The 54,960-nt window shown below is 59.3% G+C and carries 60 protein-coding genes and 2 pseudogenes (2 of these 62 cut by a window edge); 36 read left to right on the top strand and 26 right to left on the bottom strand.

Annotated elements, in window-relative coordinates:
* Both FBY04_RS12265 and FBY04_RS12260 read left to right on the top strand, forming a co-directional pair.
* Positions 1–589, top strand: the 3' portion of a protein-coding gene (locus FBY04_RS12265; RefSeq protein WP_145315362.1) for an ABC transporter substrate-binding protein. 359 nt of this gene lie to the left of the window's left edge; 589 of the gene's 948 nt are visible here — the last part of the coding sequence; its start codon lies beyond the left edge, outside the window; it ends in the stop codon at positions 587–589.
* 92 nt (positions 590–681) lie between these two features.
* Positions 682–1,581 carry a polysaccharide deacetylase family protein gene (locus FBY04_RS12260; RefSeq protein WP_145315361.1) on the top strand — a complete coding sequence of 300 codons (900 nt, stop codon included), beginning with the start codon at positions 682–684 and terminating at the stop codon, positions 1,579–1,581.
* A gap of 19 nt (positions 1,582–1,600) precedes the next feature.
* Here the strand turns inward: FBY04_RS12260 and FBY04_RS12255 are convergent, their stop codons facing one another.
* From FBY04_RS12255 to FBY04_RS12225, 7 genes are all read right to left on the bottom strand, one after another.
* Positions 1,601–2,320, bottom strand: coding sequence for an Imm52 family immunity protein (locus tag FBY04_RS12255; protein WP_145315360.1), 720 nt, complete (start codon positions 2,318–2,320; stop codon positions 1,601–1,603).
* Between the two features lie 30 nt (positions 2,321–2,350).
* Complete coding sequence (locus tag FBY04_RS12250) at positions 2,351–3,169, bottom strand: Tox-REase-5 domain-containing protein (RefSeq protein WP_306092198.1); 819 nt, start codon at positions 3,167–3,169, stop codon at positions 2,351–2,353.
* A 13-nt stretch (positions 3,170–3,182) separates the two neighbouring features.
* Complete coding sequence (locus tag FBY04_RS12245; RefSeq protein WP_145315359.1) at positions 3,183–3,548, bottom strand: hypothetical protein; 366 nt, start codon at positions 3,546–3,548, stop codon at positions 3,183–3,185.
* A complete protein-coding gene (locus tag FBY04_RS12240) occupies positions 3,541–4,113 on the bottom strand; it encodes a DUF4123 domain-containing protein (RefSeq protein WP_145315358.1) in 573 nt (190 codons plus the stop codon). Before FBY04_RS12240 ends, FBY04_RS12245 begins: the two co-directional genes overlap by 8 nt.
* On the bottom strand, positions 4,110–4,517 hold the full coding sequence (locus FBY04_RS12235; RefSeq protein ID WP_017339358.1) for a PAAR domain-containing protein: 408 nt from the start codon (positions 4,515–4,517) through the stop codon (positions 4,110–4,112). The genes FBY04_RS12240 and FBY04_RS12235 overlap by 4 nt, the downstream gene beginning before the upstream one ends.
* The gene (locus FBY04_RS12230) at positions 4,514–5,173 is read right to left on the bottom strand and encodes a hypothetical protein (RefSeq protein ID WP_145315357.1); all 660 of its coding nucleotides are present in this window, start codon (positions 5,171–5,173) and stop codon (positions 4,514–4,516) included. Before FBY04_RS12230 ends, FBY04_RS12235 begins: the two co-directional genes overlap by 4 nt.
* Positions 5,174–5,400: 227 nt before the next feature.
* Positions 5,401–6,285 carry a LysR family transcriptional regulator gene (locus FBY04_RS12225; protein ID WP_145315356.1) on the bottom strand — a complete coding sequence of 295 codons (885 nt, stop codon included), beginning with the start codon at positions 6,283–6,285 and terminating at the stop codon, positions 5,401–5,403.
* Positions 6,286–6,412: 127 nt separating this feature from the next.
* Here FBY04_RS12225 and FBY04_RS12220 point away from each other — a divergent pair, with 127 nt between their 5' ends.
* The 8 genes from FBY04_RS12220 (at position 6,413) to FBY04_RS12180 (ending at position 14,208) form a co-directional block, all read left to right on the top strand.
* A complete protein-coding gene (locus FBY04_RS12220) occupies positions 6,413–7,561 on the top strand; it encodes a muconate cycloisomerase family protein (RefSeq protein ID WP_178118278.1) in 1,149 nt (382 codons plus the stop codon).
* A 10-nt stretch (positions 7,562–7,571) separates the two neighbouring features.
* Complete coding sequence (catC, locus tag FBY04_RS12215; protein ID WP_145315355.1) at positions 7,572–7,862, top strand: muconolactone Delta-isomerase; 291 nt, start codon at positions 7,572–7,574, stop codon at positions 7,860–7,862.
* A gap of 51 nt (positions 7,863–7,913) precedes the next feature.
* Positions 7,914–8,843, top strand: a complete 930-nt coding sequence (gene catA, locus FBY04_RS12210) for a catechol 1,2-dioxygenase (RefSeq protein WP_084323091.1) — start codon at positions 7,914–7,916, stop codon at positions 8,841–8,843.
* Positions 8,844–9,148: 305 nt separating this feature from the next.
* Positions 9,149–10,108: an AraC family transcriptional regulator gene (locus FBY04_RS12200; RefSeq protein WP_084323092.1), complete on the top strand. Its 960-nt coding sequence runs from the start codon at positions 9,149–9,151 to the stop codon at positions 10,106–10,108.
* A 277-nt stretch (positions 10,109–10,385) separates the two neighbouring features.
* Positions 10,386–11,750, top strand: coding sequence for a benzoate 1,2-dioxygenase large subunit (gene benA, locus FBY04_RS12195; protein WP_145315353.1), 1,365 nt, complete (start codon positions 10,386–10,388; stop codon positions 11,748–11,750).
* Entirely contained in the window at positions 11,747–12,235 is a 489-nt protein-coding gene (gene benB, locus FBY04_RS12190; protein WP_017339347.1) for a benzoate 1,2-dioxygenase small subunit, read from the top strand. Before benA ends, benB begins: the two co-directional genes overlap by 4 nt.
* Before the next feature lie 10 nt (positions 12,236–12,245).
* Positions 12,246–13,259: a benzoate 1,2-dioxygenase electron transfer component BenC gene (benC, locus tag FBY04_RS12185; RefSeq protein WP_084323095.1), complete on the top strand. Its 1,014-nt coding sequence runs from the start codon at positions 12,246–12,248 to the stop codon at positions 13,257–13,259.
* 175 nt (positions 13,260–13,434) lie between these two features.
* Positions 13,435–14,208: a 1,6-dihydroxycyclohexa-2,4-diene-1-carboxylate dehydrogenase gene (locus FBY04_RS12180; RefSeq protein ID WP_145315352.1), complete on the top strand. Its 774-nt coding sequence runs from the start codon at positions 13,435–13,437 to the stop codon at positions 14,206–14,208.
* 13 nt (positions 14,209–14,221) lie between these two features.
* Here the strand turns inward: FBY04_RS12180 and FBY04_RS12175 are convergent, their stop codons facing one another.
* Positions 14,222–14,584, bottom strand: coding sequence for an NUDIX hydrolase (locus FBY04_RS12175; RefSeq protein ID WP_084323097.1), 363 nt, complete (start codon positions 14,582–14,584; stop codon positions 14,222–14,224).
* A 219-nt stretch (positions 14,585–14,803) separates the two neighbouring features.
* Between FBY04_RS12175 and FBY04_RS12170 the strand changes: the two genes are divergently transcribed.
* On the top strand, positions 14,804–15,007 hold the full coding sequence (locus FBY04_RS12170; protein ID WP_084323098.1) for a DUF2188 domain-containing protein: 204 nt from the start codon (positions 14,804–14,806) through the stop codon (positions 15,005–15,007).
* A 271-nt stretch (positions 15,008–15,278) separates the two neighbouring features.
* Here the strand turns inward: FBY04_RS12170 and osmE are convergent, their stop codons facing one another.
* Entirely contained in the window at positions 15,279–15,641 is a 363-nt protein-coding gene (gene osmE / locus FBY04_RS12165; protein WP_145315350.1) for an osmotically-inducible lipoprotein OsmE, read from the bottom strand.
* A 13-nt stretch (positions 15,642–15,654) separates the two neighbouring features.
* Positions 15,655–15,894 (bottom strand): hypothetical protein, encoded by a 240-nt coding sequence (locus FBY04_RS12160; RefSeq protein ID WP_084323100.1) that lies wholly within the window; start codon positions 15,892–15,894, stop codon positions 15,655–15,657.
* A 171-nt stretch (positions 15,895–16,065) separates the two neighbouring features.
* On the opposite strand from FBY04_RS12160, the gene FBY04_RS12155 reads away from it, so the two are divergent.
* On the top strand, positions 16,066–16,275 hold the full coding sequence (locus tag FBY04_RS12155) for a hypothetical protein (RefSeq protein WP_084323101.1): 210 nt from the start codon (positions 16,066–16,068) through the stop codon (positions 16,273–16,275).
* Positions 16,276–16,330: 55 nt separating this feature from the next.
* The gene (locus tag FBY04_RS12150) at positions 16,331–16,666 is read left to right on the top strand and encodes a hypothetical protein (RefSeq protein ID WP_145315348.1); all 336 of its coding nucleotides are present in this window, start codon (positions 16,331–16,333) and stop codon (positions 16,664–16,666) included.
* A gap of 3 nt (positions 16,667–16,669) precedes the next feature.
* Here the strand turns inward: FBY04_RS12150 and FBY04_RS12145 are convergent, their stop codons facing one another.
* Positions 16,670–17,233, bottom strand: a complete 564-nt coding sequence (locus FBY04_RS12145; protein ID WP_145315346.1) for an Rrf2 family transcriptional regulator — start codon at positions 17,231–17,233, stop codon at positions 16,670–16,672.
* 267 nt (positions 17,234–17,500) lie between these two features.
* Here FBY04_RS12145 and FBY04_RS12140 point away from each other — a divergent pair, with 267 nt between their 5' ends.
* The 5 genes from FBY04_RS12140 to FBY04_RS12120 all read left to right on the top strand — a co-directional run bounded on the left by FBY04_RS12140 (position 17,501) and on the right by FBY04_RS12120 (position 23,077).
* Positions 17,501–18,703: an NAD(P)/FAD-dependent oxidoreductase gene (locus FBY04_RS12140; protein WP_084323104.1), complete on the top strand. Its 1,203-nt coding sequence runs from the start codon at positions 17,501–17,503 to the stop codon at positions 18,701–18,703.
* Between the two features lie 140 nt (positions 18,704–18,843).
* Positions 18,844–20,133, top strand: a complete 1,290-nt coding sequence (locus FBY04_RS12135) for an FAD-binding oxidoreductase (RefSeq protein ID WP_145315345.1) — start codon at positions 18,844–18,846, stop codon at positions 20,131–20,133.
* Between the two features lie 26 nt (positions 20,134–20,159).
* Positions 20,160–20,714, top strand: a complete 555-nt coding sequence (locus FBY04_RS12130; RefSeq protein ID WP_084323106.1) for a helix-turn-helix domain-containing protein — start codon at positions 20,160–20,162, stop codon at positions 20,712–20,714.
* Between the two features lie 23 nt (positions 20,715–20,737).
* Positions 20,738–22,084: a glutamine synthetase family protein gene (locus FBY04_RS12125; RefSeq protein WP_145315343.1), complete on the top strand. Its 1,347-nt coding sequence runs from the start codon at positions 20,738–20,740 to the stop codon at positions 22,082–22,084.
* 492 nt (positions 22,085–22,576) lie between these two features.
* A complete protein-coding gene (locus FBY04_RS12120; RefSeq protein WP_178118277.1) occupies positions 22,577–23,077 on the top strand; it encodes a hypothetical protein in 501 nt (166 codons plus the stop codon).
* A 178-nt stretch (positions 23,078–23,255) separates the two neighbouring features.
* Here FBY04_RS12120 and FBY04_RS12115 read toward each other — a convergent pair whose 3' ends face one another.
* A complete protein-coding gene (locus FBY04_RS12115; RefSeq protein WP_371850941.1) occupies positions 23,256–23,846 on the bottom strand; it encodes a helix-turn-helix domain-containing protein in 591 nt (196 codons plus the stop codon).
* A gap of 535 nt (positions 23,847–24,381) precedes the next feature.
* Here FBY04_RS12115 and FBY04_RS12110 point away from each other — a divergent pair.
* From FBY04_RS12110 to FBY04_RS12095, 3 genes are all read left to right on the top strand, one after another.
* Complete coding sequence (locus FBY04_RS12110) at positions 24,382–25,401, top strand: ABC transporter substrate-binding protein (protein ID WP_084323110.1); 1,020 nt, start codon at positions 24,382–24,384, stop codon at positions 25,399–25,401.
* Positions 25,402–25,601: 200 nt separating this feature from the next.
* Positions 25,602–26,642, top strand: a complete 1,041-nt coding sequence (locus tag FBY04_RS12105) for a GGDEF domain-containing protein (RefSeq protein ID WP_235864420.1) — start codon at positions 25,602–25,604, stop codon at positions 26,640–26,642.
* A 410-nt stretch (positions 26,643–27,052) separates the two neighbouring features.
* Entirely contained in the window at positions 27,053–27,382 is a 330-nt protein-coding gene (locus FBY04_RS12095; protein WP_084323112.1) for a hypothetical protein, read from the top strand.
* 9 nt (positions 27,383–27,391) lie between these two features.
* On the opposite strand, the gene FBY04_RS12090 is transcribed toward FBY04_RS12095, so the two are convergent.
* Positions 27,392–28,180: an alpha/beta hydrolase gene (locus tag FBY04_RS12090; protein WP_145315341.1), complete on the bottom strand. Its 789-nt coding sequence runs from the start codon at positions 28,178–28,180 to the stop codon at positions 27,392–27,394.
* Between the two features lie 759 nt (positions 28,181–28,939).
* On the opposite strand from FBY04_RS12090, the gene FBY04_RS12080 reads away from it, so the two are divergent.
* A complete protein-coding gene (locus FBY04_RS12080; protein ID WP_084323114.1) occupies positions 28,940–29,758 on the top strand; it encodes an aldo/keto reductase in 819 nt (272 codons plus the stop codon).
* A gap of 12 nt (positions 29,759–29,770) precedes the next feature.
* Here FBY04_RS12080 and yghX read toward each other — a convergent pair whose 3' ends face one another.
* Positions 29,771–30,658: a YghX family hydrolase gene (gene yghX, locus FBY04_RS12075; protein WP_145315338.1), complete on the bottom strand. Its 888-nt coding sequence runs from the start codon at positions 30,656–30,658 to the stop codon at positions 29,771–29,773.
* A 187-nt stretch (positions 30,659–30,845) separates the two neighbouring features.
* On the opposite strand from yghX, the gene FBY04_RS12070 reads away from it, so the two are divergent.
* The 5 genes and pseudogenes from FBY04_RS12070 (at position 30,846) to FBY04_RS32700 (ending at position 35,783) form a co-directional block, all read left to right on the top strand.
* A complete protein-coding gene (locus FBY04_RS12070; protein ID WP_145315336.1) occupies positions 30,846–33,389 on the top strand; it encodes an S-type pyocin domain-containing protein in 2,544 nt (847 codons plus the stop codon).
* Positions 33,386–33,862: a DUF6392 family protein gene (locus tag FBY04_RS12065; protein ID WP_145315335.1), complete on the top strand. Its 477-nt coding sequence runs from the start codon at positions 33,386–33,388 to the stop codon at positions 33,860–33,862. The genes FBY04_RS12070 and FBY04_RS12065 overlap by 4 nt, the downstream gene beginning before the upstream one ends.
* An 81-nt stretch (positions 33,863–33,943) precedes the next feature.
* Positions 33,944–34,219 (top strand): bacteriocin immunity protein, encoded by a 276-nt coding sequence (locus FBY04_RS12060; RefSeq protein WP_145315333.1) that lies wholly within the window; start codon positions 33,944–33,946, stop codon positions 34,217–34,219.
* Positions 34,220–34,311: 92 nt separating this feature from the next.
* Positions 34,312–34,503: pseudogene (locus FBY04_RS32705) on the top strand (bacteriocin immunity protein); the annotation flags it as partial.
* Positions 34,504–35,423: 920 nt separating this feature from the next.
* Positions 35,424–35,783, top strand: a complete 360-nt coding sequence (locus FBY04_RS32700) for an S-type pyocin domain-containing protein (protein WP_256666883.1) — start codon at positions 35,424–35,426, stop codon at positions 35,781–35,783.
* Positions 35,784–35,802: 19 nt separating this feature from the next.
* Here the strand turns inward: FBY04_RS32700 and FBY04_RS12050 are convergent, their stop codons facing one another.
* From FBY04_RS12050 to FBY04_RS12030, 5 genes are all read right to left on the bottom strand, one after another.
* On the bottom strand, positions 35,803–36,207 hold the full coding sequence (locus FBY04_RS12050; RefSeq protein ID WP_145315332.1) for a heme-binding protein: 405 nt from the start codon (positions 36,205–36,207) through the stop codon (positions 35,803–35,805).
* Positions 36,204–37,445 carry a glycolate oxidase subunit GlcF gene (glcF, locus tag FBY04_RS12045; RefSeq protein ID WP_145315330.1) on the bottom strand — a complete coding sequence of 414 codons (1,242 nt, stop codon included), beginning with the start codon at positions 37,443–37,445 and terminating at the stop codon, positions 36,204–36,206. Before glcF ends, FBY04_RS12050 begins: the two co-directional genes overlap by 4 nt.
* Positions 37,446–37,447: 2 nt before the next feature.
* Positions 37,448–38,512, bottom strand: coding sequence for a glycolate oxidase subunit GlcE (gene glcE / locus FBY04_RS12040; RefSeq protein ID WP_084323121.1), 1,065 nt, complete (start codon positions 38,510–38,512; stop codon positions 37,448–37,450).
* Positions 38,512–40,011, bottom strand: a complete 1,500-nt coding sequence (gene glcD / locus FBY04_RS12035) for a glycolate oxidase subunit GlcD (RefSeq protein WP_145315328.1) — start codon at positions 40,009–40,011, stop codon at positions 38,512–38,514. Before glcD ends, glcE begins: the two co-directional genes overlap by 1 nt.
* A gap of 136 nt (positions 40,012–40,147) precedes the next feature.
* Entirely contained in the window at positions 40,148–41,911 is a 1,764-nt protein-coding gene (locus FBY04_RS12030) for an L-lactate permease (RefSeq protein WP_145315327.1), read from the bottom strand.
* Between the two features lie 181 nt (positions 41,912–42,092).
* Between FBY04_RS12030 and FBY04_RS12025 the strand changes: the two genes are divergently transcribed.
* Positions 42,093–42,329, top strand: a complete 237-nt coding sequence (locus tag FBY04_RS12025; protein WP_145315325.1) for a hypothetical protein — start codon at positions 42,093–42,095, stop codon at positions 42,327–42,329.
* Between the two features lie 105 nt (positions 42,330–42,434).
* On the opposite strand, the gene FBY04_RS12020 is transcribed toward FBY04_RS12025, so the two are convergent.
* Positions 42,435–42,863 carry a nuclear transport factor 2 family protein gene (locus FBY04_RS12020; RefSeq protein ID WP_084323125.1) on the bottom strand — a complete coding sequence of 143 codons (429 nt, stop codon included), beginning with the start codon at positions 42,861–42,863 and terminating at the stop codon, positions 42,435–42,437.
* Between the two features lie 86 nt (positions 42,864–42,949).
* On the bottom strand, positions 42,950–43,477 hold the full coding sequence (gene mug / locus FBY04_RS12015) for a G/U mismatch-specific DNA glycosylase (protein ID WP_145315324.1): 528 nt from the start codon (positions 43,475–43,477) through the stop codon (positions 42,950–42,952).
* A gap of 46 nt (positions 43,478–43,523) precedes the next feature.
* On the opposite strand from mug, the pseudogene FBY04_RS32695 reads away from it, so the two are divergent.
* Positions 43,524–43,649: pseudogene (locus FBY04_RS32695) on the top strand (LysR family transcriptional regulator); the annotation flags it as partial.
* 52 nt (positions 43,650–43,701) lie between these two features.
* Here the strand turns inward: FBY04_RS32695 and FBY04_RS12005 are convergent.
* Positions 43,702–43,971 carry a DUF2790 domain-containing protein gene (locus FBY04_RS12005; protein ID WP_145315322.1) on the bottom strand — a complete coding sequence of 90 codons (270 nt, stop codon included), beginning with the start codon at positions 43,969–43,971 and terminating at the stop codon, positions 43,702–43,704.
* Between the two features lie 1,093 nt (positions 43,972–45,064).
* Between FBY04_RS12005 and FBY04_RS12000 the strand changes: the two genes are divergently transcribed.
* Entirely contained in the window at positions 45,065–46,165 is a 1,101-nt protein-coding gene (locus FBY04_RS12000; protein WP_145315321.1) for a polyamine ABC transporter substrate-binding protein, read from the top strand.
* A gap of 152 nt (positions 46,166–46,317) precedes the next feature.
* Here the strand turns inward: FBY04_RS12000 and FBY04_RS11995 are convergent, their stop codons facing one another.
* Positions 46,318–47,496, bottom strand: coding sequence for a cystathionine gamma-synthase (locus FBY04_RS11995; RefSeq protein ID WP_145315319.1), 1,179 nt, complete (start codon positions 47,494–47,496; stop codon positions 46,318–46,320).
* Positions 47,493–48,869 (bottom strand): pyridoxal-phosphate dependent enzyme, encoded by a 1,377-nt coding sequence (locus FBY04_RS11990; protein ID WP_084322835.1) that lies wholly within the window; start codon positions 48,867–48,869, stop codon positions 47,493–47,495. The genes FBY04_RS11995 and FBY04_RS11990 overlap by 4 nt, the downstream gene beginning before the upstream one ends.
* 207 nt (positions 48,870–49,076) lie before the next feature.
* On the opposite strand from FBY04_RS11990, the gene FBY04_RS11985 reads away from it, so the two are divergent.
* Positions 49,077–49,466, top strand: coding sequence for a DUF1801 domain-containing protein (locus FBY04_RS11985; RefSeq protein WP_145315318.1), 390 nt, complete (start codon positions 49,077–49,079; stop codon positions 49,464–49,466).
* Between the two features lie 175 nt (positions 49,467–49,641).
* Positions 49,642–50,091 (top strand): cupin domain-containing protein, encoded by a 450-nt coding sequence (locus FBY04_RS11980; RefSeq protein WP_084322837.1) that lies wholly within the window; start codon positions 49,642–49,644, stop codon positions 50,089–50,091.
* Positions 50,092–50,215: 124 nt separating this feature from the next.
* On the opposite strand, the gene FBY04_RS11975 is transcribed toward FBY04_RS11980, so the two are convergent.
* Positions 50,216–51,622: an MFS transporter gene (locus tag FBY04_RS11975; RefSeq protein ID WP_145315317.1), complete on the bottom strand. Its 1,407-nt coding sequence runs from the start codon at positions 51,620–51,622 to the stop codon at positions 50,216–50,218.
* A 135-nt stretch (positions 51,623–51,757) separates the two neighbouring features.
* Here FBY04_RS11975 and FBY04_RS11970 point away from each other — a divergent pair, with 135 nt between their 5' ends.
* Entirely contained in the window at positions 51,758–52,648 is an 891-nt protein-coding gene (locus FBY04_RS11970; protein WP_084322839.1) for a LysR family transcriptional regulator, read from the top strand.
* Between the two features lie 21 nt (positions 52,649–52,669).
* On the top strand, positions 52,670–52,876 hold the full coding sequence (locus FBY04_RS11965; RefSeq protein WP_145315316.1) for a hypothetical protein: 207 nt from the start codon (positions 52,670–52,672) through the stop codon (positions 52,874–52,876).
* A gap of 9 nt (positions 52,877–52,885) precedes the next feature.
* Here FBY04_RS11965 and FBY04_RS11960 read toward each other — a convergent pair whose 3' ends face one another.
* Positions 52,886–53,146, bottom strand: coding sequence for a hypothetical protein (locus FBY04_RS11960; RefSeq protein WP_084322841.1), 261 nt, complete (start codon positions 53,144–53,146; stop codon positions 52,886–52,888).
* A gap of 437 nt (positions 53,147–53,583) precedes the next feature.
* On the opposite strand from FBY04_RS11960, the gene FBY04_RS11955 reads away from it, so the two are divergent.
* Both FBY04_RS11955 and FBY04_RS11950 read left to right on the top strand, forming a co-directional pair.
* Positions 53,584–54,651, top strand: coding sequence for a hypothetical protein (locus FBY04_RS11955; RefSeq protein ID WP_145315315.1), 1,068 nt, complete (start codon positions 53,584–53,586; stop codon positions 54,649–54,651).
* A gap of 16 nt (positions 54,652–54,667) precedes the next feature.
* A protein-coding gene (locus FBY04_RS11950) for a DUF1428 domain-containing protein (RefSeq protein ID WP_084322843.1) crosses the window boundary here: on the top strand, positions 54,668–54,960 show its 5' portion. Its footprint extends 61 nt past the window's final position; 293 of the gene's 354 nt are visible here — the first part of the coding sequence; the start codon lies at positions 54,668–54,670; the stop codon falls past the right edge of the window.

Below are 54,960 nucleotides of genomic sequence, written 5' to 3'. Positions count from 1 at the left end.
AACCATCGCCGACCTCAAGGGCAAGAAAGTCGCCTACTGGCCCGGCGCCTGGAGCCAGCAATTGACCCTGCGCGCGTTACAACAAGCTGACCTGCCGGAGGACTACGTCGACTTCATCAAACTGATGCCGATCGATGCCGCTGCCGCGTTGCCGCAGGGCAGCATCGATGCCTTTCCGGTGTGGGAGCCCTACATTTCCCAACAGATCCTGTTCTCCGGCGCCCGACCGATTCTCACCGCCAAGAACCTGATGCCGGGCCTCAGCGCCATCGCCGCGTCGACACCGTCCATCGACAGCAAACGCGAAGCCATTGCCGATTTCCTGGTGCGCCTGAAAAAGGCTCGGGCCTGGGTCGACAACCACACCGACGAGTACGCCGATCTGTGGGCGAAGAAGGCCAATCTCGACCAGAACGTTTCTCGCCACTGGTTGCGTCAGGCGCACATGACTGTCGGCCCGGTAGACGCGCAGGCGGCCAAGGATTTGCAGAGCACCGCGGACTTCCTGTTCAAGGTCAAGGCGCTGCCTTCGGAACTGGCAACCGCGCCGATCATCGACAGCTCGTTCCAGCAGGCACTCAATCAGTAACCGACGCAGCGTTGGAACCAAACACTGTGTAACCTGATCCAACCGGCGCCCGCACACGTGTGCGGGCTCAACGGTCAGGCCCAGGGGACACGATGAAACAGCTGTTCAAGGTTTTCTGCGCACTTGCCATTGCCGTCGGGCTGGTGGGTTGCATCGCGGCTCCCATAGAAATGACGGCACAGACGGAACAGCGGCTGCGTGCGCAACCGCCGATCCGTTTTCTGCTGACCTTCGATGACGGTCCGAGCGCGTCGAGTTTATGGAACCCGACGATGATGATCCTCGACAGCCTGGCCACCAACCCGGTGCAACCGAACCTCAAAGCGGTGTTCTTCGTGCAGACCGGTGCGCCACGGGCGGGCGACAGCGACATCGGCCGCGAGGTCATGCGTCGCGAACAGGCCGACGGGCAGATACTGGGTTTTCACACGGCCACTCACTGGCACACCAATCACCGCTCACTAAGCCCGGAAGAGCTGGAACAGTCGCTGACCAAAGGCAGTGCCGACATTGCCGCGATCACCGGCGCGCCGCCGACCCTGGTGCGTCCGCCATTCTGGAACTACGACAAACGGGTCTTCGCGGCCTATCAAAAGCACGGCATGCACGTGTTGCTGACCGACCTGAGTGCCAACGACGGCAAGATCTGGGGTTTCAACGCCAGTCCCCGGCGCCGGGCTAACATGCTGCGGCAGATGTCGGAGGTGCGCGAGCGCATCGCATTGGGTGAGTTGCCGACGGTGGATGGGGTGATCCCGGTGGTGGTGACCTTCCACGACCTCAATCGCTACACGGCCCGACATGCCCGCGAATACCTGCAAATCCTTCTCGACAGTGCACAGGCGACCGGCGTGAAAACGGCGCAGAAGCCGTTTTACGATGATCAAGCCGAACTGCAACGGGCAGCCATGGCGCGCACCGTTGGTGACAGTGCGCAACCGGTGAAATTGCCGGGGATCTGGAACTGGATCTGGGGCGCGGACGCTGACTGATGCGTCCTTCCGCCAGGATTCAGTTCAGAAACATCGGCAAATAACCCAGCTCTACCAGTTTTGTATCGATATCCCCAACCCGTTCAACGTGGTCGAGATTTTGCTCGTTCATCACCTCAGGGCAGCTGATGACTATGGTTCCTCGATCTGGCACAGGAATCAGTTTGTGTGCCTGAGGGAAGTCTGCCGGGTTCAACGATTTGGGGCAAAAGCCGATCCATCCAATCGTCTGCCGGTCTTTGAAGACACGTCCTTTTCTGAAGTAACTGGCCGGTACGAGGGTGACCCAGTCAATTTCAGGCCAGATATTCACTGCCAGGCTGATGATTTCGGAGAACATCTCCTGCGGATGCTCGAACTTCATCAATAAGGCGCCGGCGTCCTCGAAGGACATGGCTGAAACGGAATCGAGGTTATGTGCGCTGTAATGAAAAGCGACGCCTCCCTCAAGCGGGTCCTGGATGGCGTTCCAGACCGAAAATTCGGTCAGGTCAGGAAGCTCCGGATCATGAGCACGTTTTACCTTGTCGATCAGCGCTTGAGTGTCGGTACTGACGTTGGTTGCAAGTGAGTCCTTGAGGCTTTTCCCTTGCAGATACCAGTTGGCCAGAAGCGGACTGATGGCTCCGAGCTCTCGCAAAAACCTGGCCGCTCTTTCTATCTGCAGCTCAAGGGGAAGTGACGTAATGGCCGGTTTGTTGAACCTGAATGTGAAAATGAAGCTTTTGAAGTGGGTCATGCTGATACCTTGAATGAGTTGCGGGTCGGACTATGCGATCAATCCCGGGTTGTCTCTGTAGTACTCCTCCATTTGCTTCTCTTCTTCCCTGCGCAGCTCATCGTATTCTTCCTGGTCCTTGCTGCCGGGCAGCGGGTTCCAGAACGCCCTCAGGTTGGTCAGGCCCAGATCGCTGTATTGTTCTGAACAGTATTCGTAGACCACACGTTGCATGAAATGCCACTCGACCGAAACAGGAGGCGTAGGCCTGGCTTTCTGTGAGTGGGCTCTGGCGAGCGCAATCAATTCTTCTCTGACATTTGCCCAGGGCCGAGGCGTATTCAGGACCGGGATGAACATGAAGGCATAGCGAGCCTTGGCCTCCAGCAATGTGCATCGGCTTTTGTCAAAACCGTCCCACCAGGTGTTGCTCCATCGCCATTCGTTCGGGAAGGGGAAGTTCGTCACCCATTGCTGATAGCGAGAGGACAGGTCAGACATGCTGTGACCTTTGCCGTTGTTGGCGATCGCCATTACGCCTTTGTCCGGAGGGCATTCCACGCAGTCTTTTTTCTCGCTCTTGCACTGCTCTTCCTTCTGGCGTGTCTGTTCGCGAGTCACCGGTGGCGCGTCGGTTTTCTGGTCGGTTTGAAGTTTCGGTTGAGCCTGTGGCATCGGCATCGGTTTGGGCGCCGGTTGAGGTGCCGGCATGGGAGCAGGGCGGGGCGGTGGCGCGGGCAAGCGGGTCGGTGGCGGAACCCGGATCCCTTCAAGAGGACCGCGCAGGCCTCCGCGAGGTACGGGAAACGGCCCTCGGGCGAGTTGTTCGCCGGAGCCTGCGGTGCCGGGTGTTTTCAGAAGGTTGCTCATTGTCGTCCCTGGTTTACCTGGCGCGTGGCCATTCCTTTAGTGCGTCAATGTATTGCATGACGCTGTCGTAATCTCGAAAACGTTGTTCCGGCGTATCGGCAACGGGGCGTTGCATCCATTCCACAAACCCCGGCGATGTCTGAAAGCCGGGCTTGTACAACCCATAGCGCATGAACAGTTCGGTCTCTTCAGGGGCCACGACTCCAAACGCTTCGGCCTCATCACGTAGCTGTCTGAGATACGCACTGGCTTTGGGTTCACCTACTTTTGCGAACCACGCGGGGTCTTGCTGACGAACTTCGAGCAGGAGTTTGTCGATCACTTCGTCCTGACGGATGTGATCCAGTTGTTCGAGTTGTTTTGCGCTGAGTTCAAGCACTGGAAACCTCCGGTTTTTTCGGTGCAGTGAAGGTCAGGTAATCTCGCTGCAAGGGCCGCCAGGTTTGCCAAAAAAGGATGCCGGACATGAGCTCCGCCTGTTGCGTCTCGGTCAATACCGGTTCGAGGGCCTGGCGCACGGTTGGGTTGTAATAGCGGAACAACGCACGGCGACCGTCCGGGAGGCGGGTTAACAACTGGTTTTTCAGGTGAGCGGCGATAGTCTCGAACCCCTGTTCACTCCACAGCCAGGACACCAGGGGCGATTGCTGATCCCTGCCGATCAGCCAGAGCAGTAGCTGATCGCTGAGCGCGTCGTCGTCCGTAAAGGTCACAAGCGCCGGGCCCGCGTGCTTGATTTCGTCCAGCTCGGTGCCTTCCAGCAACCATTGCCATTGAACCCGGTCGCCAGGCTCATCGAAGCGTTTGGTCAGTGTCAGATAGCACGCGCCGTCAACCAATGCATAGTGACGCAGACCGGGATTCGCTCTGCGAGCCCGCTGAATCGCCTGCAGTGAATTCCGTGTTTGCAGATCCACAGGGGGTGTCTGGTCATCCGGGATCATTGGGAGGCTCCGAGGTTTTCCAGCGGAACAAAGCTGGCGTTCCTTTTGGCTGCTGCCAGCAAGCAGGGAAGGCACAGCGTCGGAAGTTTGAGCAACGACGCGACGGCTGATACTGCGGCCCCTCCGCCACTCATTCCGATGATGACGGTGCCGGATCCACCCACCACGACGTTTCCGTGATTACCCAACGTCCCGATGGTCACCGCCGGCAGACCATTGATCAGCACATTGGGAACGACGTTGCTGGTCAATGCGCTCCCGCAGGCCGTTGTGTCCGTTTGCCGGGCGGCGGCCAATCCGTCGAAAAAGACATCCGCAGAACCGCTGACAATCGGGTTCGTACCGTGACCCGGAAGTGGGCACGCCGTGGGGTCGGTGACCCGTGCCGCAGGTTTTCCACTCATGACAATCCTCCTTGAAGCACGCGCGTATCGTGCAAGCTATTCCCTTGGGCATTCGATTTTGCGAAACACCATCGGCATTCGATGGCGTCAAACAGTGCGACCTGTGTGGGGTTTTCGGTGGTGCATGTACCGCTTGGCAAAGCGTTGAGGGCTTCTGCGGTATGCCACTGGAGATCGTATGCCGTTGCATCGTCCAGTTCGTTGAGCAGGGTGTTGTAGTGATGCAGGCCGGCAGCGTCGTAAGTCGCCTGGAGCTGACGGGGGAGTTGCTCGCCCCAACACGCGTAGTGGTCAGGCGTCCACTTCCCGATATCGGCATGAATGAACCAACCCATGGGGCGTAATCGTTTATCGGTTTCGATCAGCCTGTCGGTGTGAGCGGCAAACCCGCAACCGATATGCAGCGTCAGCCAGCCACGATTGGCGGCGAGGAAAGAGTCAGGGTCAAAGAATTGCGAGAGAGGCCGCACCTGCAGACCTTCATCACCGCACGTGCGCACCATGATTTCAGCGTCCAGCCTGGAAACGAAGGCCTGAACGGCAGGGTGGCCCTTACTGTCTCGGGTCGTCAGCGCGAGTCCGGCCTGAGCGCCGCTCACCTGTTTGACCAGACCATAAAGGCGAATGGATGACTTGAATGTCGATGGGCGAAGCATCCTTACTCCTTGAACATTACGGTCGCAAAACCGTAACTGCCGAATTCCATTCGGACTGCGGAAAGATATGACAGGGTATTGCCGTGTTCCGTGCGCCGGCCATGATCACCTTTTCCCGGCAGGCGACAAAGTCGGGTTGGGGCAGGAAGTTATGACAAAATGTATCTGCGTCCTGATCGTGCAGTTCTCAACGTCGACATGCGCGTCGGTCACCGGGTGTTTACCGGTTAGTCCCTTGGCAATAACTCATCAATCATCCGCAAACAATGATTCAGCCCCGGCGATACATCGCCTACGCGCCGGCTAAGGATGATCGGTGAAGTCGCGTTGTCTTCCCGCAGCGGCGTGAAACCAATGTCGTCGCGGTGCAGCAATTGCACGGAGGCCGGCACCAGGGTGACGCCGATTCCCGCACCGACCAGGCCGATGGCGGTTTGCAGCTCGTTGGTCCATTGCGCCACATGGATGCTCACACCGTACGACTCGAACAACGCGATCACATGGTCGGCGTAGCTGGGGCGCGGATTGCCGGGGTACAGCACGAAGGGTTCCTTCGCCAGATCGCGCAGGCTGATCGGCCCCGCCAGCAATGGATGGCCGGCGGGCAGGGCGGCGACCAGCCGGTCTTCAGTCAAGACAGTCTGGACAATGGCGGGGTCGTCGATGCGGATCCGACCGAAACCGATGTCGATCCGTCCGGCCTTGAGCGCCTGCACTTGTTGCAGCGTGGTCATTTCCGAGAGCCCCAGTTCAAGCTCCAGAGGCTCGCCGCTGCGCAAACGGCGGATCAGTTCCGGCAGCACGCCATAGAGTGTCGACGGCGCAAAACCGATACCTAGCCAGGTTTTTTCGCCCAGGCCAATCCGTCGTGTGTTGTCGCAGACCTTGCCCAGTTGCTCGAGCAGGGCGGTGGAGTGCTCATGAAAAAAACGCCCGGCGTCGGTCAGCTTCAGCGGCCTGCCGCGTTCCAGCAACAACACCCCGAGTTCGTCTTCCAGCTGCTGAATCTGCCGGCTCAGGGGCGGCTGGGCGATGTGCAGCAGTTCAGCGGCGCGAGTGAAGTTGAGGGTTTGAGCCAACACCTGAAAATACCGCAGGTGACGCAGTTCCATGGGACCTCCGCAAACAATTCGGTTGCATACCTTTAAGGTATCAAGTCAGACCAATTCTATATTGGCTTCCCGAAAAAAGCCGTACCAGAATCGGTTCCAGAACTTTAAGAACCTGACGGGTATCGCCATGCTTGAAACTGCCATTGAATCGATCGAGACGATCATCGTCGATCTGCCGACCATCCGCCCGCACAAGCTGGCGATGCACACGATGCAGAACCAGACCCTGGTGATTACTCGCGTGCGTTGCGCCGATGGCATTGAAGGCATTGGCGAATCCACCACCATCGGTGGCCTGGCGTACGGCAACGAAAGCCCGGACAGCATCAAGACCAACATCGACCGCCACTTCGCGCCGCTGTTGCTCGGCCAGGACAGCGCCAACGTGAACGCCGCGATGTTGCGCCTGGAGCGCAGCATTCGGGGCAACACCTTTGCCAAGTCAGGTATCGAAACGGCGTTGCTCGACGCCCAGGGCAAACGCCTTGGCCTGCCGGTCAGCGAACTGCTGGGCGGGCGGGTTCGCGATGCACTGCCGGTGGCCTGGACCTTGGCCAGTGGCGACACCGACAAGGACATCGCCGAAGCGGAAAAAATGCTCGACCTGCGCCGCCATCGCATCTTCAAACTGAAAATCGGCGCCGGCGAAGTCAACCGCGATCTGGCCCACGTCATTGCGATCAAGAAAGCCCTGGGCGATCGTGCCAGCGTGCGGGTCGACGTCAATCAAGCCTGGGACGAAGCCATCGCGTTGCGAGCCTGCCGGATTCTCGGCACCAACGGCATCGACCTGATCGAACAGCCGATTTCGCGCAACAACCGCGCCGGCATGGCGCGCCTGAACGCCATGAGCCCGGCGCCGATCATGGCGGACGAATCCATTGAGTGCGTGGAAGACGCGTTCAACCTGGCCCGTGAAGGCGCTGCATCGGTGTTCGCCCTGAAGATCGCCAAGAACGGCGGCCCGCGTGCCGTGCTGCGAACCGCCGCGATTGCCGAAGCGGCCGGCATTGGCCTGTACGGCGGCACCATGCTCGAAGGCGGCATCGGCACCCTGGCGTCGGCCCATGCGTTTATCACCCTGAACAAACTGGCGTGGGACACCGAGCTGTTCGGCCCGCTGCTGCTGACCGAAGACATCCTCAGCGAGCCGCTGGTCTACCGCGATTTCGAACTGCACGTGCCGAAAACCCCGGGCCTGGGGCTGAGCATCGATGAAGAACGCCTGGCGTTCTTCCGTCGCGACAAAACTTGTACCGCCATTCATCTAGCCTGAGGAGAGCATTATGCTGTTCCACGTAAAAATGACCGTGAACCTGCCGGTCGACATGAATCCTGAAGCAGCCGCCAGGTTGAAGGCTGACGAAAAAGCCCTGTCCCAGCGCCTGCAAGAACAAGGCAAGTGGCGTCACCTGTGGCGTATCGCCGGGCTCTATGCCAATTACAGCGTGTTTGATGTCGACAGCGTTCAAGAGCTGCACGACTTGCTGATGCAATTGCCGCTGTACCCGTACATGGCGATCGAAGTCACCGCGATGTGCCGGCATCCTTCTTCCATCCGCGAGGATGACCGCTGAACCCAGCCTGTTCAGTTCGCCACGCTAATAATTACAAGATGAGGAACCACCATGAACGTCAAGATTTCCCACACTGCCAGCGCCCAGAAATTTCTCGAAGAGGCCAGCGGCCTGCTCAATGACGCCGGTAATCCGCGGGTCAAGGCACTGATCTACCGCATCCTGCGCGACTCGGTGAACATCATCGAAGACCTCGCCGTGACGCCGGAAGAGTTCTGGAAAGCGGTCAATTACCTCAACGTACTGGGTGCGCGTCAGGAAGCGGGCCTGGTGGTGGCCGGGCTCGGTCTGGAACATTACCTGGACCTGCTGATGGACGCCGAAGACGAGCAGGCCGGCAAGGCTGGCGGCACGCCGCGGACCATCGAAGGGCCGCTGTATGTGGCTGGTGCACCGTTGTCCCAAGGTGAAGCGCGCCTGGATGATGGCGTCGATCCGGGTGTGACGCTGTTCATGCAGGGCCGAGTGTTCAATACCGCCGGCGAACCGTTGGCCGGCGCGGTGGTGGATGTCTGGCACGCCAACACGGGCGGCACTTACTCGTACTTCGACACCACGCAATCGGAATTCAACCTGCGTCGCCGTATCGTCACCGATGCCGAGGGCCGTTACCGTTTCCGCAGCATCGTGCCGTCGGGCTACGGTTGCCCACCGGACGGTCCGACTCAGCAACTGCTCGATCAACTGGGCCGTCACGGCCAGCGTCCGGCGCACGTGCACTTCTTCATCTCGGCACCGGATCATCGTCACCTGACTACTCAGATCAACCTCGACGGCGATCAATACCTGCACGACGATTTCGCCTACGCCACCCGTGACGAGCTGATCGCGAAAATCACCTTCAGCGAGGATCAGGCGCGTGCGGCGGCTTATGGTGTGAGCGGTCGCTTTGCTGAAATCGAATTCGATTTCACCTTGCAGTCGTCAGCCCAGCCTGAAGAGCAGCAGCGTCACGAGCGGGTTCGCGCACTCGAGGACTGACAGCAGCAACCCTGTGGGAGCGGCGGTTCGACGATTCGACTTGCTCGCGATAGTGGAGTGTCAGTCAACATTGATGTTGAAGCTGATGGACCCTTCGCGAGCAAGTCGAATCGTCGCACCGCCACTCCCACATTCGACCGAGCTTCTTCAGAACGAACGCGGTTAAATGCGGGAGCGGCGGTGCGACGATTCGGTTTGCTCGCGAAGGGGCCAAAAAGGCCCACATGTCAGCCCACTGACACAGCGTTGCAAGTACTGCCTTAGAATGACCCGATGCACCCTATAACAACAACGAGAGTGACCCGATGATGCAAGCGCAACTGTTGAGTCAGCGCAGCTCCGTATTTGACCACGCCGACCCGTACGCGGTGTCGGGCTACGTCAATCAGCATGTCGGTAATCATTGCATCCTGATGCCCCGGGCCGGGCACCCGCTGGCCAGTCTCAATCACCGCAAGTTCGCCAGTCTCGACCTGTGCCGCATCAGCTACGGCGGCAGCGTTCGCGTCACTTCCGGCGCGCTGGAAACCATCTATCACCTGCAAGTGCTGCTGCGCGGCAATTGCCTGTGGCGCGGTCACGGCCAAGAGCATTACTTCGCGCCCGGTGAGTTGTTGCTGATCAATCCCGACGATCCGGTGGACCTGACGTACTCCGACGATTGCGAAAAATTCATCCTCAAAGTCCCGACGTCATTGCTGGAATCAGTCTGCGACGAGCAGCGCTGGCGGTATCCGGGGCAGGGCGTGCGGTTCCTCGAGAACCGTTATCAGCTCAATGAGCTGGAAGGGTTTGTCGGCCTGCTGGCGATGATTTGCCAGGAAGCCGAGGCCACCGAACAGATTCCCAAGGTGCAGGAGCATTACGCGCAGATCATCGTCAGCAAGATGCTCAGCCTGATGCAGACCAATGTCAGCCGTATCAGCCTCGGTTCGCAGACCGCCACGTTCGAGGTGATCGCCGACTACATTGCGCGCAACCTCAAGCAGGACATCGACAGCGCGGAACTGGCGCGCCAGGCACGGATGAGCCTGCGTTCGCTGTATGGCCTGTTCGAACGCAACGCCGGCACCACGCCGAAAAACTACATCCGGCAGAAACGCCTCGAACGCATCAACGCCTGCCTGATCGACCCGACCTGCAACGTGCGCAACGTCACGGAAGTGGCGATGGATTATGGGTTTCTGCATTTGGGAAGGTTTTCTGACAATTACCGTAAACAGTTCGGCGAATTGCCCTCCGACACCCTCAAGCGCCGCGAATGATTGCCGGTACACCACAAACTGTAGGAGCCGGCTTGCTGGCGATTCAGGCGACGCGGTACATCTGACCCGCCGCTTTGCCTGAATCGCCAGCAAGCCGGCTCCTACACAAGGGTGGTGTGCCTGGCGTATCGCGTTGTGCCGAACGCCAGCAAGCCGGCGCCCACAGTTTCGTCCCCTTGCACTAAACGGATAAAGGTCTGCACCCAGCGGATAGTCCCTCCCATTGCCCCGTCCTAGCATGAGCCTTGCCTGAACAATAACAATGGAGGCGGCGGCCATGACCCTGCGACCCGAATATCTTCAATCCCTGCTCGAGGACGATCCAGAACAGGGCATCTATCGCTGCAAACGCGAGATGTTCACCGACCCGCGACTGTTCGACCTTGAGATGGAACACATCTTCGAAGGCAACTGGCTGTACCTGGCGCACGAAAGCCAGATTCCCAACAAAAACGATTTCTACACCACCACCATGGGGCGCCAGTCGATCTTCATCGCGCGCAACAAGGACGGTGAGCTCAATGCCTTCCTCAACGCCTGCAGTCACCGTGGCGCGATGCTCTGCCGGCACAAGTCCGGCAACAAGAGTTCGTACACCTGCCCATTCCACGGCTGGACCTTCAACAACTCCGGCAAACTGCTGAAGGTCAAAGACCCGGCAGCGGCCGGCTACCCGGCGAGCTTCAACTGCGAAGGCTCCCACGACCTGACCAAAGTCGCCCGTTTCGAATCCTATCGCGGCTTCCTGTTCGGCAGCCTCAAGGCTGATGTCGTGCCGCTGGTCGAGCACTTGGGCGAGTCGGCGAAGATCATCGACATGATCGTCGACCAGTCCGCCGATGGCCTGGAAGTGCTGCGCGGTTCCTCCAGCTACATCTACGAAGGCAACTGGAAACTCACTGCCGAAAACGGTGCCGATGGTTACCACGTCAGCTCGGTTCACTGGAACTATGCCGCCACTCAGAACCAGCGCAAGCAGCGCGAGGCCGGCGACAGTAATCCGACCATGAGCGCCGGCAGCTGGGCCAAGCAGGGCGGTGGTTTCTATTCTTTCGACAAGGGCCACATGCTGCTCTGGACCCGCTGGGCCAACCCGGAAGATCGCCCGCTGTACGAGCGCCGCGATGAACTGGCCCAGGATTTCGGCAAGGCTCGCGCGGACTGGATGATCGAGAACTCGCGCAACCTGTGCCTGTACCCGAACGTGTACCTGATGGACCAGTTCAGCTCACAGATTCGTATCGCCCGGCCGATCTCGGTCAACCGCACGGAAATCACCATTTATTGCATCGCCCCCAAAGGCGAAAGCGACCACGCCCGTTCGAGCCGCATTCGTCAGTACGAGGATTTCTTCAACGTCAGCGGCATGGCCACGCCGGACGATCTGGAAGAGTTCCGCTCGTGCCAGACCAGCTATCAGGGCAGCGTGACCGCGTGGAACGACATGTCCCGTGGCGCCGAGCACTGGATCGAAGGCGCCGACGATGCGGCGAAAGAAATTGACCTGCATCCGTTGCTCAGCGGCGTGCGCACCGAAGACGAAGGTCTGTTCGTGCTGCAACACAAGTATTGGCAGCAAACGATGCTCAAGGCGCTGGCTGCCGAAGAATCCCGGTTGATTGCTGTGGAGGCCGCGCAATGACTATTACCTACGACAGCGTTCGCGACTTCCTCTACCGCGAAGCCCGTTACCTGGATGAACGGCAATGGGACGAATGGCTGGAGTTGTACGCTCCGGACGCGACGTTCTGGATGCCGTCCTGGGACGACAACGACGAATTGACCGAAGACCCGCAGCGGGAAATCTCGCTGATCTGGTACGGCAACCGCACCGGTCTGGAAGACCGCATCTTCCGTATCAAGACCGAGCGTTCCAGCGCCACCGTGCCGGACACCCGCACCTCGCACAACATCAGCAACATCGAGCTGCTGGAACAGGCCGACGGCCTCTGCAAGGTGCGCTTCAACTGGCACACCCTGAGTTTTCGCTACAAGACCGTCGACAGTTATTTCGGCAGCAGTTTCTACACCCTGGATGTGCGCGGTGAAAACCCGCTGATCAAGGCCAAGAAAGTGATCCTGAAGAACGACTACGTTCGCCAGGTCATCGATGTTTACCACCTGTGAGGCGGCCGTCATGACTCATTCCATCGCATTCAATTTCGAAGACGGCGTCACCCGGTTCATCGACGCCAACGTAGGCGAAACCGTGGCCGATGCCGCGTACCGCCAGGGCATCAACATTCCGCTGGATTGCCGCGACGGCGCCTGCGGCACGTGCAAGTGTTTCGCCGAGGCCGGTCGCTACGACCTGGGCGAGGAATACATCGAAGACGCCCTCACGGCGGACGAAGCCGAGCAAGGTTTTGTCCTGACCTGCCAGATGCGCGCCCAGAGCGATTGCGTGGTGCGGGTACCGGTTTCCTCGGACGTCTGCCGCACGCAACAGGCCAGTTTTGAGGCGACCATCAGCGCCGTGCGCCAGTTGTCCGACAGCACCATCGCGTTGTCGATCAAAGGTGAGGCGCTGAGCAAACTGGCGTTCCTGCCAGGGCAATACGTGAACCTCGGGATTCCCGGCAGCGAGCAGACTCGCGCCTATTCGTTCAGCTCGTTGCAACGTGACGGCGAAGTCAGTTTCCTGATTCGTAACGTGCCTGGCGGCCTGATGAGCAGTTTCCTCACCGGCATGGCCAAGGCCGGCGACAGCATGAGCCTGGCCGGGCCGTTAGGCAGTTTCTATCTGCGCGACATCCGTCGCCCGTTGTTGCTGCTGGCCGGCGGTACAGGCCTGGCGCCGTTCACCGCGATGCTGGAAAAAATCGCCGAGCAGGGCAGTGAGCACCCGCTGCATCTGATCTACGGCGTGACCAACGATTTTGATCTGGTGGAAATGGATCGACTCGAAGCCTTCGCCGCACGCATCCCGAATTTCAGCTTCAGCGCTTGCGTCGCCAGCCCTGACAGCCAGCACCCGCTCAAGGGCTACGTGACCCAGCACATCGAGCCGAAGCATTTGAACGATGGCGATGTCGATGTCTACCTGTGCGGCCCGCCGCCGATGGTCGAGGCGGTCAGCCAATACATTCGCGAACAAGGCATCGCGCCAGTGAATTTCTACTACGAGAAGTTTGCCGCCAGCGCGGCATGAGTCGCGCACCGGGAGTGGGGATGTACACAAACACCGCTCTCGACACAGATCCAATGTGGGAGCGGGCTTGCTCGCGAAGGCGTCGTGTCAGTCAACATCCCTGTCGCCTGACTCGACGCCTTCGCGAGCAAGCCCGCTCCTGCAGTTGACCGGCATCCGTCGTCACGAGGTACACATGAACAGATTTCACGAAAAAGTCGCGCTGATCACCGGCGCTGCCCAAGGTATCGGCCGGCGCGTCGCTGAACGCATGGCGGCGGAGGGCGCGCGGTTGATTCTGGTCGATCGCTCCGAGTTGGTGTTCGAAGTGCAACAACAATTGGGTCTGCACAGCCAGGTGCTCGCACTGACCGCCGATCTCGAGCAGTACGCCGAATGCAGCCGCGTGATGCAAACCGCCGTCGAGCGTTTCGGGCGGCTCGACATCCTCATCAATAATGTCGGCGGGACGATCTGGGCCAAGCCTTTCGAGCATTACGAAGCACAGCAGATAGAGGCCGAGGTTCGTCGTTCGCTGTTTCCGACACTTTGGTGCTGCCACGCCGCATTGCCATACATGCTGGAACAGGGCAGTGGCGCCATCGTCAACGTGTCGTCCATCGCCACCCGCAGCATCAACCGCGTGCCGTACGGTGCGGCGAAGGGCGGGGTAAATGCGCTGACCGCTTGCCTGGCGTTCGAAACTGCCGGTCGTGGGGTTCGGGTCAATGCAACGGCACCCGGTGGCACCGAAGCGCCGCCACGGGTGATTCCGCGCAACAGCGCCGAACAAAGCGCTGAGGAAAAGGTGTGGTATCAGCAAATCGTTGACCAGACGCTCGACAGCAGTCTGATGAAACGCTACGGCACGCTGGATGAACAGGCCGGCGCTATTCTGTTTCTGGCCAGCGACGAAGCGTCCTACATCACGGGCATGATCATGCCGGTGGGCGGTGGTGACCAGGGCTGAAAAATACAGAGAACTACAGGCGACGCTGAAACGCCCTGACGATTCTCAGCGTGGCGTCGCTTGTGTTCAGGTTGTGTACCGCGTCCATTGGAAACCACATGCAATCGAAGATTTCATTTTGCGGGCGTGCCTCATTCGAGTTCAGCACCGATGCCTCGTAAACCTGGTGCCGGATGTCGCCCGAGTCCAACTCCATCAAGTAGAGCAAGTCGTCGGCTCCCAGCCCGGTCTCTTCCCACAGTTCGCGCATGGCCGCGGCGGCGACGGTTTCTCCGCGCTCGACTTTTCCGCCGGGCAGTGTCCAGCGGCCCCTTGGCTTGCGCACCAGGAGAATGTGCCGGTCCTGCTCACAAATGACGGTTGCACGTACTTTCATGTGTTACCTGACTGCCTGCTGTCATATTTTGGTAATAAAAATGCAATATTCGGGCCGCCCCCGGTTTAGACGGCCTCTGGCAGGTTGGAGGCGTCTCGGGGGCTGAAAGTGCAACCGAATGTCGGAATCCTGTCGCGACGTCTGGTCGGCATCTCCGCGAGGGGTGGGTGTAAGGTAGGCAAGTCAGTTCTGAAATCAGTACCGAGATGGAGGTAACTTATGAGCGTTCCGATGCTGAATAAGATGCACATGAACGGTTATGACGTACTCAGCGTAAACAACGGCCCCTGGCGGGTATGCACACAAGGCGACCGGTTGGCAGCCTTTGCCAGCAGGGAAGAGGCACTGGCCTTTGCGGCGTCTCTTCCCGGTTACAAGGCGCGGGCGAAAAAACCGGTCGATAGCCGCAAAGCCGACAAATAAATTGTCGGCTTCCTGCCCCGGTTTGCCGTAATGCTGTTCACTCAAGAGAGTCTTGAATCAGAGAAACCCGTGGCGAGGGGACTTATCCCGTTCGGCTGCGAAGCAGTCGCAAATCCAGACAATTCAGTCTGTTTGGTCAGACGCAGGGGCCGCTTCGCGACTCAACGGGGCGGTGCGACGTTTTGCTGAATCCCCTCGCCACAAATGGGTGCCTGCATTTAAATGAACAGCATGACCGGTTTGCCGGGGCTTTTCATACCTTGCCGCCGGACTAATAACCGCCGCCGCCACCCGTCCCGCCCGTATGGGAAGGCTCCCTGGCTTTTTGCTGTGCATGGCTCCATTCCGCGCAGGTCATGAAGCTTTTGTGATCGACCTTGCCCTTGCCATCGAAACTCACGTTATACGACTGCTGCTGGCCGGCTTTCACCAATTTGTAGTCAAAGCAGGTGCCGGGCACGACCGTGCGATCGCTGATCGATTGAGGCTGCCCGCCAATCTGCTGGACCTGCTCCTTGCTCATGCCGGTTTCGACCTTGGCGACCAGCGGCTGGTCACGGTAGACGCGTGATTCGGTGCTGCAGCCACCCAGCGCTGCCAGTACGACAACCAGCACGCATAGAGGCTTGTTCATGGAAGCGCTCCGGTCAGTGCGTCTTGTTTCGTGTGATGGCCTTGGCTTTCACTTCCTCGGCATAACCCTTCAGTCGATCTTCATCGCCCTGAAACAACTCGCACAGCTTCAGGGTCGCTTGTGCGTCCACATCATTTCCGGCCAGGCGCAGTTGCTCCGCGATACGCAACAGCTCTACCGCCGACCACCTCAAATCCGACGCTACGCTTTGCAAGTCGCGCCGAAGTTCGTTTTCAGATTCGTTAAGCCACATGGCGACCTCCTGAACATCTCTGCTACGAAATTTTAGTCCCGATTCGTGGATCAGGGCGTTTTGTTCGTCTGAACAGTCCATACAGCCTTTGGTCGGGAAGTTGAACGGGAATGGACAGATCTGGTGTCGTACTCAAGTGGTCAACTTTTGCTAGGGCGAGGCAACTTCGAAATGACGGCAACTGATGATTTTAGATTTCACGCGCATGAACTGATTGTCGATCTGGACGCGGCGACCACGGAAATGATGAATCTGATTTCAGCGCATCAACTGAGCGGCCCGGAATGGGAGCGGGTGAACCAGTGGCAGCACGAGGCGTACGAACGGTGGATGACCTATTTGAACACCAGGTCCCCCAAGGATGAAAACGCCCCACAGTGAGTGCTGTTTACTGAACGGCGCGCTACATTGCCTTTTTTCGGAAAAAGGAAGCGTCATGCGGACGTTGATGGCAGGAGTGGTGGTGGCATTACTGGCGGGTTGCTCATTGCCGGCTTCTGTGGTGCCGGGTGAGCCGAATGTCAGCAAATACAGCGAAAAAACACCGAAGGAGTATGCCGCCTGCGTGCTGCCGGCGTGGCAGAAGGAAATTCCCGCGTCAGCTCAAACGGGGATCTCCAATGGCTACCGGATCACGGCGCCCAGCATCATCACGGCTGACGAAATTGTCGATATCGTGAAATCCAGGGATGGCAGCCGCGTATCGCTTTATCAGGGGCCGCCCTGGGCCAAGTCCGGCGCGTTGCGCGAGGCTGTTCGCGACTGTCTTTGAGGCTTAGCCGGAAATCTCGGTGACCGGGATAGTCTGGTCGTCAGATGTCTGGGCACTGCTTTTCTTTTCCCGGCGATCATTGATCCAGTTGTCTACCTGCGCACCGAATTCAGCCGGCGCCTTTCGTCCCACTCTCCTGGCGAGATCAAGAATGGTCTGTTGGGCGAGGGCGTCCTCCATGCGTTTTTGCGCAGTCATCATGACGGCATGCACCGAGCAGGGACCTGATATCGCCCAAGCAGGTGCTCCACCTTCGAACAGGGCGCAACGCCCGCGAATTTCGCGACAATCGAAAATCAGCTTCTGCCCATCGATGGCATTGACGATATCGAGCACGCTGATTTCGTCGGAGGGCCGCGCCAGTTTGAAACCGCCACGCACGCCTTCAGTGGCCACCACCAGTTTTGCCTTGGCCAGTTTGGTGAAGATTTTCGCCAGATAGTCCTGCGGCACGCCTTGCAGCTCCGCCAGTTCGCGCACGCTCGCCTCACGGGTATCGCCGCAATTGCCTACCAGAAAAAGCAGGCAGTGAATGCCGTACTCAACGCCCGCGCTATAAAGAGACATTTTTATCTCCGACTAATGTTGTCGTAAATGTTATCAGCTGAACATTAGCCAGGCAACGAACCCTGCAGCCACCCATCTCTTCTATCACCGCCTTGCCGCAATGATTGGGGCGCGCCCCGCAATGGATCAAAGTTTTCGATAGCAGGCATCAGAAAAAACCGATTGCGCTCTAAAACTAGGATCAATATAGTCGTAGTTGTTCGGTCGGCACTGGCAAGCGCATGACCTTTGATGAATTCATTGATCGGCCTTCTCTCGGAGTTAAAAATGAAACAGAACATCCTGGTAATCGGCGCAGGTTTCGGTGGCATGTGGACAGCTTTGAGCGCTACGCGTCTGTTCGACATTCATGGTCACAACGACGTTGAAGTGACTGTTTTGGCTCCACAGGCCGAGCTGCGCGTGCGTCCGCGTTTCTATGAACCGAATGCGCACCAGCTGGCTGCGCCGATCGGTGAGCTGTTTGATGCGGTCGGCGTGAAGTTCATCAAGGGCGCTGCAGAAACCATCGACGTTGTGCAAAAACGCGTTGGCTACATCGATGCGTCGGGTGCCAAACAAGTGTGCAGCTACGACAAACTCGTTCTGGCCACCGGCAGCCGTCTCGCCATTCCGGCCACCGCAGGCGTGGCTGAACATGCGTTCGACGTTGACCAGATTGAACAGGCCGTGCGCCTGGAAAACCATCTGAAATCCCTGGCCAGCCTGCCGGAAAGCAAGGCCCGCAATACCGTCGTCGTGGCGGGTGGTGGCTTCACCGGGATTGAAACGGCGACCGAGATGACCGCGCGCCTGCATGCCATCCTGGGTGATCAGGCTGACGTCGAGGTGATCATCGTCGATCGCGGCGAGAAAATTGGCGGCTCGATGGGTGCCGAAATCGCCAGGTCGATCGAAGAGGCCAGCGTTGAAACCGGCGTGACATGGCACTTGAAGGCGTCGGTACTGTCCGTCGATGCCAATGGCGTCACCTTGAGCGACGGTCAGCGTATCGATGCGAAAACCGTGGTCTGGACCACCGGTGTGCGGGCCAGCTCGCTGACCGAGCAGATCCCGGCGGAGCGCGATCACCTTGGCCGGCTGCACGTGGACAGCCACCTGAAGGTCATCGGTCAGGAGGATATCTACGCCACCGGCGACGTTGCTTACGCCGCTTCCGACGACATCGGCAATTACGCATTGATGACCTGCCAGCACGCCATTTCCCTGGGGCGTCACGCCGGCAATAACGTTGCCGCGCACATTCTCGGCGTTGATCCGACACCGTACAGCCAGCCTAAATATGTCACCTGCCTGGATCTGGGCAGCTGGGGCGCGGTGTACACCGAGGGTTGGGACCGCCAGGTGAAACTGGTCAAACAGGAAGGCAAGAACCTGAAGACGCAGATCAACACGGTGTGGATCTACCCGCCAGCCGCTGATCGCGCCGCCGCGTTGGCTGCTGCTGATCCGATGATTCCTGTCGCCTGAGTCGCCGAGCCTTCCCTTAAAAAACCACCTGAATCCTCTGTAGGAGCGAGCTTGCTCGCGCCTACAGGGTTCTTGCTTCTGTGAAATAACATGTGTATTTTTTTCATGAAATTATAAATAGAAAATTTCATGAGGCCCGCATGTTCCAGCAATCCACCCGGCACGTCGCCAGTTACTACGCCCACACTTGCGCAGATCTTCTGGTGGAGCGTGCCGCTGTGGAGGGCGAGCAGGACACCGACGTGTTGATCGTCGGCGCCGGCTTCAGTGGCTTGCACGCAGCGTTGCGACTGGTCTTGGCCGGCAAGCGCGTGACCTTGCTGGAAGCCAGTCGGGTAGCGTGGGCGGCGTCGGGGCGCAATGGCGGTCAGGCCATTCTCGGTTGGTCGTGCGACATGCCGCCGCTGGAGGCTGCGCTGGGTTACGAACGTGCGCGGCAGTTGTGGGACGGCATGCGCTGGGCCGCGCAGGAACTGCGGGCATTGCCCGAACGCCACGGTTTCGATTGTGACTACCGGGCCGGTCACCTCTGGACGTCGGTGTTGCCGCGTCGGGTGAGTCTGCTGACCGAGTGGCAACACGAGGCCAGCCACAAGTGGGGCCACGACGGTTTACAGTTCATCCCGCGTGAGCAGTTGCCGCAATGGGTCGCCAGTGAACGCTATCAGGCCGGGCTGTTCGATCCGGAAGGCGCGCACCTCAATCCGCTGAAACTGGCGCTCGGCCTGGCCGCCGCCATCGAGCGCGCCGGCGGCAAAATTCATGAGCAAAGCAAGGCCCTGAACTATCGCGAAGAGGGTGGCCGGTACGTGGTCACCACTGAGCGCGGTCGTATTCGGGCCGATGTGCTGGTGCTGGCGTGCAACGCGTATCTGGATCGGCTTGATCCGCAGCTGTCGAGTTGTGTGTTGCCGGTCGGGACCTATCAGGTCGCCACCACGCCACTTCCACCAGCGTTGGCCACTGCGCTGCTGCCGAGCAATGCCTGCGTCACCGACAATCAATTCGTACTCGATTATTTCCGTCGTACGCCGGACAACCGGTTGCTGTTTGGCGGTGGTTGCACCTATCTGGGTGGCATGCCGAAGGACATCGCCGCGGCGACCCGACCCTTTCTGCAACGGGTATTTCCGCAGCTCAAGGATGTAGAGCTGGAATTCGCCTGGGGCGGGCACATCGATCTCACCCTCAAGCGCACGCCGGATATCGGTCGCCGCGGCGATCTCTACTGGCTTCAGGGTTACTCCGGGCACGGCGTGCTGCCTACCCTGGCCGGGGCCCGCGCCGTGTCCGATGCGATACTGGGCCGGCCGGATGAGCTTGCCTTGTATCAAGGCCTGGTCAATGGCAGTTTCCCCGGCGGCAAGTACATGGCAGCCCCGCTGGAAGCCATCGGCAAGGCCTGGTATCGCTTACGCGACAGCCTTTGAATCGCACATTTTCTGGAAGCTTTCAGATGGACAGGCAAGAAGAAATCTCGGCGTTGGCGATCCTGATCCAGGACCTGCGCAAACACAAAAAATACACGCTCAAGGAACTGGCGGACAAAATCGGTCGCTCCGTCGGTTTTCTCTCGCAAGTCGAGCGTGGACTGTCGCGCCCGACGGTGGCGGACCTGACCGCCATCAGCGAAACCCTCGGCGTACCGACCACCTATTTCTACAGCCTGCCCAAACCCATGGCCTTGCCGTGGGTGACCCGGCCGGACGAGCGCCGCACGCTGTATTACGCCGACGGCATCACCGACATCCTGGTCTCGCCGAAAATGCGCGCCTCGTTCTCGATGCTCGAAAGCCGGCTCGAGCCCGGCGCCAGCAGCGGCGACCGGCACATGAGCGACAGCTCGGAGCAGGGCGGTTACGTGCTCGAAGGGCAGCTGACACTTTGGCTGGATGACGATCAACCGGTCACCCTCGGGGCCGGGGACAGCTTTCAGCTCGCCAGCCATACCCATTGCCGCTACGGCAATCTCTCCGATCAGCTCACCCGGGTGCTCTGGGTCTACACCTGATAAAAACAACAAGGAATCACATGATGGATGCTGTCTGCTCTGATCTGGTCGCTGAAGTTCGCGGGTTTCGTCAACGCTTCCCGGATGTGCGTTACGTGGACCTGATTTCCCTGGACATCCCCGGGCATTTCTACGGCAAGCGCTACCCGATCGAGATGCTCGAAAAAGTCGCCGCGGGCAGCGCGCTCAAGCTGCCGCAGAATTGCGTGTTGCTGGGCACCCAGGGTGGACTGTTCAAAATCGGCGACTACTGTTTCAACGACGGCGACCCGGATGCGCCGCGCCGTCTGGTGCCGGGCACGCTGAAAATCGTCAACTGGGAAAAACAGCCCTTGGGGCAAATGCTGATCACCTCCAGTGGCACTGAAAAACCGATCGTCTTCGAGCCGCGGGAAGTCTTGGCGCAGGTGCTGGAGCGCCTGGGTCGCAAAGGGATTTTTCCGGTGGTGGCCTTCGAACTGGAGTTCTATCTGTTCGATCGACAGTTGCGCGACGGCTTGCCGCAATTCGCGCGGGATCCGCTGACTGAGGATGCCGATGATCAGCCGAACATGCACATCGAACGACTGTCGCGGTTTGCGCCGGTGCTCGATGAAATGGTCGAGACCGCGCGGGCGCAAGGCATCGACACCACGGTAATCACCGCCGAATTGGGCCCGGGCCAGTTCGAGATCAACTTCGGCCACCTCGATGACGGGCTGCGTGCCGCCGACTGGGCTGCCCTGTTTTGCCGCAGCACCCGCGGCGTTGCCATGAAGCACAACTACCGCGCCAGTTTCATGGCCAAACCTTACTTGCAACACCCCGGCAGCGGCATGCATGTGCATGTCAGTCTGTATGACGAGGCGGGCAACAACCTGCTGGCGGCCAACGGGCAACGACCGCTGCGCCATGCGGTGGCCGGTTGCCTGGAACTGTTGCCGCATTGCATGCCGATCTTTGCGCCGAACCACAACGCAATGCGTCGCTTGAGTGGCACCGTGAATGTCGCGACACGCGCCAGTTGGGGTTTCGAAGATCGCGACGCGTGCTTGCGGGTACCGGAGTCGGACGCGAAAAACCTGCGGATCGAACATCGTCTCGCTGGCGCCGACGCCAACCCTTACTTGGTGCTGGCGGCGATTCTGGTGGGGTTGGAACAAGGGCTGGAGGCCGGTCGTGAGCCGATCGCACCGCTCAACGAAGATCGTGGCAGTGGAATCGATTTCCCGCTGGAGATGTTGGAGGCTGTGCGTTCAATGCAAAACCATGCGCAATTGCGCGAGGGATTGGGTGCAGAGTTCGTGAATGTATATTGCGAAAACAAGCGTCAGGATCATCTGGCATTTCTGCAGGACATCAATGCCCGTGAATATCGCTGGTACTTGTAGTTGACCGCATATCGTCACTCGACCATAAAAAAAGTGTGGATATTTAAGGGCTTAGAAAGTTTAGTAACCGGATGGTGAGTCAAAATATCTTGTTACACGGTGAAATATTCCGTAATATCCGCCCCGCGTTCACCACCACGGTTTATGCATTTTTAAATCCCGGGCGTCCATCAGCTGCCCGGGATTTTTTTTGCCTGAAATAAGCTGGGATTGAAAAATCGCTAAGTCAGTTAGAACGATTATTTCTTTCGGTTATTTAAATAGATCCTCTCTGCATATCCATCACGGCGAAAACGGCGTTGTGGTTTTCGTTATGTCTGCAATCAAATCCAGACAGTCGTCACAGCAGAAAAGCACGCTCTGTCCACCTCGCTAAAGCGGCTCCAGCATCAGATTCCGCTGTTCGATGGTCATCTTGTCGCCCCTGACCCAATCCTTAGAATCGGCGCCATCAGCTTCGTCCAACTATTCAATCCTTCAGGGAGCAACGCCATGATGAACGCCATGCAGATGCAAATGCCGATGAACGCCAACATGCCAATGATGGGCATGCCGATGATGATGGCGACCATGACCTGCGAAATGATGGACGACGGCATGATGTGCAAGATGATGCCCGCCGCCGGCATGGACATGGCCATGTTCAAGAACAGCGCTGAAATGATGCAGATGATGATGAACTGCGGCATGCCGATGATGATGCATTGCGGCAACATGAGCATGATGTGCATGTCCCAGGCAGCCATGGCCATGCCGATGATGAACATGATGATGCCAATGCCGATGATGGGCATGCCGATGCCGTCGATGAAGTGCGTGATGGAATGCACCATGATGGCCGACTGCATGATGTGCAAAATCATGCCGATGGCCGGCATGAACGTGGACATGATGAAAAACTGCTGCGCCCTGATGATGAAAATGATGAACGATTGCAGCATGCCGATGATGATGAGCTGCAACGGCATGCCGTTGATGTGCTGCACCTGCTGATTTCTGACAGCGCAAAAAAAGCCCCCGCGGTCATTTGGCCTCGGGGGCTTTTTTATCGGCTTAAACGCAGATCAAAATGTGGGGGCGGACTTGCTCGCGAATACGGTTTTACATTCAGCATTGATGTTGGCTGACACGCGCCTTCGCGAGCAAGCCCGCTCCCTCATCAGGTTGTCGTTCAGTCCAGGCGCTCCGGGTAAGTCACCACCAGATACGCCACTGCTTCACTGTCCGCCGGGTTGCGATAGCGGTGGGGCTGGTCGGCGTAAAACAGAATCGAATCGCCCGTTGAAAGCAGGTAACGCTCATCGTTGACGCTGATTTCCAGCACGCCCTGTGACACCACCAGATTCTCCTGCACACCAGGACCGTGACCCTCGGATACGTCCTCACCCAACGGACTCAAGCGCAGTTCGTAAAACTCCGATTGGCGCGCCACGTCAAATGGAAACAGCGCCCGGCTGACGAAAGCACCGCTGGCACTGACCAGGCGTTTGCTCTGGCTCGCCGACAACACCGCCACACCTTCGAACGCCCGATGTTCCAGAAACGCGGCCACCGACACCTTCAATCCTTTGGCAATTTTGCACAGCACTTTGATCGACGGCACGCTGCGCCCGGACTCGATCTGCGCCAGCATCGCCCGACTCACACCGCATTGCCGCGCCAGGGCGTCGAGGGACAGATGACGCTTGCCCCGCAAACGCTGAAGGTTTTGCGCGACCCGCTCGCAGATCGGATCCTCCTCCAGCGACTCCAGAGCATTCAGGTCCAGCACGGGGTCGTCGGCGCTCGCCAGAAAGCGCGAGGGTTCACGGCTGTTCACGCCTGACGGGTTCCTGTGGAATCAGCAGGCTGCACCCAGTGAAAGGCCTGTAAACCGGCGTTCCGAGCGTACATCTCCCACATGGCCCGGGCCCGTTGCTGAGCCTGTTTGCGTTTGTGGTGGCTGACGAAATCGATAACGTTGGCAGTCGGATTCATAGGGCACTTCACTGTCGTGATGAATGACGGGATGGCTTGAGACTACGTGGATATTTTTATAACGATAAATACTGATTTTGTATTTATTAATGCATTTTGGTTATTTTGATTTCTTCGTCAAAAAGCATGGCGACAGGCGAGTGGATTCGGCTGCCCGTGCAGGGATCAGAGAAAAGCAGAAGCGACGCAAAGGTTTAAGCTAATTCTAAAAAGATATTTATATGTAATTTTTAAGATCGTTTAGCTTTAACACTCAGCGGAGCGCTGCACATGGGTGTCGCGCTTTTTTTTGCGTAAGGCTCACTCACAGCGAGATCTTCATGGCGATTCCCCACAAGCGTTCAGCGTTGACCTTATTGGCAGCCTCGGTAGCAGCCGTCAGTGCGTTACTCAGTCCCGGTGCGCAGGCTGAAGGCAAGATCAGCATTGCCCAGCAATTCGGTATCGGTTACCTGATTCTGGATGTGGTTCGCGACCAGCAACTCATCGAGAAACACGGCAAAGAACAGGGCCTGGACATCAAGGTCGACTGGAACAGCATCTCCGGCGCCACTGCGATGAATGAAGCGCTGTTGGCCGGCGCGCTGGATGTGGTCTCGGCAGGCGTGCCGCCGATGCTGACTATCTGGGATCGAACCAAGGGCAAGCAGAACGTCAAGGCCATCGCCTCGCTGGGTTCGATGCCCAACTACCTGCTGACCAACAATCCGAACGTGAAGAGCCTGAAGGATTTCACCGAGAAGGATCGCATTGCCGTGCCGGCGGCCGGGGTAGGATTCCAGTCGCGCACCTTGCAGATCGAAACGGCCAGGCAGTTTGGCAACGAGCACTACAAGAAATTCGACGACATCTCGATCAGCCTGGCCCACCCGGATGCGACGGCCGCGCTGATTGCCGGTGGTTCTGAAATCAACTCGCACTTTTCCAGCCCGCCTTTCCAGTACCAGGAACTGCAGAATCCCAATGTGCACAAGGTGCTGAGTTCCTATGACGTGTTGGGTGGCCAGGCGACATTCAACGTGCTGTACACCACGGAAAAATTCCACGACGAAAACCCGAAGACCTACAAGGCGTTTTACGACGCCCTCGCCGAAGCCGAAAAAATCATCAAGGCCGACAAGTCTGCAGCCGCCCAGACCTACATCCGCGTCGAGCAATCGAAATTGTCCCTGCCGCTGGTTGAGCAAATCGTCAACGACCCCGAAATCAACTTCACGGTGGTGCCGCAGCGCACGGCGGTCTACGCCGAAAAACTGCAGGAACTGGGGGTACTGAAAAACAAGGCGGCCACCTGGAAGGACTACTTCTTCGAAGAAGCGCACGGTGGTGCGGGTAGCTGAGTAACCCCTGTAGGAGCGAGCTTGCTCTTGATGGTGTATCAGTCACATCGGGGGGCTGACACACCATCGTCGGAACGCCGCCGGGAGCAAGCTCGGCTCCCGCAGGGTGGGTGTTAAACATTGGGATGGCCGTTTGCCACGCGTCTGGTTATGCTCGCAACGTTTTGAATGTGCCAATCATTAACAACCACAGTGATGTCATGAGCCAAATAGAGACGCGTGCGACTGCCCTGGCGCTGTATCCGGAAGATTCCCGCGAGGCTGCGGCGCTGCTCAAACAAGCCATTCCGCTGATGGTTCGTCACAACATCCCGCCCAATCCGGTGCATTACGCGCTCTGGTACACCTACAGCAAAGGCCTGGACCCCGAGCTCAACCGTCAGCTGGACCGGGTGGTCAAGGACTTTGATTATTTCCCGCCAGAGTCCGCCACCCGGTTGTTTCGCGACTACATCATTCGCGACGAGCTGGCGGAGGCCCGCGCCGGGCAGCAACAGGCAATCAATCTGGTGGATGACATGCAGCGCGACGTTTCGCGCAGCGTCGAGGGCAATCTCAACTTTCAAAGCAGTCTGGGACGTTGCCTGGAGATGCTCGAGTTGCCTGCCAGCGAGCGTTTGCCGGATATTTTGAGCGAGCTGCAACAGAGCACCCAGCTCATGCAGAATCAGCAGGAACGCTTTCTCTCCCAGCTGCACTCGGCCCAGAACGAGATCAAAAGCCTGCGCAGCAAACTTGAACGCGCACAACTGGCGGCGACGCTCGATGGTCTCACCGAGCTGCTCAACCGCAGCGCCTTCACCCGTTTGCTGGAGCAGGCGCTGAGCAATACCGACCAAGGCGTGGCGCTGGTCATGCTGGATATCGATCACTTCAAGCAATTCAATGACCAATACGGCCACCCGTTGGGTGATCGTGTCCTGCAACATGTCGGGCAAGTACTGCGCAGTTCGCTGCCACCCCACGCCACGGCGGCGCGTTACGGTGGCGAGGAGTTCTGCGTCATTCTGGAACACTGCGCCGACCTGGCGAGTGCCGGGGTTTTTGCCGAGCAATTGCGGGTGAAAATCCAGTCATTGCGGATCAAGGCACGTGTCGACGGCAAAGTACTCGATACGATCACGGCGTCCTTTGGTGTGGCCTTCGCGCAATCCGGTGAGAGCCTGGACAGCCTGGTGACCCGGGCCGATGACGCGCTCTACCAGGCCAAGCGCAATGGGCGTAACCGGGTGCATCGCTAAACGCTAAAACGCATTGCTAGCCGGCTCCTACAAATTCGGGTGCGCCGCAAAACCCTTGTAGGAGCCGGCTTGCTGGCGATGGGCCCCCTGCATCAACGCCAGAATCCGTTCCCTTACTGTTCAGCAGTATCTTCCAAATCGACATTGCCAAACCCAGGCAGTAGCGCGGAATCGGTCTCGCCACGGACACGCCAGTCGCTCAGCGTTTTAGCATAGATGCCGGCCGCCAGCAGGCGCTCGACCAGCGCTCGGTCGGACTATGGTTCCGTCAATCGCAGGATCAGGTGCATGCCACCGGGCTGGGGATCGATACGAATGCGATCGCCGCGATCAAGGCATTTTGCTGGCCCCGAAGCCCGAAAGTTACAGACAGAATCACTTCAATTTCAGGTGGTTAGGGCTGGCTTTAAATGCGCAATGTATGGATCGCACTGATTTCGTTGGGCCTGGCAGGTGTCGCCGTGTCGGCCCAGTCCAAAGAGCTTCAAAACAATGACCGGTATATGTGCAGCTGGGGCGCGGGCACGGCAGCAAGAGCCCAGGAACTCAAACTGGCGGGCGTTTCGCTGTACGCCGCTCGCCAGAAATTACAGACCTACAAGTTCAGCAAGCCGTGGATGCGCATGACGGCGATGGGTATTACCGAGCAAACCTACGACAGCCCGTCGCGGATCAAACCCGCGGCACTGCGGCAGAGCTTCTATGAAGATTGCGTGCGCTTTAAGTTGGCGCGCAAATGATCGAGTGAGTTACAGCCCGTCTTCCATCAGCTTCAGGTATTGGGGACTGTCGGAGATCGAATTGTGTCCCACGCCCGGAATCACTTTCAGAGTGGCCACACCTTTGGCGAAATGTTCGTAGAGTTGTTCAGTGCTTGAGCGTGGGATGACTTCGTCCTGTTCGGCCGCCAGCAGCAGCGTCGGTATCGTGATATGCGCGGCGTATTTCCACGATTCGAACTTGTCCTGCAGCAGCCATTTCACCGGGAAAATCGGGTATTGGCGGACGGCGAGATCCTCAAGGCTGTTGTAGGGCGTGATCAGGATCAGCCGCGCGGCCGGGCGCTGGCTGGCGAGGCGCACGGCGACACCGGAACCGAGGCTGCGGCCCACCACTGCAATGTGCGGGTGGGTGTCGTAGACCTTGTCGAACAAGGTCATGGCATCGCGTGAAATCGCCTCTTCGGAAGGTGAGCCGGTGCTGCCGCCAAAACCCCGGTAGTGCAGCAAGTAGAGGGCGTGGTCGGGGAACGCCTGGGAGAATTCCGGCAGGTTTCGCGAAACGTCCTCGGCGTTGCCGCCAAAATAGATCAATGCATTAGGCCCGGCGTGCGGTCTGACGGTGACCTCCAGCTGTGCGTCTGCCATTGTCAGCGTGAGCAGTGTTTCGGGGGTGTTGAGCGCGGCGGGTTGCGGGAAGTAGATCAGGGCGCGCTGGAATACGAACAGCACGACGCACAGCGTCAGGTACAGCGCGGCGACGATGACGACGATATACATCAGGGTGCGGGACATTCGGTTGGCGTGAGTGGGTGGCATTGACTGCTCTGGGCTTGACGACTGCGACGGCTTGATCGCTTTCAGAGTGTAGTTGAACGACAGCGGTGTGCGCCGGCGCTGGTGTTTAATGCTGTTCACTCCAGAACGTGTTCGCGGCCTGGACTGGCGGTAGTTCGCGCAACCCCTGTAGGAGCTGGCTTGCTAGCGATGGATGCCCAGACATCGCGTTCCTTCAGACCGCACGCGTCATCGTTAACGACCATCGCTGGCAAGCCAGCTCCCACAGGGGGAATGCGCACACTTGAAGAGCCAGGTCGGCCCGAAGGCCGCCTCGCGGAGCGCGGGCATGCCGAGCCACAGCGAACCACCGAAAGAAAGGGGCAAAAGCGCTTGGTTACTTGGCGCTTTCTCCAAGTGACCCGCTGTAAGAGCGGAACCACCAGTAGCCATCGCCGAAGCAACGGATATTCACCCAACCGATCGCTGCCGCACACCAGCCCTTGCCGCCTTGTTGTATCCCAAGCCAGGACGAACTGCCGCCGACAGCTATTCTGTTGTAGCCAGCAGAAGTCTGGTGGCGCCGCTGATCGTGCCGTTTGCCGGACTGAAGGGCGGGTTATGAGTGTGGCTGGCCGCAACAGGCAAACAGCAAAGCAGTGGAAGGACGAAACCATGAGCCACACTGATGGATACACGCGTCGACAAATACTCACGCTGGCTGCCGGTGCTTCGGCGGTGCTCACTTTCGATCCGGCCTTTGCAGCCACCGCGCCGTCGAAGGCAACAGGAGGCAAGAACATGCTGACCCGCGCCATTCCTTCCAGCAACGAGCCACTGCCCATGGTCGGCGTGGGCACCTATCGCGGCTTTGATGTCGCGCCTGCCGACCCGGCCTATAAAAACCTGTCCGCCGTCCTCAGCGCGTTGTTCGAAAAGGGCGGGACGGTGATCGACAGTTCGCCCATGTATGGCCGCGCCGAGCAGACCACCGGCGAACTGCTGTCTATCCACAAGCCGCGCTCACCGGCGTTTCTGGCGACCAAGGTGTGGACCCGTGGTCGCGAAGAAGGCATCGCGCAGATGGAGCAGTCGTTCAAACTGCTGCAGACCGACCGGATCGACCTGATGCAGATTCACAACCTGCTGGACTGGAAAACCCATTTGCCCACGTTGCGCAAATGGAAGGAAGAAGGGCGCATTCGCTACATCGGCATCACCCATTACACCGCGTCGGCGTATGACGAAGTGGAAGCGGTGCTGAAAGCCGAGCCACTGGATTTCTTGCAGATCAACTATGCGCTGGACGATCGCGGCGTCGAGAAACGCATCCTGCCGCTGTGTCGCGAACGCGGCGTGGCAGTGATCTGCAACCGGCCATTCGGTGGTGGTGATTTGCTCGCCCGCTTGAAGGGCAAGCCGCTGCCAGGTTGGGCGTCGCAAGTCGGTGTCACCAGTTGGGCGCAACTGGCGCTCAAGTATTTGCTGGCACATTCGGCGGTGACTTGCGTCATCCCTGGCACCGGCAACCCGCGCTACATGGCGGAAAACGCCGGTGCGGGGTTCGGTCCGATGCTGACGGGAGCGCAGCGCGAGCAGTTGATCGATGTGGTGGGGTAGGCGGCTTCTTCGCTAGACCAGGTAACGCCGAAACCAGCCCAGCGTCCTCTCCCAGGCCAGTGTTGCCGCGGCGTCATCGTATCGAGGCGTGGAGTCGTTATGGAAACCGTGATTGGCGCCGGGATAGATATAGGCTTCATACGTTTTGCCCGCCGCTTTCAAAGCCGTCTCATAGGCGGGCCATCCTTCGTTGATGCGCGTGTCCAGTTCCCCATAATGAAGCATCAGCGGTGCCTTGATTCGAGGGACATCCTTGGCCTCTGCCTGTCGGCCATAAAATGACACGGCGGCGCCCAGCTCCGGATAGGCCACTGCTGCGGCATTGACTACGCCACCGCCGTAGCAGAAGCCGGTGATGCCGACTTTTCCGCTGCTCGCATCGTGTTTCATCAGCCACTCGATGGCGGCGAAAAAATCATTCATGAGCTTTTCAGGGTCAACGGTCGCCTGCAGCTCCCGACCTTTGTCATCGTTGCCGGGATAGCCGCCCACCGAGGTCAGTCCATCGGGGGCGAGCGCGATGAAACCGGCCTTGGCCAACCGCCGTGCGACATCCTCGATGTACGGGTTGAGCCCGCGATTTTCATGCACGACCACCACGGCCGCCACCTTGCCGGTGGCGTTGGCCGGACGCACCAGATAACCGCGAACCGACCCGTTGCCTTTGGGGGAAGGGTAGGTGACGTACTCGGCGATGATGTCCGGGTCGGTGAATTTCACCTGCTCGGCCAGCGCATAGTCGGGGCTCAGCGCGGTAAGCAAGGCACTGGCCGTCAAACCGCCGAGGGTGAACAACGCCGCGCGGTCGAGGAATTCGCGCCGGTTGATCTTGCCGTGGGCGTAGTAGTCGTAGAGCTCGAGCAGTTGCGGGGCAAAGTCTTTCGCAGTGAGACGGGTCATCGGTGCGCTTCCTCTTTGACGTTGATGGACCCCTGTCAGTTAAGCGCATGAGCAGGGTTTATGTGGGTTCGCGACTCAGCCATGCAGAAAGCTTCCATCTCCGAAATAAATCCCTCGCGATACATATGTACCGCACCTCGCCATTCCCCCATCGACAAGCTGTGCCCTACAGACAAGGAGAGACTGTATGGCACAACGATTCAACGATGGCACGTCAGGAGACGTCGTCATCAGGTCCGGCCCGCCTGCTTCTGGCGGCTGGGGTGGTGGTAGTGGCGGTGGCGGAGGTAATCGCGTTGGGGCTTCCGGCAATTTTGGGGGCGTCAGTTCAAAGACCAAAGCGCTCAGGAAAGCCGCCAACAAGGCACGCGAAGAAAAGGCTGCGAAAGACAAGGCCGATGCGGCTGCACGAGCTCAGGAGCAAGCCCGCATCCAATCGCGACAGCAACTGCTCGGTGTACTGACCCAACGTCACAGCACCTTCAGAACCGAACTCGACCGAAGCTTTACAGCCAGGGCCGAACAACTCACGCAATCACTTGAACACGAAATTTCTGGCGCCAAACGCCACCATGACAGTCAGTCCAGCGAACGCTGGCAGCTCTATCTCATCACTAAAGACAAGAACGAAATCGATGGGCTGATCGCCCGGAAAACCGTAGCGCTCAACGACAAAAACGCGATTGCCGCAGCATTCGACGGGCACGATCCAATCACGCGCACCGCCGATGATTACCTGACCCGACTTGGGCAGTTCGGCGATGCGCTCATGAGTGGCCATCAGCTTTGGGAGGCCGCTTACGACGCGGCTCATGAAGCCCGGTTGCTGTCAGCGCAACTCGATGCGCTCAACGAAAAATCCAATGTGTTGGCCGCTCATCATGCCGAACAGAGCATCGTCTGGCGTGAGCGGGAGGCTCTCTGGGAACGCCATCGGCAACACGCCGAGCAGCGAGACGCGCGCGTCCGGTTCAAGCAGCAGGCTGATGAGGATGCTCGCTTCGAACGGCTCAGGCAGGCCAATACCTTTCAATTACCTGCCACATCGTCAGCGCTATCTGCCGGGGTATTGCCCAGCCACGGTGGTGAATGGGTAGATGCGCGAAATCTGGTAACCGCAGTAACGCGTGCGGCCTTCGTCGTAGGCAGTGTCTTGAGTACGGTCACGCGTCCGCAAGCTGCGTTGTTAATGGCGGGAGTGCTTTATCCGACTCGTGAACTGGGCAATGGCGAGTTGACCCCTGAGCAACGACATCGGTTATTTGAGGCTGTCGCAGTCCCGGCTCACGCTCTGGAGCTTCATGACCCTCAAGAGGTGCGGGCCGCTGCTGACGCAGGCAGTTCGGTGGAGGTGGAATACCGGCTCAAACCTGTTGCGACACCGCAAGGAACCGCGATCGTTGTCACCGCAACGGGTGGCGATATCGATTCTCGCGTCCCGGTCGTGAATGCCGTGCTCGACCCGCAGACAGGCATCTACACCGCCGAGGTTCCTGGATCACCGGCCAGGTATGTGCAGTTCACTCCAGACGCCACGCTTCAAGCGACCTTGGCCAGCGAGACTCGTCTGACTGTCACCGAACCGCAGATTCAGGACATCCCGCCGGGCGTTGATTGGCGCATCCAGGATTGCATCGTCTGCGTGCCTGGCCTTCCACCGACCTACCTGTCCTTCAACGTTCCACCCATGGGCACAGGTGTTGTAACCGGAGCCGGTCAAGCAGCGACGACTGATTGGTGGAAAGGCGTCAGCCAAACAGCCGGCGCAGCGATACCGAGCCAAATTGGCGATCAGTTCCGGGGCAGGGAGTTCAAGTCGTTCGGGGCGTTCGATGAGGCGTTGTGGCGAGCGCTCGGTGAACACTCGTCGCTCACAAATCGACTCGATGAGGTGAACAAAAAACGTGTCGAACAAGGCTTCGCCCCGTACGCGCCGAAAAGCGCATGGGTGGGTGAAAACCGCGAGTTCGAATTGCGGTATCAGGAGCGGCCCGAGTTCTGGGCCGATCCGTTCAACCTCGACAAAATCAGCATCAAAACACCGCAAAGTGCCGAAGGGTGGTTGGGCATCGTTCCAGCCGTTGTGCCCTGGCCGACTCCGCCGGTTGGCACCTGGACACCGTTGGTGCCGCCGGGTAGCGAGCATCTTGGCTCAACGACATCGCCCATCCCATCCATCCCGCCAGTGGTTTATCCCGGTAACCCCGCCATCCCGGTCCTACCGCAAAACGAGACATTTCCGGCGGTTGATGAAGGGGAGATGGGGGCGAGTATTCCCGGGTTTCCGGGGGATATGGAATTGCCTTCGCCCGGACTGGTTTTTGTCGGTCCGCCGGTTGAGCCGCTAGAAGTGGGGCCGTATAACGAACTCAGTGGTCGGAGTAGGGGGGATGGGTTGGATATTGACCATATTCCGTCGCGAAGGGCGATGGAGGGATATCTGTTAGAAAATTTCACCGATATGACTCCGCGGGAGCGTCGAATTTATGTGCAGAACGCTCCAGGCATTGCAATACCGTCCGAGATACACCGAAGATTCAGCGAGACCTACGGAGGCCGCAACAACGCATCAAAACAGGCAGAAGATGCACAAAATTTTGAGCAGGCAGTGAATCAAAATTTTGATGCGATTAAAAAGGGATTGATTGACTCCGGCTTTACCGAACAGAGCATCGAAGCAGGGCGCGAGAGTTTGCATGCCCTTCATAAAAAACAGGGGTGGTATGAATGAACGCTGAGAAAATAGCAGAACTTATCAGCAGTGTTGGGCAAACGCATGAGTCGCTGGTTATGAGTGGAGTAATTTCCGGCCAACCCCTTACTAGGCTCTATCCCGAGTGTGAACGTTTGGATCTCGAAATTGAGAATGGAATTGAGCTAACGTTTTGGGATGAAACAAAAGTTTTGGATAGTTTTTTTATTACTTTGATGAAAACCATGCCAGGCACAGTTAAGTATGAAGGTGAGCTTCCTTTACCCTATGCATCTTCAATGACCCAGTCCGATGTCCACGCACTCTTCGGTGAACCAATGGAATCAAGAGGTCCAATCAAAATGCCCCAGCCGATGGGCCAAACCGGGGGATGGGAATCCTATCCCCTAAATCCGGCGGTTCATCCCGGCAAGAAAGTTGTATTTCAATACACCGCTGAGATGGAAGTGAAAACGTTGGTCTTTACCTTGATTGACAAAGGTCACGAGTAATTTTCAACAGGCATTTGCTCATAAGGAGCGAGTAGGTGCCTTCGCATTCCGCGACCCGATTTAAACAAGGAAGAAATCAATATGAAACTTAAAACGACACTCAAGGACTACACCGAAGCGGAGTTTTTGGACTTCCTGAAAGGGTTTAGCAACTTTCCCGATGGGCTGCAGGGTAGAGCCTTGGAGGTGCATCTGGAGCGTCTTCTTGAGCATTTTTTGGTCGTTACGGAGCACCCGGAGGGTTCCGACGTCATCTTCTACCCAAAGGAAGGCCAGGAAGACAGCCCCGAAGGCGTCCTGAAAGAAGTCAAGGAATGGCGTGCCGCCAATAACAAACCAGGATTCAAGGCGGAATAACAATACCTGCCGTATAGGATTCGTACCTGCTCATCATAAGAGTGAACAGGTGCGCAGTCTTCGTCGTATGAAAGAACAAGGAAGAACCCAAGATGGAACTTAAAGCAGCACTCAAGGATTACACCGCTCTGGAATTCCAGGCACTGGTCAACAGAATCTGGGCTGTTGATCTGCCGAAACAGGCCCATGATCAATTGATCGACCATTTCGACCGGATCGTTGGTCATCCCCAAGGGGCAGATTTGCTGTTCTACCCTACGGACAAGTCCAACCCCAACAGTCCGCAAGCCGTTGTCCACCACGTCAGGACATGGCATCACCAACAAGGTATGCCGGCATTCAAAGGCGAGGACATTCCTGTTGCCAAACCAGCGGTTGCGCCGCTAAGCCCTTTGGCCAGGAGCCTGGCCGAGGTCGAAAAAATCTCGGCGGATGTGGCTGTTTCAGGACAGGTTGTTGAAGAGGCTTTCAACGTTTTCGAGCAGCAGATCAGCAGCCTGCGAAGTCAACAGAACACCCCTGCGGACATTCCCAACCAGGCAGCAGGCATCCGCACCCTGGAACATGCCCAGCATGAAGCACTGATGGCCGTCAGAAAGTATGAGTTCTGGAAAATGAGAGTGGCGTTTGTCCAAAGTGGCGCTCAGCGCAACCTGACATATGCGCAATCCGGGCAAGCGCAATGGCAGAGCCTTGTGCAGCAGATCAACGCCATTCACGATCGCTACCTCTCACGGCTGGCAAGCATTACTCAACGACATCGCACTCTGCATGATGAAGCGGAAGCATTGCTGATAGTGGCGCATCAACAGTTGATTGATTCGCGCAGTACGACACAAACGGTGCACACGATCAGTGCTTCGCTCGATTCTGCCGATAAACGTCCCGATCTTTTATTGCCTGGCGGTTCGCCGGTGCTGCTGGCGTCTCAGCAGGCGGATCTGCTTAAAGCGATACGCTCGGCTGTTGCCGAGTTTTCCTGGCAGAACACCTCAAGCGAACCGGACACAGAGAACCAGCGTGCCGCCGTTTTGAGCTTCGCTTTTTCCAGTCGGGCAGACACTCAGTTGTTCGGAGTCAGCGTACCGTTGTCCGAGCTTCTGCCCATCGAAGGGCAGGATTGGCAACACCTCGCCGCGAACCAGGCCGAGGTCGATGTGCCTTTTCGCATGAGCACCGCGGCAGTCCCCGCCAACCCCGGCAAATGTTCCAGGGTTTGCGCGAGATCAAAACGTTGTCGCAGGTTTACGTCACGGCTTGCAGCGGCTGTCGTTCGATCTCTGGCGTCAGGGTCAGAGCCGCGACGCAGGATCAGCATCGGAACCGTTTCAGTTTTACTCCTGAGGGTTCTTCTGGAGTCGCTGTCCACTGGGCCAGGCCAATTTCCGTTGGAAGCGATCCAGTGGCTACACCGATCCAACAGCGTTGTGTGGGATTTGTTCAGTCCGCGCGAGCACCGATCATTGAGGCCAATGCCGGGCAGGCGCATGACCGGTTTGACGACTACATCCTAGTGTTCCCGGTCGAGTCGGGGCTCGACCCGCTTTACATCGTTTTCAACTGACGCGGAGCGGGGGAAAGGATCATAAAGGCAAACACTGCGCCCCAACCCTCGCCACTTGCGCATCGTGCTCGGCTTTTACGCCAGACACCCCGACCGCGCCGATCACCTGACCATCGACGATGATCGGCACGCCGCCTTCAAGGGACGTCAGCAGCGGCGCCGACAAAAACGAGTAGCGCCCACCGTTGACCATCTCTTCATAACCTTTGGATTCACGCCGCCCGAGGGCCGAGGTGCGGGCTTTTTCGGTGGCGATGTACGCGCCGATGGGTGCGCAGCCGTCGAGGCGTTCGAGGGCGAGGGGATGGCCGCCGTCGTCGACGACCACGATGGTCACGGCCCATTGGTTGTTCTGCGCCTCGGTGCGTGCGGCCGCGAGGATCTGGCTGACTTCGACCTGGCTCAGGATGGCTTTGCTCTTCATGGGGTTTCTCCGGGGATCGTTGAGGGCAGCGCGGCTTCGACCAGTTCGATCCAGTGCCGGACCGGGGTTCTGCCGGCACCGTCAAGGTGCGACTGACAGCCGATATTGGCCGTGACAATGACGTCGGGATGGCCGCTTTCCAGCGCGTTCAGTTTGTTGTCGCGCAGTTGCCGGGACAGTTCGGGTTGGGTGATCGAATAGGTGCCCGCCGAACCGCAACACAAGTGGCTGTCGGGCACGGCCGTGAGGTTGAAACCGAGGCGAATCAGCATTGCTTCCACCGCGCCGCCGAGTTTTTGCGCATGCTGCAAGGTGCAGGGGCAATGGAAGGCCAAACGCTGGTCGCTGTGTACGCCGAGGGTTTCCAGCGGTTCGTCGCCTAACACTTCCACCAGGTCCCTGGCCAGCGCGCTGACCCTTCTTGCCTTTTCGGCGTAGGCCGGATCGCGCTCGAGCAGATGGCCATAGTCCTTGATGAAGGCGCCACAGCCACTGGCGGTTTGCACGATGGCTTCGGCGCCGTTCTCGATACTCGGCCACCAGGCATCGATGTTGCGCCGGGCGCGGTCGAGTCCGGCAGCCTGCGCGTCGAGGTGATAATCCACGGCACCGCAGCAACCCGCCTCACTGGACGAGATGACACTGATGCCCAGTCGATCCAGCACTCGCGCAGCCGCTGCATTGGTGTTCGGCGACAGGCTCGGCTGCACGCAGCCTTCGAGCATCAGCACCTGGCGGGCGTGGCGGGCGACGGGGCGAGGCCTGGAGGGATAAACGCGACGAGGCAACTTGGCCTGCAAGGCGTTGGGCAGCAGCGCCCGAAACACCTGACCGCTGCTGACCAGTGCCTTGAACAGTCCCGGGTTGGGTACGACGCGGCGCAAACCTTCACGCAACAGGCGCTGGTCGATGGAGCGCGGCACCGCTGCGTCGACCACCGCGCGGCCAATGTCCAGCAAGTTGTGATAATCGACACCAGAGGGGCAGGTGGTTTCGCAATTGCGGCAGGACAGGCAACGGTCCAGATGCTGCTGGGTTTTCTGGGTGACCTCGTTGCCTTCCAGCACCTGTTTGATCAGGTAAATGCGGCCCCGTGGTCCATCGAGTTCATCGCCCAGCAATTGATAAGTCGGGCATGTGGCGTTGCAGAATCCACAGTGCACACAGGTGCGCAGGATGCTTTCGGCTTCTTCGGCGCGGGGCAGATGTCGGGCGGTGTCGCTCAGGGTCGTCTGCATGGTCAAAGCTCCGCGTACAGGCGTGCGGGGTTGAAGATGCCCCGTGGATCGAGTTGCTGCTTCAGGCTGCGGTGATAGCGCATCAACGCGTCAGGCAGCGGTTGGAACGGGCTGTCGATCAGGCCATGGCTGTAGCAGGTGACGTGGCCGCCAACCTCTTCGACGACCTTGCGAATGAACGCCGCTTCAGCGTCGGACTTGAGCCAGCGCTGGGCACCGCCCCAGTCGATCAATTGCCGGCCGGGCAGGGACAACCAAACGGTGTTATGCGGCACGGACAAGCGCCAAAGCGGCTGATCCTCGTCGAAGAAACTCAGTCGCTGTTCGTTGAGATCCGTCCAGTAAGCGCTGTCCAACAACTCGCCACCCAACCGGTCATGGGCCGCCGTCACCGAGCCTTCGCCACCTTCCAACCGCAGGTGCAGGCGCTGCCCGTCGTGGCACGCGGCGCTGATCGGCAGCGGTTGCTGGCCCCATTCCGCGAGGCGCAACAAGGCACGTTCGCTGTCCATTTCCAGGCTGATGCTCAGGCACTGACGTGGTTTGGGCAGCACCTTGAGCGAGACTTCCGTGATCACGCCAAGGGAGCCGAAGCTGCCAGCCATCAGACGCGAAAGGTCGTAGCCGGCGACGTTCTTCATCACTTCGCCACCGAAGCGCAAGTGTTTGCCATGCCCGGTGATGACGCGCGTGCCTAGGACAAAGTCGCGAACCGAGCCAGACCATGGGCGGCGTGGCCCCGACAGTCCGCAGGCGATCATCCCGCCGACGGTGGCGTCGTCACCGAAGGAGGGCGGTTCGCAGGGCAGCATCTGCTGCGCATCATCCAGCACCTCCTTCAGCTCTGACAACGGCGTACCGCAGCGCGCGGTGATCACCAGTTCGGTCGGATCATAGCTGACGATGCCACGGTGCGAGCGTGTATCGAGGACTTCCCCCGCAACAATGCGTCCCAGAAACGCCTTGCTGTTGGAGCCCTGAATGCGCAGCGGCGTGGCGTTTTCCAGTGCCTGGTTGACCTGCTCCAGCAGCACGGCGCTGTCATCGATATCCCATTCACTGTGCATCAGAAACGCTCCAGCTCAGGGAAGGGCAGTTGACCCATGTGCACGTGCATGGCACCAAACTCTGCGCAGCGGTGCAGGGTCGGAATGTTCTTGCCCGGATTGAGCAAACCACTCGGATCGAACGCGGCTTTGACGGCATGGAACACGGTCAGCTCGTCGCTGTTGAACTGCGCGCACATCTGATTGATTTTCTCGCGGCCCACACCGTGTTCTCCGGTAATGCTGCCGCCGACCTTCACGCATAACTCGAGGATCTTGCCGCCCAGGTTTTCGGCGCGGTCGAGCTCGCCCGGTTGATTGGCGTCGAACAGAATCAGCGGGTGCATGTTGCCGTCACCCGCGTGAAAAACGTTGGCGACGCGCAAGTCATACTCGGCGGACAGCGCCGCAATCGCACGCAGCACACCAGGCAATTCGCGGCGCGGGATGGTGCCGTCCATGCAGTAGTAATCGGGAGAAAGGCGACCCACTGCCGGGAAGGCATTCTTGCGCCCGGCCCAGAAACGCACGCGTTCTGCTTCATCCTTGGCCTGACGCACTTCGGTGGCACCCGCGTTTTCCAGCACCTGGCGCACACGGTCGCAGTCGTCGTGGACATCGGCTTCGACCCCGTCGAGTTCGCACAGCAGGATGGCTTCGGCGTCCACCGGATAACCGGCGTGGATAAAGTCTTCGGCGGCACGAATCGCCAGGTTGTCCATCATTTCCAGGCCACCGGGAATGATGCCGGCGGCGATGATGTCCCCGACCGCGCGACCGGCCTTTTCGACGGCATCGAACGCGGCCAGCAGCACCTTCGCGGTCTGTGGTTTGGGCAGCAGTTTGACCGTGACTTCGGTGATCACCCCGAGCATGCCTTCGGAACCGGTGAACAGCGCCAGCAGGTCGAAGCCGGGCGAGTCGAGGGCGTCGGAGCCCAACGTCAGGTGTTCGCCATCGACTGTCAGAATGTCGACTTTAAGCAGGTTGTGCACGGTCAGGCCGTATTTCAGGCAATGCACGCCGCCGGCGTTTTCAGCGACATTGCCGCCGATGGAACAGGCAATTTGCGAAGAAGGGTCCGGCGCGTAGTAGAGGCCGAACGGCGCGGCCGCCTGGGAAATCGCCAGGTTGCGCACGCCTGGCTGGACCCTTGCCGTACGGGCGGCAGGGTCGATGTGCAGGATGTTGTTGAAACGCGCCATCACCAGCAGCACGCCTTTTTCCAGCGGCAATGCGCCGCCGGACAAACCGGTGCCGGCGCCACGGGCGACCACCGGGACCTGCAATTCATGACAGAGTCGAAGCACGCCTTGGACCTCGTCGAGGTGGCGCGGCAGCACCACCAGCAGGGGCGTGGTGCGATAGGCCGAGAGTCCGTCGCATTCGTACGGCTTGAGTTCTTCCTGCTGACTCAGTACTTCCAGCTTCGGCAAGCGGGTTTGCAGGGCTCGCAGCAAGGCGGCCTTGTCGATGTCCGGCAGCACACCATCAACGCGTTCATCGTAGAGAATGTTCATAGTCGTTTTACGATACTCCGTTCGTGTATGGCCGGGCAGCGGTCTGTTTATTTGAGCCTTAGGTGTATATCCGTTTCTGCGGTAACGGCTGCTTATGGTTCCGCCGTTACCCAAGAAACGGATATGCCCACTTAGCTCAATGCCCACCCACAACCATCTGCGTAAACGGCGACACATACGCCTGCAACGTCACCAACCCACCCACCAGAATCGCCAGAATGACGGAATGGAAGAACACATAACGCAGAATTTCCCCTTCATGGCCATACCAGCGCGTGGCGGTGGAAGCCACCACGATCGACTGAGCGTCAACCATCTTGCCCATGACCCCACCGGAACTGTTGGCCGCCGCCATCAACACCGGGCTCAGACCGAGTTGCTCGGCAGTCACTTTCTGCAAGCCGCCGAACAGCACGTTGGACGCCGTGTCCGAACCCGTCAGCGCCACGCCGAGCCAGCCGAGCAGGGTGCCGAACATGGGATAGAAAATCCCCGTCGCCGCGAACGCCAGACCCATGGTGGCATCCAGCCCCGAATAGCGGGTGAGGAAGCCGAGCGCGAGCATCGCCACAATGGTAATCAGCGAGTAACGCACAACCCAGATGGTTCGCAGGTACTGCTTGATCAATTGCGGGATGGAATAGCCCATCAACAAGCCGCCTAAGATCGCCGCCAACAAGATGCCGCTGCCAGTGCTGGTCAGCCAGGTGAACTTGTAGACCGCATCCTCGGTTTTAGGCGCAGGCACCACCGGCGGGACTTTTTCGATTTGCTGGTGGATCGTGCCGAAGGTGACGACCGGGGCAAAGATCGGGTTCGCTTCGCGCAGCGGTTTGCCTTGTGGATCGAGCTTGGCCGAGTTCGTGACCGGATCAATCGCCGGGCGGGTATCGAACATGTTCTTGAAGCCCTGGGTGCCCCAGGCGAAAACGAACACCGTGAGGATGATCCACGGCATCCAGGCGCGCATGACAGCAGGCTTGGCGTCGCTGGCGAAAGTCGCGCTGGCGACGGGTGTTTCATCATGCTCTTCGGCTATTTTGGAGTTGTCGACGCGCCCGGACAGCGCGGCAGAGGTGTGCACCGTCGCGGGTTTCCACACCCGGAGGAAACCGGTCAGGCAGGCCATGGAAATCAGCGCGGCGATCACGTCCACCAGCATCGGCCCGTGGTAGTTGGACACCAGAAACTGCGGCACGGCAAAACTGACGCCGGCGACCAGGATGGCCGGCCAGATTTCCAGCATCTTGCGCCAGCCGGCGAAGGCCCAGATCAACCAGAACGGCACGATCACCGAGAAAAACGGCAACTGCCGACCGACCATCATCGACAGCTCCATTTCATCCAGCCCGGTGACCTTGGCCAGCGTAATGATTGGCGTACCCAGCGCGCCGAACGCCACGGGCGCGGTGTTGGCGATCAATGCCAGGCCGGACGCGGCCAGCGGCGAGAAGCCCAGACCGATCAGAATCGCCCCGGTCACCGCCACCGGCGTACCGAAACCGGCAGCCCCTTCGAAAAAGGCGCCGAAGCAGAAGGCAATCAGCAACAATTGCAGGCGACGATCGTCGGTAATGCGCGCCAGCGAGTCTTGCAGCACTTTGAACGAGCCGTTCTCGGTGGTCAGTCGGTGCAGGAAGATGATGTTGAGCACAATCCAGCCAATCGGCAGCAAGCCGTTGGCGGCGCCATAAAGAGCGGCCGAGCCTGCCATGTTCGCCGGCATGCCGAAGGCGAAAATCGCGATGACCAGGGCCGAGGCGAGGGCGAGCAATGCCGCCAGATGTGCTTTGATGTGGAAGAACGCCAGGGCTGCCAGCATCACCACGACCGGCACTGCTGCCATGATGGTTGAAATGACCGGGTTGCCGAACGGATCGTAGATTTGCTGCCAGACCATGTTCCACCTCTGCTTTTTATTGTTGGGAGTGCAGACCCCGAGGGGGCGGTGGCTTGTAGTATAGGTGGCATTGCGCCGCTGTCTTGCACCCTTGTACACCAGGCCTTTCAGCGGTTTTTTGAACTAAAAATATGGACTGCGGTACGCGTTGACCGACTTAACTACCCGGAGGAACGCAACAATGACTGAACGCCATTTGCGCCACACGGAAACGCTGTCGAACGGATGCAGCATCGAGGTCAAGGCCGAGATCCTGCGGGACGGTTCGTTGGGAATGTTTATCGGTGTCTACCGACCTGATGGCACGGCCATTGAGGAGAACGATCATCCAGCGCTGCATTTTCTCGACATGGAGGCGGCGATGGAGCGGGCGATCGACGAAGCCAAGCGCATCGGCAACGGGCAGAGGACGTTGTAGGGGATCGACCTTGAAGTCGAGGTGTGGCCATCGCCAGCAAGCCGGCTCCTACAGGTTTTGCGCTGCCCCTGTAGGAGCCGGCTTGCTGGCGATGCCTTTAATTCTTCAGGCCTTGCTGGCCGCCAGATAAGCACCGAGACGGCGACCCATTTCTTCGCCCAGGGCCTGCAAGCCGCTCAGCGGACGGACCATGACCTCGAATTCAACGATTTTGCCTTGCTCGTCGAAGCGGATCATGTCGATGCCCTTGAGCTCTTTTCCGCCGACCTTGGCGCTGAATTCGAGAACGACATTCAAGCCGTCCGCAGTCGCCAACTCGCGGTGGTAGGTGAACTCTTCAAAGACGTTGAACACCGTGGTCAGAATCATCGTGACCACCTTGGCGCCCGGGTACGGAGTGTGTGCCATCGGTGATCGGAACACCGCGTTCGGGTCCAGCAAGGCGGGCAGGGCTTGCAGGTCAGCTTCGCGGATCATGGCGTGCCACTGGGCCAAGGATGCTGCCGCGTTGGGGTGCAGTTTCAGCTCGGACATATTCAACTCCTGTTTTGTTGTTGTTCTGAAAGCATTGCCAATGACTGTATCGCAATGGGTCTGAAACGCTGCTTATGGCGGAGTATTCAAGCGGTCGATGGCTGACCCGCTTTGGTCGCCAGATAGAGTTGGCGGTAAGCGGCAATCAACTGTTCCTGGCTGAAGGCGAGATTCCGACCGCTCGGATTGGGCAGCACCCACACTGCGGCATTGCCAAACGTAGTTGTTTGCAGGCCCCAGGCAATGTCTCGCTGGCGGGATAACGCGCAATACGCCGCTTTACCGAGAAACGCTACGAAGCGTGGCGCATGGCGTTCGATTTTCTGTTCGAAACTCGCCGCGGCGGCGGTGAATTCATCCATCGATAGTTGATCCGCCCGCGCCGTCGGCCGATCCACCACGGCGGTCAAGCCACACTCATACTGCAAAATCTGCCGGTCGTTTTCCGGGCGTACTTCCTGCGGTGTAAAACCGGCAAGATGCAGCGTGCGCCAGAAGCGATTGCCCCTGCCAGCAAAGTGATGCCCCTGGGCCACGGCCATCACACCCGGATTGATCCCGCAAAAAATCACCGCCAAGTGCTTGGCCAGAATGTCTTCGAGTCCTTCACTCACTTTAAAGACCTCAACCGAAAATCACGCTGACCACGTTACGTGCCAGCCGATCTACCCGTCACGCAAGTTCGTGGATGCAAAAATAAAGACCTGGGTGGAATTTCTGAAGGATTACATACCGCTGCTGTTGGCATCCGATGAACAGATCGCCGGTTCAGCCGCAGGGCGATAATGCAGGGGGGCGGCAGGCATGGAGTGTCGACCCCCCATCGTGCGCACGGTCCTCAACCGTTCGAACAGCCGGTTCCCATCACCTGGTACTGAAGGATACGGCGTTGACCCTTCGAGTCTTCATAGGTCATTTGCTTCGGCACTGGCGCGCACTCGTCTCCCGTATCCGTCACGGTAATGATTTTCTGGATATCGAGTTTCATGCCGTAAGAGTAACTTTCAACCGGAATCTGGCTGGCCGCATTATTGGGGCTTTCATCCGAGTATGCCTGTGCGGCTACACCGGCAAATGCCAGAAACATCGCGATCTTCAAAGTGTTCATGGTGTTCACCTTCGCATCGAGTTTCGGTGGGTCCCGGTGAGTCAGTGGCTGCTTGAATCGTATGTTCACCGGGTGAAGTCGATGCTAGGAGTTTAGTCTTTCCTCAAATAGCGGTCCGCTGGACAAACACTGTTGCCAGATTGCGCAGGTATGCGGGGAATGCGGCTTTGGGGTGGTTATTTTCTTTGCTTCCTGCGGGGCTTCGTTGCGGATCAAATCGATCTAAAAATGCCGTTTCGCATTGCTGACGGTGGGCTACCATTGAACATGTAGGTGAAGACGCAGACTGATGCGCAAGCGGATGGCAAGGACACGTGGGGCGCGTTCCGAAGGGTACACGGTTAGAAAGATCTCCGCGCTGAGATCCAGCCCTTATGCCGTGTGAAGCAGAAGAGCACAAAACTGTTCTGTGAGAGTCCTGATAAACCTTGTAAGCCGGAGACCAGCACCGGCCACCTACTCGAATCCCAAAGCCCGCCTCGTGCGGGCTTTGTCGTTTTCGCTGTCATCTATCGCACTACACAATCCTTCGGGAACCTACGGTAGGAACCCCTGTAGGAGCTGGCTTGCTAGCGATGGACGTTAACGATTACGCGTGCGGTCTGAATGAACGCGGTGTCTGGACGTCCATCGCTAGCAAGCCAGCTCCTACAGGGGAACGCAAACGCTTCAAATGACAGGTCGGCCCGCAGGCCGCCTCGCGATGCTGTGGCGGTAGTCGCCCCCCTCGAGACACCGAACGAAGGGGCAAAAGCGCTTGGTTACTTGGCACTGTTCCAAGTAACGCGCCGTCAGGGCGGAACCCATACCCGCCATCACTGAAACAATGGATATACCCCAAGTGCGAAACCAACGCCCCCCAATTACTGACCAGATCAAGCGGGACACCGATATTGGCCATTTCGATCCCCTTTTGGCCGACATCACTCTATGAACTGTCCAGTTCGTCAGCAAGAATCGAAGCAGCGCTGCTGTTCCAGCACGCTCGCAACACCACAACGAGAAACCTGTTTTCCTTGCCCTTGGCAATTTTCAAGTCCTGCCGTGTACAGAACATAAAAACCAACGAGCGACACACTTGGGGAATTCATTCATGGTCACGATGAAACGCATACTGGGCGCCACCGTGTGTGGGCTGACGCTGCTGGCCAGCGCCGTGCACGCCGAACAGCGGGAACTGCGGGTGTACAACTGGGCGGATTACATCCTGCCGTCCGTGCCCAAGGACTTCGCCGAGAAAAGCGGCATCAAAGTGACCTGGGATACCTTTGACACCAACGAGTCGCTGGAAGCCAAGTTGCTCACCGGCAACTCGGGCTATGACCTGGTGGTGCCGTCGAACCAATTCATCGAAACCCAGATCAAGGCGGGTGTGTTCCAGAAACTCGACAAATCCAAACTGCCGAACTGGAAGCATCAGGACCCGGCACTGCTCGCGTTGCTGGACAAGAACGACCCCGGCAATCAGTACGGTGTGCCTTACATGTACGGCACCGTGCTGATCGGCTTCAACCCGGCCAAGGTCAAGGCCGCGCTGGGCGAGAATGCGCCGGTGGACAGTTGGGATCTGGTGTTCAAGCCGGAGAACATGGCGAAGCTCAAATCCTGCGGCGTGGCCATGCTCGACTCACCTTCGGAAATCCTGCCGCTGGCGTTGCACTACCTGGGATTGGACCCTAACAGCCAGAACCCGGACGACTACGAAAAAGCCAAGGCGTTGATGCTGAATATTCGCCCTTACGTCACCTACTTCAACTCCGCCAAGTACATGACCGACATCGCCAACGGCGATATCTGCGTCGCCATCGGCTACTCCGGCAGCTTCTACCAGTTCGGTAATCGCGCCAAAGAGGCGGGCAACGGCGTGGTGGTCGATTGGCGTTTGCCGAAGGAGGGGGCGCCGATCTGGTTTGATACCTTTGCCATTCCAAAAAGCGCGAAGAACGTCGAAGAGGCCCACGAGTTTCTCAACACCTTGCTGGACCCGACAGTCATCGCCCCGATCAGTGACTTCCTCGGCTACCCCAACGCCAACAAGGATTCGATTGCGCTGATCAACAAAGAGATCACCGACAACCCGAACCTGACGCCGACCAGCGAAGCGTTGAAAACGCTCTATGTGGTGCAACCGCTACCGCAAAAACTTGAACGGGTTCGCACGCGGGTCTGGACCAGCATCAAGTCCGGCGAGTAACACTCAGGGGCGAGCTATGCATTCCCCTGTAGGAGCCGGCTTGCTGGCGATAGCGGTGGGTCAGCCAACATCAATGCTGATTGCCCCACCGCCATCGCCAGCAAGCCGGCTCCTACAGGTTTCGGCGTCAGGCCACCGAGCTTTCGGTTTGTTCAGATCCGCGCCAGCGCCTGAGCCAGGTCCGCACGCAAATCCTCGACATCCTCAACCCCCACCGACAATCGCACCAACCCGTCACCGATCCCCAGTTGTGCGCGGGTGTCGGCGGGGATAGTGGCGTGGGTCATGATCGCCGGGTGCTCGATCAGGCTTTCCACGCCGCCCAGGCTCTCGGCCAGGGCGAAGATGCGCACGTTCTCGAGGAAGCGCGTGGCGCCGGCCAGATCACTTTTCAGATCGACAGAAATCATCCCGCCGAAACCGCGCATCTGCCGCTTCGCCAATTCATGTTGGGGGTGTGACGGCAGGCCCGGATAGTAGACGCGCGCTACCTGCGGCTGACGTTCCAGCCATTGCGCCAGTTCCAGCGCGTTGCTGCAGTGACGTTCCATGCGCAGTGCCAGGGTCTTCACGCCGCGCAGGGTCAGGAAGGCGTCGAACGGTCCGGCGATCGCGCCCACTGAGTTCTGCAAAAAGCCCAGGCGTTCCGCCAGTTCAGGGTTCTGGCCAACCACGGCGATACCGCCGATCACGTCGGAGTGGCCGTTGAGGTATTTGGTGGTCGAGTGCAGCACGATGTCGAAACCCAGCTCCAGCGGCCGCTGGATCCACGGGCTGGCAAAGGTGTTGTCGGCCACGCAAATGATGCCGCGTGCGCGGCAGATGCGGGCGACGGCGGCCAGGTCCGTGAGGCTCAGCAACGGGTTGCTCGGCGTCTCGACCCAGACCATCCGCGTGTCGTCCTGCAAGGACGCTTCGAAGGCTGCCAGGTCAGTCAGGTCGACGAAACTGAAGCGATGCCCGGCGCTGCGCTTGCGCACCTTGTCGAACAGCCGGAAGGTGCCGCCATACAGGTCATTGCCGGAGACAATGTGCGAGCCAGCGTCGAGCAGTTCCAGCACAGTGGAGATCGCCGCCAGCCCGGAGGCGAACGCGAAGGCCCGGGTGCCGCTTTCAAGGTCGGCGACGCAACGTTCCAGGGCAAAGCGCGTCGGGTTATGCGAACGGCCGTAGTCGAAGCCCTTGTGCACACCGGGGCTCTGTTGCAGGTAGGTGGAGTTGGCATAAATCGGCGGCATCAACGCGCCGGTGGTCGGGTCCGGCGTCTGCCCGGCGTGGATCACCCGAGTGGCGAAGGCGCGCGGCGCGGCGTTTTCATCGTGTTGACTCATGCAAGGGATCTCCGCAAATGATTGAGCAGGTCGACGCGGGTAATCAGGCCGTGGAAGCCCGATGCGTCGGCGATGATCGCCACCAGCCCGCGATCGAGTTCTGTCTGCAGCTGGGCCATGCTGGCGCTGGCGGGCAGTGTTTCCACTTTGTCGGTCATTGCGCTGGCCACGGTCAAGCGGAAGTGTGAAGGGTCTTCCTGCATGCCCAGCAGAATGTCGGATTCGTCGATCACGCCGACCAGTTTCTTTCCATCCACCAGCACCGGCAGTTGGGACACATCCGCCAGGCGCATGCGCTGGAATGCCGTGAGCAAAGTGTCGTCCGGGCCGACGCTGATCACCCGGCCATCCTCGAAGCGGCGTGCGATCACGTCGCGCAGATCGCCATAGGGTTTGCGTGCGAGCAACCCTTGATCGTTCATCCATTGGTCGTTGTAGACCTTCGACAAGTAGCGCGTGCCGGTGTCGCAGACGAAACTGACCACGCGCTTCGGCTCGGTTTGCTCGCGGCAATAACGCAGCGCCGCCGCCAGCAAGGTGCCGGTCGAAGAGCCGCCGAGAATGCCTTCGGCGCGCAACAGCTGGCGGGCGTGATCGAAGCTTTCCTCGTCGCTGATCGAGTAGGCATGGCCCACGCTGGACAGGTCGGCAATCGACGGAATGAAGTCTTCACCGATGCCTTCCACCGCCCACGAACCGGGTGTGATCATGGTGCCGCTGCGGCTGTATTCGGCCATCACCGAACCGACCGGATCGGCCAGCACCATCGTCAGGTTCGGCTGTACGCGCTTGAAGAAACGGGTCAACCCGGTCAGCGTGCCGGCCGAACCGACACCGACAACGATGGCATCCACGTCATGCTGGGTCTGCGCCCAGATCTCCGGCGCAGTACTGCACTCATGGGCGAGCGGGTTGGCCGGGTTGTTGAATTGGTCCGCGAAGAATGCGTCGGGAATGTCCAGCGCCAGCCGCGCCGCAACGTCCTGGTAATAATCGGGATGGCCCTTGCCGACGTCGGAGCGGGTGATGTGCACTTCGGCGCCCATGGCCTTGAGGTGGAGGACTTTCTCGGTGGACATCTTGTCCGGCACCACCAACACCACCCGATAACCCTTGGCGCGGCCGACCAGCGCCAGGCCGAGCCCGGTGTTGCCGGCGGTGGCTTCGACGATGGTGCCGCCGGGCTTGAGCCGACCGTCGCGCTCGGCGGCGTCAATCATCGCCAGGCCGATGCGGTCCTTGATCGAGCCGCCGGGGTTCTGCGATTCGAGCTTGAGAAACAGGGTGCACGGGCCGGTATCAAAACGGCTGACGCGCACTAGCGGTGTGTTGCCAATCAGTTCAAGCACGGCAGGGCGGGAATCGTTCGGCATGTTGTCACCTCTTCGCGGGTATTCGCACTGAAGGACGGCAACCGGCGGCACGTCCTCGCGCGCCCGTCGCCAACAATGCATCGCTTGGACCATAGGCCGCGATTGGCTCACTCGCAACCTCGTGCGGCCAGCCGGTCACGTCGCGGCTGGAGAGATTGCGCAAGTCGACAATACTGAGTCGACGATTATTGCGCAGGAGCGAGCACCATGAAGCAGGAAAGCAGCGCGGGCGAATCGGCCTCTGCGCTGATCGACACACGAATCAAGGAATTGGGTGACTGGCGGGGCGAGACGCTCGCGCGCGTCCGGGCGATCATCAAACAGGCAGACCCCGACGTGGTCGAGGAATGGAAGTGGCGAGGCGTGCCGGTGTGGTCGCATGCCGGGATCATTTGCACCGGCGAAACCTACAAAGCGGTGGTGAAAATGACCTTCGCCAAAGGCGCTTCGCTGGAAGACCCTGCAGGCCTGTTCAACGCCAGCCTTGAGGGCAACACCCGACGGGCCATTGATGTGCATGAGGGCGAAGCGATTGACGAGAAGGCGCTGCAGGCGCTCATTCGTGCGGCGGTGGTGCTCAACACACAGTCGCCGTAACGCAACCAGTAGCAGCGTCGGGCCTGCAATGTGGGGCGGGGGACTGTTTGTATCCCTGCGTATCTGCCGCGCCCACAGCTATCTTCGCTTACAAATCCATGCCATCCGCGACACGTACGGGATACACGGCGGCGGCCTAATGAGGGCACCACAACGGTATAACCGGAGAAACGCCATGTTCCGCATCAATGCTCGTCACACCGTCAAAATGCTCGGTGTCGCTGTTGTCACCACTGCCGCGCTCGCCGCGTTCTCCGGCGTGTCTCAGGCCGAAGAAGTGAAGGCCCCAGCAAAAAGCTGGCAGACAGGGATTCATCGCACCGATCTGCTGAAAAAGGATCTCGACATCGACGGTCGCGAAGTGATCCAGGTGCGGGTTGATATCGATCCGGGTGTCTCGTCGCCCAACCACTCCCATCCCGGTGTGGAAGTGGCTTATGTCATCGACGGCACGTTCGAATATCAACTGGAAGGGCAGCCACCGGTCACGCTGAAGGCCGGTGACTCGCTGTACATCCCGGCTGGCGTCGCGCATATCGCGAAGAACATCGGGACAAAAACCAGCTCCGAACTGGCGACGTATATCGTGAAGAAAGGCGAACCGCTGGTTGTGATCAAACAGTAAGTCAAAAGCACCGCAAATCCCCTGTAGGAGCCGGCTTGCTGGCGATGGTGTGTCAGCTGAGTCGATGTCGACTGACACACCATCATCGGAACTCCGCCCGCAGCAAGCCGGCTCCTAAAGGGTTTCAACGCTTGGCGGCTAGCACGACGCCCAGCGCAGCAACGATCAGCCCCAGCGCGACCGCGAAGGTGACCCGCATCCCGTGGGCAACCGCTTCGGGCTGCGCCAGGGTGACGTCCACCGCCTGCGAGGCGAAGGCGAACACGGCGCCCAACGCGGAGGCTCCGGTGATGAGCCCGAGATTGCGCGACAGGTTGAGCATGCCCGAGACAACACCGCGCTGGTCTGGCGCAACATCCGACATGACTGTGATGTTGTTGGCTGTCTGAAACACGGCATAGCCGAGTGTGATGACCACCATCGGCGCAACGTAGCCGCCGATGCCGACTGTCAGCGGCAACACCGACAACGTGAGGCAACCGATGGCCATCGCGATCAGCCCGGCGACCGTCATCCGTTGTGCGCCGAAACGGTCGGCGATCCGGCCGGCGGGCACACCCGTCAGCGCCGCGACACACGGCCCGACCGCGAGCACTATTCCCACCACAACCGCCTTCAACCCAAGCCCGTGGGCCAGATAAAACGGCCCGACCACCAGCGTCGCCATCATCACTGTCGCCACCAGCGTGCTCATCGTCAGGCTGGCGCTCAGCACCGGGTTGCGAAACATCGGCAGTCGAATCAACGGCGAGGCAACTCGTGTCTCGATGAACGCGAAGAGCCCGACACCGCCCCCCGCCGCCAGCAGCAACCCCATATTGAACAGCCCGAAATGGCCGCGACCGAGGGTCATGGCCAGCGCATACGCCGCCAACGTCAGCGCTAACACCAGCGTGCCCCACGCATCGAAACGGCCCCCCCCGGTTGCTGGCTTCTGGCGGTCGGCGGGCAGATAGAGATGCGCGAGCACTAACGTCATCAGGCCCAAGGGCACGGTGACAAGGAAGAGCGCCCGCCAGCCGAATCCGGCAATCAGCAAACCGCCGAGCGACGGTCCCATCGCGGTGCCAATCGCCGACATCGTCCCGAGCAAACCCATGGCACTCCCGGTTTTGTTCTTCGCGACCGTCTCGCCAACGAAGGCCATGGTCAGCGCCATCATGATCGCCGCGCCGAGCCCTTGCAGTGCCCGGGCGCCAATCAACATCCCCAGTGTCGGTGCACAAGCGCACAGCGCCGAGGCCACGGTGAACACACCGATGCCGCCAAGCAGCAGCCGGCGACGCCCGATCAGGTCACCGAGCCGACCGACGCTGACGATCAGGGTGGTGATCGCCAGCAGATAAGCAATGACGATCCACTGCACTTCCTGGAACGTCGCGTTGAACACCTGCGCCAGCGTCGGCAACCCCACGTTGGCGATGCTGGTGCCGAGCGACGACAGCAGCATCGACAGCGACAGGCTGATCAGCGCCCAGCGTACGGAAGGGGTCTGTGGTGCGCTGTCTACGAGGGCAATAGTCGGCTTCATTCTGTCTCTCTTGATCTGGCCACTCCCGAAGCGGAGCTATCGGAAATCTACGCCGGCGCCTAACATGGCGGAAGGCGCACGGTTTGCACTGTACTCGTGCGTTCAACGCCATCTCACTTTGCCGCGGGGCGATCCATGTCCAATCCCGATTTCAATCTGCTGGTCACCCTCGATGTGCTGCTCGCCGAGGGCAGCGTGGCGCGGGCGGCCAAACGCTTGCGGTTGAGCCCTTCAGCGATGAGTCGGGCGTTGGCAAGGTTGCGAGAAACCACAGGCGACCCGCTGCTGGTCAGGGCCGGGCGCGGGCTTGTCGCCACGCCGCGGGCGCTGGAACTGCGAGAGCGGGTCAGCCAGTTGGTGCAGGACGCCGAAGCAGTGTTGCGTCCGGCGCAGCAGCCAGACCTGAAGCAAGTGGTCCGCACGTTCACATTGCGCACCAGCGAAGGTTTTGTGGAGAACTTCGGCGCGCCGCTCATTGCACGCCTCGCCGAACAAGCCCCCGGCGTGCGTCTGCGCTTCATGCACAAACCTGACAAGGACAGCACGTCGCTGCGTGACGGGACCGTTGATCTGGAAACCGGTGTGGTGGGGAGTGCCGCCGGGCCTGAGCTGCGTACGCAGGGTTTGTTCCGCGACCGTTTTATCGGGGTGGTGCGAACGGATCACCCGCTGAACCAGGGCGAGATCACTCCGGAGCGTTTTGCGGCAGGCGGCCATATCAGCGTCTCGCGGCGTGGGCTCGACAAGGGGCCTGTCGATGAAGCGCTGGCGACGCTGCAACTGGAACGGCAAGTCGTGACCACCGTTGCCGGTTTCTCGACTGCGTTGGCGCTCGCCCGCGCCACTGACCTGATCGCTACCGTTCCTGAGCGCCACACCGAAAACCTGCGGGCGGGCATGCACAGCTTTGCGCTGCCGCTTTCCTTGCCGGAGTTCACTGTAGCGATGCTGTGGCATCCACGGCTGGATGCCGATCCGGTGCATCGCTGGCTACGAGGGTGTGTTCGTGAGGTCTGCGCGCAATAACGTCGCGGCAACGCGCAGGAAATGGCCGCGACCACGGTGTTGCGTGTCTTGATGAACGAGTTTTCCTGCAAGATCCGCACGGGCGGGCCGAAGGACGCAGACGCTGATCTGGATTTGCCGATCTGGGCGGGTGTGTTGCCGATCAAGTCGGCACCGCTGCCACCGCTGCCACCGGTGCCGGAGGACGCCGGTAGGGTTGCGCCGGCGTATGTCACTGACTGGCGTTGACGGGTGACCTCAAAAAGTGAACGACCGAGACGAGTGCTGAGCCAGTTCGGCATCCAGCAGGTGTTCGGCCAGCACATCATTCAAAAAGCGGAACTGATCGTTGAGCCCGACCACTTCGTTGCTGAAGTGGTTGGCGGCGGCTGGCATCAGCAGCGCTTCGAAATTCTTGTCGAACACCAGCGACAGCACTTTGCGCGAGACGACCTGCTGCGAGTAGTAGTTGTTGCCGAACACCGGAAAGCTCACGGCGAGGGTGACGGTGTGGATCATGATGTGTGCTCCTCGGTCAGGACGTACCACGAAAAAACGGTCAGCGTGAAGGCTGTCAGGGCCAGGCAGGTCAGCAGATGGATCAACATGATTTGCCCCTCCGGTTCGGGGTTTTGTGTCGGGTTGAAGTTGATCCTACGCTGACGGTTCATGAGCGGAAGGCATTCACGGCGATGGTGAATATCGATGTGAGTGATGGTCGGGTTTTGTGGTGTTCATTCAGGCCTCTTCGCGAGCAAGCCCGCTCCCACAGTGTTGTGTGGTGTAACGAAGATTCGTGAGCGACGCTGGTCCCCTGTGGGAGCGGGCTTGCTCGCGAAGAGGCCCATGAGAACACCATCAACCCCAGAGCAGGCACCCACTGCCGCCTATACTCAAATCAGGGTGCTTTAACCCCCGGATATCCTGTTCGGGGGAAGACCGTAGGACATGCGATCTTGAACCTGCGTTCGCTGATCGTCGCCGTGCTGCTGGTGTTGGCGGGATGCGTCACGCCTGCGCGTGCGCCGGCGCCAGCGCCGCCGGTGATCATTTCCCCGATCACCTGGCAGCAGGTGGATCGGGACATCGTCGCCGCGTCCCAGTCCGCTACCGAACAGGCAAGAATCTACTCGCGCGGCGCCATGGATTACTGGCGAACCCGGGTCTATCAACTGACCGAAGAAAACTTCATTCCCTGGTTCAGTAGCTACTGGACCCAGGAATGGCTGTCGATGAAGGTCAGCTGGTACTCCCTCAGTGCCCAAGGCGAGCAGGAAGCTTCGTCCAAGCGCCTGGCAGCCTATCTGCTGGAGCAATACCAGAAGCGTGTGCTGGCGCCGGCCGCGGTAGAGATTGATCCCGAGCAGATCCTCGGTCTGGCCACGGCGTTCTACGTGGATATTCTTCAGGAAGAACTGCAAAAAATCTCCCAACGCCACGGCGTTCCAATGGCCCAGCTCAATGGCCGTATCCAGAAAATCCCGGCCATCGCCCTCGGGCCGCCGCCCGCACGGGACGCTTCGCTGTACCAGGTCGTGCACACCCAGCCGCTCAATACCCTGCCGGCGTACGCAGCGCTGATCGACAAGATTCACAAGGCCGGCGGTAGCAAGGGGGTTGATTCGACCGACACCGCCATGGCGCCCGTGGCCAAGCGCGCCAGCAAAAGGATGGAAGCCGAAATGGCCCCGCGCGGTGCCGCCAGCGCGGTGTCCGCAGCGGTGGGCAAACTCGCCGGAGGCTTGATTACGCTGGGCGTGGCGGGGATTCGCGCGCTGATCCAGGCCAACGACCGACCGGACAGTGAGGCACTGATTCGCAGCAGTCTGGGCAACACGTTCGACAAGGCCTGGATAAAAATGGTGCAGAACCCAACCACCGGTGTGATGGCGGGCACGTTGTACATGGCAGGGCAGATTGAGGGCAATCTGGCGGGGAGTGCCGAAATACCGTCGGTCAGTTCGGGCAGCGACGCTGTCGATTGGAGTCCGTCCGAACCGACTAACCCGCAGATCGCCCCATAACCCAAGGAGAACGACCATGTCCTACGTTGATGGCTTCCTCGCAGCCGTACCCACGGCCAACCGCGAAAAATTCAAAAAACACGCCGAAACCGCTGCGGCCATTTTCAAGGAAAGCGGCGCGCTGAGCCTCGCCGAATGCTGGGGGGACGACGTGCCCGACGGCAAGGTGACTTCGTTTCCGATGGCGGTGAAACTCAAGGAAGACGAAACCGTCGTGTTTTCCTGGATCGTCTGGCCGGACAAGGCGACCCGCGACGCCGGGATGGAAAAACTCATGAACGATCCGCGCATGCAGCCGGACGTCAATCC

The sequence above is a fragment of the Pseudomonas sp. SJZ080 genome, from assembly GCF_007828295.1.
GTDB classification, from domain to species: Bacteria; Pseudomonadota; Gammaproteobacteria; order Pseudomonadales; family Pseudomonadaceae; genus Aquipseudomonas; species Aquipseudomonas migulae_A.
This window is presented reverse-complemented; position numbering and strand designations above follow the sequence as displayed.

Bases quoted from the DNA above. Each gene is read 5' to 3' on its own strand.
- FBY04_RS12260 (WP_145315361.1), top strand. From the start codon at position 682: ATGAAACAGCTGTTCAAGGTTTTCTGCGCACTTGCCATTGCCGTCGGG.
- FBY04_RS12255 (WP_145315360.1), bottom strand. From the start codon at position 2,320: ATGACCCACTTCAAAAGCTTCATTTTCACATTCAGGTTCAACAAACCG.
- FBY04_RS12250 (WP_306092198.1), bottom strand. From the start codon at position 3,169: ATGAGCAACCTTCTGAAAACACCCGGCACCGCAGGCTCCGGCGAACAA.
- FBY04_RS12240 (WP_145315358.1), bottom strand. From the start codon at position 4,113: ATGATCCCGGATGACCAGACACCCCCTGTGGATCTGCAAACACGGAAT.
- FBY04_RS12235 (WP_017339358.1), bottom strand. From the start codon at position 4,517: ATGAGTGGAAAACCTGCGGCACGGGTCACCGACCCCACGGCGTGCCCA.
- FBY04_RS12230 (WP_145315357.1), bottom strand. From the start codon at position 5,173: ATGCTTCGCCCATCGACATTCAAGTCATCCATTCGCCTTTATGGTCTG.
- FBY04_RS12225 (WP_145315356.1), bottom strand. From the start codon at position 6,285: ATGGAACTGCGTCACCTGCGGTATTTTCAGGTGTTGGCTCAAACCCTC.
- FBY04_RS12220 (WP_178118278.1), top strand. From the start codon at position 6,413: ATGCTTGAAACTGCCATTGAATCGATCGAGACGATCATCGTCGATCTG.
- catC (WP_145315355.1), top strand. From the start codon at position 7,572: ATGCTGTTCCACGTAAAAATGACCGTGAACCTGCCGGTCGACATGAAT.
- catA (WP_084323091.1), top strand. From the start codon at position 7,914: ATGAACGTCAAGATTTCCCACACTGCCAGCGCCCAGAAATTTCTCGAA.
- FBY04_RS12200 (WP_084323092.1), top strand. From the start codon at position 9,149: ATGATGCAAGCGCAACTGTTGAGTCAGCGCAGCTCCGTATTTGACCAC.
- benA (WP_145315353.1), top strand. From the start codon at position 10,386: ATGACCCTGCGACCCGAATATCTTCAATCCCTGCTCGAGGACGATCCA.
- benB (WP_017339347.1), top strand. From the start codon at position 11,747: ATGACTATTACCTACGACAGCGTTCGCGACTTCCTCTACCGCGAAGCC.
- benC (WP_084323095.1), top strand. From the start codon at position 12,246: ATGACTCATTCCATCGCATTCAATTTCGAAGACGGCGTCACCCGGTTC.
- FBY04_RS12180 (WP_145315352.1), top strand. From the start codon at position 13,435: ATGAACAGATTTCACGAAAAAGTCGCGCTGATCACCGGCGCTGCCCAA.
- FBY04_RS12175 (WP_084323097.1), bottom strand. From the start codon at position 14,584: ATGAAAGTACGTGCAACCGTCATTTGTGAGCAGGACCGGCACATTCTC.
- FBY04_RS12170 (WP_084323098.1), top strand. From the start codon at position 14,804: ATGAGCGTTCCGATGCTGAATAAGATGCACATGAACGGTTATGACGTA.
- osmE (WP_145315350.1), bottom strand. From the start codon at position 15,641: ATGAACAAGCCTCTATGCGTGCTGGTTGTCGTACTGGCAGCGCTGGGT.
- FBY04_RS12160 (WP_084323100.1), bottom strand. From the start codon at position 15,894: ATGTGGCTTAACGAATCTGAAAACGAACTTCGGCGCGACTTGCAAAGC.
- FBY04_RS12155 (WP_084323101.1), top strand. From the start codon at position 16,066: ATGACGGCAACTGATGATTTTAGATTTCACGCGCATGAACTGATTGTC.
- FBY04_RS12150 (WP_145315348.1), top strand. From the start codon at position 16,331: ATGCGGACGTTGATGGCAGGAGTGGTGGTGGCATTACTGGCGGGTTGC.
- FBY04_RS12145 (WP_145315346.1), bottom strand. From the start codon at position 17,233: ATGTCTCTTTATAGCGCGGGCGTTGAGTACGGCATTCACTGCCTGCTT.
- FBY04_RS12140 (WP_084323104.1), top strand. From the start codon at position 17,501: ATGAAACAGAACATCCTGGTAATCGGCGCAGGTTTCGGTGGCATGTGG.
- FBY04_RS12135 (WP_145315345.1), top strand. From the start codon at position 18,844: ATGTTCCAGCAATCCACCCGGCACGTCGCCAGTTACTACGCCCACACT.
- FBY04_RS12130 (WP_084323106.1), top strand. From the start codon at position 20,160: ATGGACAGGCAAGAAGAAATCTCGGCGTTGGCGATCCTGATCCAGGAC.
- FBY04_RS12125 (WP_145315343.1), top strand. From the start codon at position 20,738: ATGGATGCTGTCTGCTCTGATCTGGTCGCTGAAGTTCGCGGGTTTCGT.
- FBY04_RS12120 (WP_178118277.1), top strand. From the start codon at position 22,577: ATGATGAACGCCATGCAGATGCAAATGCCGATGAACGCCAACATGCCA.
- FBY04_RS12110 (WP_084323110.1), top strand. From the start codon at position 24,382: ATGGCGATTCCCCACAAGCGTTCAGCGTTGACCTTATTGGCAGCCTCG.
- FBY04_RS12105 (WP_235864420.1), top strand. From the start codon at position 25,602: ATGAGCCAAATAGAGACGCGTGCGACTGCCCTGGCGCTGTATCCGGAA.
- FBY04_RS12095 (WP_084323112.1), top strand. From the start codon at position 27,053: ATGCGCAATGTATGGATCGCACTGATTTCGTTGGGCCTGGCAGGTGTC.
- FBY04_RS12090 (WP_145315341.1), bottom strand. From the start codon at position 28,180: ATGCCACCCACTCACGCCAACCGAATGTCCCGCACCCTGATGTATATC.
- FBY04_RS12080 (WP_084323114.1), top strand. From the start codon at position 28,940: ATGCTGACCCGCGCCATTCCTTCCAGCAACGAGCCACTGCCCATGGTC.
- yghX (WP_145315338.1), bottom strand. From the start codon at position 30,658: ATGACCCGTCTCACTGCGAAAGACTTTGCCCCGCAACTGCTCGAGCTC.
- FBY04_RS12070 (WP_145315336.1), top strand. From the start codon at position 30,846: ATGGCACAACGATTCAACGATGGCACGTCAGGAGACGTCGTCATCAGG.
- FBY04_RS12065 (WP_145315335.1), top strand. From the start codon at position 33,386: ATGAACGCTGAGAAAATAGCAGAACTTATCAGCAGTGTTGGGCAAACG.
- FBY04_RS12060 (WP_145315333.1), top strand. From the start codon at position 33,944: ATGAAACTTAAAACGACACTCAAGGACTACACCGAAGCGGAGTTTTTG.
- FBY04_RS32700 (WP_256666883.1), top strand. From the start codon at position 35,424: ATGTTCCAGGGTTTGCGCGAGATCAAAACGTTGTCGCAGGTTTACGTC.
- FBY04_RS12050 (WP_145315332.1), bottom strand. From the start codon at position 36,207: ATGAAGAGCAAAGCCATCCTGAGCCAGGTCGAAGTCAGCCAGATCCTC.
- glcF (WP_145315330.1), bottom strand. From the start codon at position 37,445: ATGCAGACGACCCTGAGCGACACCGCCCGACATCTGCCCCGCGCCGAA.
- glcE (WP_084323121.1), bottom strand. From the start codon at position 38,512: ATGCACAGTGAATGGGATATCGATGACAGCGCCGTGCTGCTGGAGCAG.
- glcD (WP_145315328.1), bottom strand. From the start codon at position 40,011: ATGAACATTCTCTACGATGAACGCGTTGATGGTGTGCTGCCGGACATC.
- FBY04_RS12030 (WP_145315327.1), bottom strand. From the start codon at position 41,911: ATGGTCTGGCAGCAAATCTACGATCCGTTCGGCAACCCGGTCATTTCA.
- FBY04_RS12025 (WP_145315325.1), top strand. From the start codon at position 42,093: ATGACTGAACGCCATTTGCGCCACACGGAAACGCTGTCGAACGGATGC.
- FBY04_RS12020 (WP_084323125.1), bottom strand. From the start codon at position 42,863: ATGTCCGAGCTGAAACTGCACCCCAACGCGGCAGCATCCTTGGCCCAG.
- FBY04_RS12005 (WP_145315322.1), bottom strand. From the start codon at position 43,971: ATGAACACTTTGAAGATCGCGATGTTTCTGGCATTTGCCGGTGTAGCC.
- FBY04_RS12000 (WP_145315321.1), top strand. From the start codon at position 45,065: ATGGTCACGATGAAACGCATACTGGGCGCCACCGTGTGTGGGCTGACG.
- FBY04_RS11995 (WP_145315319.1), bottom strand. From the start codon at position 47,496: ATGAGTCAACACGATGAAAACGCCGCGCCGCGCGCCTTCGCCACTCGG.
- FBY04_RS11990 (WP_084322835.1), bottom strand. From the start codon at position 48,869: ATGCCGAACGATTCCCGCCCTGCCGTGCTTGAACTGATTGGCAACACA.
- FBY04_RS11985 (WP_145315318.1), top strand. From the start codon at position 49,077: ATGAAGCAGGAAAGCAGCGCGGGCGAATCGGCCTCTGCGCTGATCGAC.
- FBY04_RS11980 (WP_084322837.1), top strand. From the start codon at position 49,642: ATGTTCCGCATCAATGCTCGTCACACCGTCAAAATGCTCGGTGTCGCT.
- FBY04_RS11975 (WP_145315317.1), bottom strand. From the start codon at position 51,622: ATGAAGCCGACTATTGCCCTCGTAGACAGCGCACCACAGACCCCTTCC.
- FBY04_RS11970 (WP_084322839.1), top strand. From the start codon at position 51,758: ATGTCCAATCCCGATTTCAATCTGCTGGTCACCCTCGATGTGCTGCTC.
- FBY04_RS11965 (WP_145315316.1), top strand. From the start codon at position 52,670: ATGGCCGCGACCACGGTGTTGCGTGTCTTGATGAACGAGTTTTCCTGC.
- FBY04_RS11960 (WP_084322841.1), bottom strand. From the start codon at position 53,146: ATGATCCACACCGTCACCCTCGCCGTGAGCTTTCCGGTGTTCGGCAAC.